The organism is Neorhizobium descurainiae (assembly GCF_051400715.1).
Taxonomy (GTDB): domain Bacteria; phylum Pseudomonadota; class Alphaproteobacteria; order Rhizobiales; family Rhizobiaceae; genus Neorhizobium.
This window is the reverse complement of sequence record NZ_JBLFFK010000005.1, coordinates 55,509-111,630: the sequence shown is the minus strand read 5'-3', so window position 1 is coordinate 111,630 and position 56,122 is coordinate 55,509. Positions and strand designations below refer to the sequence as shown.

Sequence of the window (56,122 nt, the reverse complement as noted above, 5' to 3'; positions counted from 1 at the left end):
TGTCTTGTGCCCGATCGTCCAGCCGGAAGGCGCGCCGGCACGCAGACGATCGGGAAACGTAACAGTCCCGTTCATGACCTCCAGGAGATGAGCGGTCGAGGATGCAGACAGGAGTTGACCCGTCGCCAACCTGTGCAGGAAACCAACCATGTCGCGGGGAGTGGCGGTGTCGCGCGGATCCTTGAGGTAGGCTTCAAAAGCGGTCTGGCGCTTGGCGTCGGAAACCTCTTCGCGAGCCTGTTCAAGGCGTTCTGGAAACACAAATTCCGGTGTCCATGTCAGCCCGTCAGTTTCGGTTTGAAGCTCCCGCTCGGTTCGATCGATCCTGATGCCCCGGAGCCCCGCTTCGTCGAGAAATGCCTGTACCGCTTCGACGCCTCCGAGGTGCGAGATCAGCACGTCGGTAGCGGCGCTGTCACTTTCCACCACCGCGCGGCGGACGAGGTCCCCGACACTGGTTTCAAAGGCGCCCCTTTCGGCGACGATATCGGCTATGGGCTGAATGTTGACGCTGAGATCCTCACGGCGAATAGTAACGCGGTCTTCCAAGGCGATACGACGTTCGTCAGCCGCCTTCATCACGGCCGCGGCGACGATCACCTTCATCACACTCTGCAATGAGAAACGCTGCTCGCCATTCACGCAGATGGGGGGCGACGTCTCATCCTGCACGCAGATGCCGACGCGCCCGGGATGGGCGTCGGCGAGAGCCGCGAATTCAGAGTGAAGACGATCTCGATCAGCCAAGCCGCCTGCGATCAGTTGAGTTGGGGCGAGAGTTACAAGAATTGCGAACGCGGCGGTCAAGCCGACCTTTTTTGACATACTTTCACCAGTTTGGAGGATGTGGTCGGACTCTCATTTGCCACATCACGCAAACTGAGCCAAATGATAGATCCTCATCTGAACCTGCATAGCATTCAGTTCGCCCGGTTGGGCGCGGGGCCAATTCTCAAGGTTCTGACAGTTATGTTGGATGAACGGAGCGCCCGCTGCACCGAACGTCGTTCCTCTTCCGCCGCCAGCCGGGCTCGCCCGGCTGAGTAGAATGTTTGCGGCCCACTTTGTCTAAATGGGCGGAATGTTCTCGACGGCGCGCGTGCACCAGGTCTACGGCGCTCGCTTTCGCTTTGGAAACAAACTTGCGCGGCGAGCCAAGACAGATCGAGAGGTGCTACGGGGCGGTGTTGGAGGGCGATCCGGTACGAGACCCTCGCTACACGCAGCTTATTGGTAAGCTGAAGTGATGGCTCGAGCCGCTGCTGCGATAAGGGCGGCCCTCTCGCTTTCGTCAGCGCGGGACTCCGCGACGAAAACAGCGACGGCGATGCGATTGCCCCAGGGAGTCGTCAAGATCCCTACGTCGTTTGTGACGCCGTTAACGCCTTCCCGCGTTGGGCTCGTGCCTGTCCTGTGTCCAATCGTCCAATCTGAAGGAATGCCGGGACGCAAGCCGTCCGGGATGTTAACGGTGTCCTCCATGACGCCCAATAGATAGGCGGTGGAGGCTGCAGAAACGAGCGTTCCCGTTGCTAACCGCTGCAGGAAGGCTACCATCGCACGCGGTGTGGCCGTGTCGCGAGGGTCACGGAGGTACGCTTCGAAAGCAGCGTTGCGCTCCGCTTCGGACACGTGATTGCGAGCCTCTTCGAGACGCTCGGGAAATACAAACTCGGGCGTCCAAACCAGCCCGTCGATTTCTGTCTGAAGCTCCCGCTCCGTCCGATCTATGCGGATGTCCTGCAGCCCTGCCTTGTGGAGGAATGCTTGTATCGCGCTAGTACCCCCCAGACGAGCAATCAGCACATCAGCAGCGGCGTTGTCGTTGTCCACCACGGCTCGCCGGACGAGGTCCCCGATAGTCGTTTCAAATGCGCCCTTTTCCACAACGATATCGGCAATCGGCTGAATATTGACGCTCAGATCCTCGCGCCGGATGGTGATGCGATCGTCCAGCGCCATGCGCTGTTCGTCGACAGCTTGCATGACGGCCGCGGCGATGACGATTTTCACGGCGCTCCGAAGCGAGAACCGCTGCTCCCCGTTCACACAAATCGGCGGAAGCACCCTGCCTTGGGCGCAAATGCCGACTCGGGCGGGATGCGCGTTGGCGAGCGCTTGGAACTGTAAGCGAAGGCGGTCCAGATCAGCAAAACCCCCTCCGAGCAATTGAGTTGGGAGAAAAGCTACAAGTATGGCGAGTGCAGCGGCCAGGCAGGTCTCTTTTTGCATCGTTTCTCACCGAACGACGGAAATTGCCCGACACGATTATTGCCATATGGAGAAAGCTGAACCAAATGATGAGCTATCAGGCTTACCTGAACAGGATTCAGCTTTTATGGACTGGCGTCGTCTCGACCTCAATCTTCTGAAGGTACTGGCGATCATGCTGGAGGAGCGAAGCGTTGCCCGCTGCGCCGACCGGCTCTTTATTTCTCCATCCGCCGTCAGCCACGCCCTTGGGCGACTTCGAAAGGTGTTTTCCGATCCGCTCTTTGTTCGAACGGGCAGCGGGATGGTTCCGACAGCAAGAGCACTAAGCCTGGAACGATCCCTTTCCCTTCTCGGCTCCGCATTGGATGCCGAACTCGAAACAGGCGGCGCAAGCGCATCTCTCGAGACGTTCGAGCCGGGCGCATCAGCACGGGACCTTCGAGTGGTCTCTCCCGGGGCTCTGGAGGTCTCGCTGTTGCCGGCACTCACGGCAATCTTGCGGGACCGAGCACCAGACTGGTCCCTAACGATCGAGTCGTTTGAACGGCGCAGCTATGAAGGCGACCTAGCCACTGGGCGCGTCGACTTCGTGCTTTCCGTCGGAGGCGCCACACCCGTCGGACCACTCGTCGGGGCGGACACCTTGTGGGAGGATGAGCTCGTTGTTTTGGCCGGCCCGCGCTCGCCGCTTCATAAAGCTCCCGATCGGATTACGACAGAGCTTTTCCTGGCGCAGCAACACGTCTATCCGCTACCCTGGCCAATGTCACAAAATTACCTCGATGTAGAACTCGCACGAGCAGGAAGGCATCGCAAAATCGCCCTCTCCGTGCCGAGCTATGCGGCCTTGGGCAATGTGATCGAAGCCACGGACCTCATAGCATCAATGCCCGACAGGTCGGCCAAGGCGCTGATCTGCTGCCATCCCGATCTGCGGCTCATTCGCCTTGATCCTCCCAGACGATCGCAGCTTTCATTGCTTTGGGGTGTCTCCGCCTTGCGGGAGCCGGCGATCTCGTGGGCCCGAAGCATAATACAAGACGCCGCCGCCAGGCTTGAATGATCGTGCCGACGCAGGGACTGGCCGCACTATCCTGAGCGGTCACACTTAGGCACCGCTGCCGACGCGAACCATCCCTCCTGCCCATCAACTGTCTTGTTTTGTTCCCCGAACTCGACGGCGGATATTCGACAGGTATCTTCGCAAAGGGCTGTACTGACGGTGAGCTTGCAACACCCACTCAAGCACCTCCCGATAATTGAGACCGAGATCGTCAAGGCGACTCCGGTCCCGCAGAAGGTCGTTCAACAAACGTCGCGCCTCCCGGCGTTGCTCCAACTCTGAGCGGATGGCCTGGAAGATCGTGAGAGGCTTGCAAGTTGCCTCGCGTGAAGAAGCGATTGCTGCGATCAAAGGTGGGGTCCAGTGACGTCCGTAGCGTTCCTGCAGCGCTGGCAGCTTCCAGTCGCTTCCGCTGACAATCCCCCGGCAATCCGCAGTTCCACACCTGCAACTCATGAACCAGTTTGGGCTGATCGTGTGGGTAGCATAGTCGATCGTCAGTTCCTCACCCTTGGTAATCACGCGCCGCGCAACCACGGTCGTTGCGTCCTGATGCCAGAGGTTAGGATCGCAACTGTGGTTCCCGTAGCGCACCGGGTGCGCGGGATCGATCAGGATATGTGCCCCATCGCCAACGCAGAGGCTGCTATAGGGGGGCGTCAGTGCATCCAGCGTCGCATCATCAATGATCTGACCGCCTAAACGCATCACCGGCTCGCCGGCTGGGATGTCTCGTGTCGCAAAAAGGCCAAGCCCTTCGATCTCTGAGCCACGGACGGCAGCTGCGGGGCTCAGCCAGCACGCGCTTGGAACACGAAGGATAGAATTCATAGCAATTCAGGCGCCTTCGCGCCTGTCTCCTGTTAAGGGGAAGGCGCAGCGCCAAGAAAGAGCTCAAGCTCCGACGGGGACGCCGGAGGTAAGAGCTTCGTCAATAAAGACCAGGGTCGCCGGGACTCGGCTGTTTTGAGCTAACGGTCCATTTGTCCGCTCATCGTTCAGACCAAGAATATTTAGGCGCCACTGCTCGCCTGTGCAATGTCAGCATCGGGCCGTGGCGGGGCAAGGTCGCAGAGCACACCGAAGTGGTCACTAGCCCAAACTCCATCGACGGCGGCGTCGAACGCGCGGCGGCAGTCTAGGATGCGCAGCGTGGGGCCGCCATGATGGCCACAGCGGATCATGATGTGGTCTATGCGTTGGAAAGGCCAATCCCAGTTGGTCTCCCGCATCAACGGGTTCTCGGTAGTGAAGGTCTCGCCACCCCCGGGACCATGGATGCTCTCCCAGGCACTGCGATAGCAGACGCTGAGGCCGTCAAGAGACTGCTTTCCGGCAAAGAAGCGGATGCTCGCGGCATCCGGAGCGGCATCGAGGTCGCCGGCAAGAATGACATGCATCGGGTCGCGTCGAAGCATGGCCTCCACGGCACGCGCGAGGACCACGGCCTGCAACTCGCGCTCGTGCTCGTGGTCGAGTTGCCATTGTGGAAAGTGGTTGACGAAGAGAAATCGGCCTATGGCGGGTGGCCCCTCGATCTCGGCGAGCAAGGCCGTGCAGGAAAAGCCCTCGCAGCGTTCGGTGACGCGCAGGTCGAGTTCCCTCAAAACACGCATCGGCCAACGGCTGGCGATGGAAATCCCCTGGCCGTCGGGGTCACGTTCTCGCGAGTGCGCAACCTCGTAGCCGTCGGGCAGGAAGTCCCGTGTCTGGTCGTCTCCGGCGTGCACGACTGTTTCCTGCAACGCGATCACGTCGGGTCCAAGCTCGGTAAGGCCATCGCGCAGTTTGGCGGCTCGCGCGGGCCAGTCCGCGCGTTTGCCGTAGATGTTATGGGTCAAGACCCGCAATTCCCGATCCTGCATCAGCATATCCGTCCTCTAATGCCGACCTTACCGTCCTCTCCGGCTGAGCAAACGCTTGGCAACGGGTGATTCCCACCTGCTGGGTACGGCCTCGACAGACGAACAGCGACATCGAAGAGCACGCGCGCGTCACTCAATCGGCAGTCCGTGCAACTTGAGGAATGAAAGCTTGTCCCAGTAGCCTCGCTGGAAAACGATGCGATCGTCGCGCACCGTGAAAAATCCACAACCGCGCAGTCCGGCGGGGTCGCGCCATTCAAGGGCGACAACATCACCGGCTTCGTGGACTGCTTCCACGATGCAGGTCATCGCGGCAGCCGCGAACTCGCGCTCGAACATTGCGCGGATTGCGTCGCGGCCTTCCACCGGAGCCTGCGTCACCTGGTGGTTCACAGCATCGGCATGGTAGAGGTCGGCCAAGCCGTCAGCGTCGCCGGCGTTGAACCTTTCGACCCAATTCTCGACAATCTTGCGCGGCGACATGTCGCTCCTTTTCTACAATGTTCGAAATGTCGGAACACCGACTCCCCGGTCGGACGAAAACTATTGGCGCAGCAGGTCTTCGATTCTGATGTCCAGCCGGTTCAGGCGCGCACGCAGTTCTGGCCATTCCTGCTCGAGGAACCTTCGACGCTCCCGCTGGAGTAACGCCTTGCGGATACCTTTCCGCACTTCGAAGCCAATGCCGCGGCGCTTCTCGGTGACCCCTTCTTCTGACAGTTCCTGAAACACTTTGGTTGTGGTGATCGTGCTCACCCCGAAGTCGGTCGCGAGTTGCCGGACGGACGGCAGGAGTTCGCCCTCGCGGTAGGTGCCCTCAAGAATCCCTCTGATCAGCGCGTCCACGATCTGCCTGTAAATCGGCTGGTCCTCATTCCATGTGATTTCAGCCATCTCGTCCTCACCTCACCCTCATGTGCTGCATTCACATATACACCCATTTGACATGTGCACAACAGATGTGGTGTATATGTTATGCATAACAGCTAGGTGAGTTGCGCTTGAACATTGCCGCGAAATTTCCTCGGCGCGTTGACAGAGATCCCGGAGGCGACGATACGCCGGCGTCGCCGATGGATCGGCACGTCCCTCGAGGCCGGCTTCGCCGTACTCATGTGATCGCTACCGGTGTAGGCGTATTGTTGCTGACCGTCGGTGGCTATGCTTACATGAATTTTGGGCGCCACAGCACGATCGCCATCCCGGTCGACCGCGTTACCATATCCTCCGTTCAACGAGCTCCGTTCAGCGACTACGTGCCTGTTACAGGTACCGTCGTCCCGATGACTTCTATCTTCATCGACGCGGTAGAAGGCGGCCAAGTCACGGAGGTATTGGTTGAAGAAGGCGCCTGGGTCGAGGCGGGCCAGCCCTTGGCCCGCCTAAAGAATGCGCAACTCGAACTCGAGGTGCTGGCGCAGGAAGCTCAGGTCGCGGAACGTCAGAACGACGTCGCATCCGCTCGCCTGAAGTTTGATCAGGACGAACTCAAGAACCGCCGCGATCGCATGCTGACGGCCCTGGAAATTCGCAAGCGGTCGGACCTCCTTAACCGCCGCCGCAATCTCGCAGGATCCGCCTTTCCGGCAGCGGAGATCGCTGACCTGGAAAGGGAACTCGACTACTACCGAGAACTGCTGGCTGTCATGGAGGAATCGCACGCGCAAGAGCGTCAGCTCGCGCTCAACAATCTGCGCCAGTCCCAGGAATCCGTCGATCGGATGGCGCAAACGATGGAACTCGTGCGGCGCAGTCTCGATAACCTCAATCTCGTTGCTCCCTCCACCGGCCAACTCACCACGTTCGACCTGAACGTTGGTGCGGTTCTCGCCGCTGGGCAGCGTATCGGCCAGGTAGACGCAGTCGACTCCTTTAAGATCTCGGCGCTGGTAGACGAGTTCTACCTCGGCCGCGTCGCAAAGGGACAGTCCGCCACGGTCGAACTCGCGGGCCGCACGGCTGAGCTTGGGGTCGCAAAGATTTACCCCAACGTGCAGGACCAGCAGTTTCAGGTTGACATGACCTTCGTCGGCCCACCGCCGGAAGGGCTTCGTCGTGGACAGACCCTGCGTCCCCGTATTGAGCTCGGCGAGACAGAGGACAGCCTCGTCCTGCCAAATGGGCCTTATGTCGACGACACCGGCGGAGTCTGGGTTTTTGTCGTCTCCCCGGGCGGCGCCTCTGCGAGACGGCAAAGCGTGCAGCTCGGCCGCCGCAACCCGGACATGGTGGAGGTTTTGCAAGGTCTCAACGAGGGGGATCGCGTCGTCGTCTCTACCTACCAAGCCTTTCACGATTTCGAACGCATCGACTTCAACTGACTACGGACGGACCCGATGAATTATAGACCTGACGAAATCAACGAAACCGTCTTGCCAACTCCGGGGAGGAGGCAAGGGCTTGGAGAGCGTCTCGTCAGCCTCTCCGGGCTGCGGAAGACGTATCGAACCGAACATGTGGAGACGACAGCGCTCGACGAGGTCGACCTGGCAATCAACCGAGGGGAATTCCTCGCTATCATGGGCCCGTCGGGCTGTGGGAAATCTACCCTCTTGAATGTGATCGGAATGATCGACAGCCCCACCGGAGGGCGCTACGTCTTCAACGGCACCGACATTTCAGATGCGCCCGAACGGCAGCTAGTCGATCTGCGCAAGAAAAGCCTCGGCTTCATCTTTCAAAGCTTCAATTTGATCGACGAATTGTCGGTCGCCGAGAATGTGGAGTTGCCACTGCTTTACAGCGGCGTCCCGGCCGCGGAGCGTCGCGTTCGGGTGCGAGATGTACTCGAACTCGTCGACTTAAATGCTCGGGCGCGACATAAGCCGTCGCAGCTTTCCGGAGGCCAACAGCAGCGGGTCGCTATTGCCCGAGCTGTCGTAAATGACCCGAAGCTCATTTTGGCGGACGAACCAACCGGCAACTTGGATTCCAAGAATGGCGCCGATGTCATGGACATGCTCCGCATCCTCCATGAGCAGGGCGCGACGATCGTCATGGTAACCCACTCGCTCTCCGATGCTGAACGGGCGCAACGAATCGTCAACATGCTCGACGGTCGAATCGTCGGAGAGAAACGCCGACCGACGGGAGAGCAGGCATGATCTATCATTATCTTGCCATTGCTCTTGTAAAGTTTGCCCGTAGCCCCTTCACGACCATGGCCAATATTCTGACCTTGGCACTGGGGCTCGCATGTTACCTCGGCGCGTATGGGATTACGACCTACTGGCAATCGGCCGACCGCTACCACGCGAACGCAGATCGCCTCTACGTTGTCGGACAGACGGTCTCGTACGCCGATCGTGAGGTGGCGACGACCACGGGAATGAGTTCCTCGACCGTCGCTCGATACCTGACTGCGGATTTCCCGGAGATCGAACGCACGGCTCGCGCGATGACCGAGCGCGATGTTGCGGTGGCCAGCGGCGAAAGCAAAGCACTCCTCAATGTAGGTGTCGTCGACCGCTCGTTCCTTGAAATGTTCGATTTCGAGTTCCTCGAAGGAAGCCGCGAGGACGCCCTTGGCGATCCAACCGGCGTCATTCTCACGCAGCAGGCCGCCGAACGGCTCTTCGGTTCCTCACCCGCTCTAGGCGAGAGCGTCACGATCAACAACACACGGCAGGCGAGCGTAACCGGCGTAATAGCGCCGGTGCGACAGCCGTCAATTATGGGATCAGGGCAAAATGCCGTGTTCAGCTTTGACGTGCTCGCGCAGTGGACTGGAACGCCTTCGGCCGCCCGACTCGATGAGCGGGATAATTGGATGGCGATCAGGGGCTTCACGTTCATAACGCTCGCCGAGGGGGCCTCGATTGAAGCCCTGAATCGCAGGCTTTCTGATTTCGTCAGCAGCCGGGTGCCGCCACGTCAATTGCAAGGAGGCGAGTTCGGCCTCGCGGTGTTCCCGATTAGCGACCTGACGACACTCCGATTGGACAGTCTGCTTTTCTCCAACAGCGCCGTTGGTTTGTCGGCACTGTTGGTCCTGCTCGGGCTGGCTGTGATGACGCTCGTGGTGGCGGGTGTGAACTACGCCAATCTAGCGACCGCACAGGCAATCTCGCGGGCGAAGGAAATAGGAATGCGCAAGGTCGTAGGCGCCAGCCGAAGCCAGGTGGCGCTCCAGTCCTGGATTGAATCGCTTCTCTTGACCAGCGTGGCCGCGATCGTCGCGGTAGGCCTCCTTTCGTTCGCGGCTCCCTCGGTCGAAACATCGACGGGGATTGATGTCCTGTTCTTCCTTGGCCAAGGCCGCCAGCCAATCATTGCGATTCTCGCGCTCGTCCTCCTGGTCGGGTTCGCGGCAGGTGCATACCCGGCGCTCGTGATGTCGCGGGTGAGGCCGATCGAGGCTCTCCAGGCAGGTCGCTCCCGGACGGGTTCGCGCCTCGTGCAAAGCACTCTCGTCATCGTTCAGTTTGCAAGCGCCAGCTTCCTTCTCATTCTTGTCACGGTCACGCAGATGCAGCGCGCCCACCTCGAAGCGAAGGCACTGGCCCACCATGGCGACCCAATCGTCTTCCTGAACGACCTGCGTCCGATTGAGGTCGACTACGAAACACTGAAAGCGCAGTTGGCTCGCGTACCCGGGGTAGAGACGATCTCTGCCGTCGAGTGGCTCCCGTGGATGGCGGGAGGCATGGTGACGGCGCTGTCGCGTTCCGCCGAGGGTGCCGCGAGCCGGACAACGGCTTACATGAAGCGGGTCGATTACGACTACTTCTCGGCCATGGATATCAATATGGTTGCTGGACGGCCGTTTGATCCAAACCAGGACCTTCCACGTCAACAGGCCGCGGGCGCTGCACAGATGCGCTCGATCATCATCGACGAAATGTTTGCACGACGCCTTGGCTTCCCCACTGCGCAGGAGGCTGTGGGAGAAATTGTCTATTTCCCCCCGCAGCCAATGGCCGGAAGGCCGGCAGCCCCGGCCATCGTCATCGGCGTTGCGGAAGCTGAGGTCACGCGACTTGAAGCGACCGACGTGAGCGGCCAAGTCTATGAACTGCTGCCTGTTTCGTCGGCTGGACGATTGTTTCCCGTGGTTCGCATTCAGCACAGCGCCATCTCCGACGCAGTGACCGGAGTGACGCGCGCCTGGGACTCGATTGCCCCGAGGGTCCCCGCCCAGGTTCGCTTTCTCGATGAGCTCTTCGGGGCAAGTTTCCGAGAGCATGAGCGGATCAATCGGCTCTTTATGCTCTTGGCGGGAACGGCCCTCATTATTGCGGCCATCGGTCAACTCGGCATCGGTGTCCACGTTACCACTCGCCGGCGACATGAGATCGGCGTACGCAAGGTGTTGGGTTCGTCGTCCTTGGGGATCGTTAGGCTCCTGCTTGTCGATCTCGCCAAGCCTGTCCTGATTGCCAACATTATCGCCTGGCCATTCGCGTATCTCGCCGCCCAGGCGTACTTGCAGGCGTTCGGCGAACGGATGTCGCTGACGCCCCTGCCCTTCCTGCTCGGCCTGGTCGCGACGCTGGTGGTTGCCTGGGCCTCCGTATGCGCAGAGGTCTTGAAGGCGGCGCGAATTCGCCCAGCCGAGGTTCTTAGGCACGCCTGATCAGGCGTGCCTAACGCTCGCACATCCAAACACCCGAAACCTCAACCTGAAATGGAGCGACTATATGATCCGGAATATTCGCGTGCTGGGCCTGGGCCTGGCTATTCTCCTGTGCAGTCTCGTGAACGCGACCACTGCAATTGCCGAAGGTGAGAAGGTACGCCGCACGACTCCGCCAGAGCCTGAGACCACCGTCAGGATCCTCCAGCAAACCTGCGAGGCAGATATAAGGGCGATCTGCACTGGGAAACGAGGCGACGATGCAATTGTCTGCATACGCGAGAACGCGGAAAGGGTGAGCGCGCCGTGTAAGGAAGTGATCACTAAGATGCAAGGTCATCGAGTACGCGTGAAATAACTGCTCAACACGCTAACCTGCTCCCGCCACCACAAAGTGGTAGGCGGCCCGAGCGCCCTGCGGGGCTCTCGCCTGCAACCAATGGGCTGCCGGCACCGCTACAAATTACCCCTCCGGCGAGTCCCCGAACTCGGTCGGAGTGGGTCATGTGGCTGCCCTTCTGCACTACCACGGGGCCGCAAGCCGACGTACTAATCTGCCGCCAACCCGAAGCCTCGAGGACCGATTCTTATGCCAGAATACGCGCCGCTGTTTAAGGATTTCGCAGCTCGTATCGTTCCCATCGGCTCCGTAGATATCCACTGCCGGATCGCGGGCGATCGGCCGGCACTGCTGGATGCCCCCAAACACGCGTCATGTGGCACAAACAGTAACTGACGCGGCTCATCAAGCGAACCACCATCTCTCGATCGCACGTGTGCCATCCAACTCATAGTTGCTGGCAACTTCACCGTGCGAGACTTTGTTGGAGCAGGCGGTCACGAAGTTTGCGAACATCGGAATCAAAGCCCCGCCATCATCACTCACGAGACGCTGTAGATCGCCGTACATTTCCCCGCGCTTTGCCTCATCCAGCTCGCTGCGAGCAGCAACGAGGATCATATTAAACTGCTTATTCTGCCAGAATGCTTCGTTCCAGTTCGCGTTCGCCGAGTAAGCATGTGAAAAGATGTAATTGGGAGTTACGCCGCCAGACCAGTAACTCGCACACCAAGGCTTTTTCATCCAGATGTCGCTCCAGTAGCCATCGCTCGGAACACGTGAAACGGCAAGTTCGATACCCGCCCTGCTCTCCTGCTCCCGCAGGAGAGTGCCGGTATCGACCGCGCCTGGAAAGGCAGCTTCCGAAACGGTGAGCTCAACCTTAAGTGCATCCATGCCGGCCTTCTTAAGGTGGAACCTGCCTTTCTCGGGGTCATAGACACGCTGCGGCAGGTCGACCGCGAAATATTTTTGTTTTCGCCCGATAGGATGGTCGTTGCCGACGTAGCCATGGCCCTGCAGAATTGTCTTCACTAATGCCTCGCGATCGACACCATATTTTATGGCGAGGCGTACGTTTACATCATTGAAAGGTGCCGTGTCGCAACGCATGGGAAACGCATAGTGCAGGGAGCCGGACGCCTCCTCCACCTTTATCTCTGAGCGACGTGACAGAAGATTGACTGTCTTCGGATCGATGCTGTCGATAACGTCGACGGTTCCGCCGAGGAGCGCGCTGACGCGCGCCGTGGCGTCCTTGATGCAAAGCACGTCGGCCGAGTCGAAAAATGCGCGATCTGGTCTGAAGTAGTTTGGATTCCGCTCCAGCGCCGTCCGCACACCCGGCTCGAATCTGACAAGTTTATACCCACCCGTGCCGATGCCAGATTTCCAATCGATTGTGCCGTCCTTCGAAGGCATCACAGATAAGAAGTAGACGCTTAGGAAGGCGTCGAAGTCCGACATGCTTTCCTTTAGTGTGAACACTACGACCGACTCGCCGTCGGCCTTTATATCTTCGATAGGTTCAACGAGGGCTATGCCTGCGGATGAAGATTTTTCTCCACGGTGGTGATTGATAGATGCAACGACGTCCGTGGCCCTAAGCGGCTTTCCGTCATGGAATTCCACACCTTTGTGCAACTGGAATGTCCACGTCTTCGCATCCTTTGACACGTCCCAGCTCTCGGCCAAGTCTCCGCCGATCTCGCCTGACGCCAAGACCTCTGTCAGCGTGCTGCGCAATGCGTATCCAACAAGCTGCATATATGCGTCCGGAAATGTCGCTGGGTCGAGCGTGTCGGTCGCTGAACCGTGACCAATACCAAGGCGAAGATGTCCCCCTCGCATAGGCGTCTGCGCGCGGGCTGCGTTGAAGCCAAGTCCGACGAGAGCTGCAGTCGCGGCGCTTGTCTTGATTAGCTGTCTACGGTTGATCCCTGTTAGCATGCCTTCTTCCCTTTTATGTGGTTGAGGTCAGTGAAACCGAGTCGGGCTGAGCGGAGCGAGGTCGATTGCCGGCGGCCGACCGGCTATGATGTCGGCCACGATGAACCCCGTGATAGGCGCGCCGGACAAGCCATTGTGCCCGTGGCCAAAGGCAAGTACCGCGTTTTGAAACTTGGGTGACGGTCCAATGATCGGCAGGGAATCGGGCGTCATGGGGCGGTGGCCCATCCACCTGCTGCCACCCGCTGTTCGCAATCCGGGGAAGATGGTCTGCGCTGCCTTCGCCAGTTTGTCCGCGCGGGCATAGTTCGCCGGCCAGTGGAGCCCGGCAAACTCGGCGGTGCCGGCCAGCCTGAGGCCGTCTTCCATTGGTGTTGCGAAGAACTTGAACTCACCCGACAGGACTGGCAGGGGAAGCTCGATCTCGGGATCGGGGAGCATGAAGTGGTAGCCGCGCATCGACTCGATGAGCACGCGCGCGCCGAGGTCGGACGCCAAGCTCGTCGACCAGGCACCCGCAGCAAGCACGACGTGGTCGGCTCGGAGCGTCTCCTGATCAGTTTCCACCGCTAATACGCGGCCGTTCGCGCTCTGGAAGCCACGCGCCTCACGTTGAAGGATCGTCCCCCCGTCCACGCTAAAACGTTCGGCAAGCGCCGTGACCACACGGTGTGGGTTGCGGACATATCCCTCTTCGGGAACGAACACGCCGTAGGTAAGATCGGGAGACAGTGCGGGAACCATGTCTCTGAGTTGGTGGCCGCGGATTGTCTCGAGCAACACGCCGCCCCGCCTAGTCAGATCCCACGCGAAGGCATCCGTCTTTGAAGCGGCCTCGTCACGGTAGACAGCCAGATAACCCGTTGTCTGTAAGAGGTCTGGTTTATCCACTGAGGCGAGCAACTCACGATAGAGCTCAACACTCGACCTATAAAAGGCACGCATGTCGCGCGAAATCTCCTCCACGCGATGGGGCGCGCTCTCCCGCGTAAAGCGCAGCCCCCATTTTGCCATCCTGGGCAGATGGCGGGGCCGAACCGCGAGAGGCCCCAAAGGGTTAAGAAGCCATCCAGGAACATGAGGCAGAAAGCCCGGCAGAGCGTAAGGCACACATTCCGTCGCGGTCAGGATTCCAGCATTCCCGAATGAGCAAGCGTCGCCCGGTTCGTGACGGTCGATCAGGATCACCGAGTGACCTTCGCGCTGCAGCGTGAGCGCGCAAGTGACGCCGACAATCCCTGCCCCGATGACAACGACCCGGCTATTTTCGCCTTTCGAGAGCTCCATCAGGCTACCTTCGACGCGCGTTCGTGTAGCGGCGCCAGACGCGCAGCCTCCTGCTGAGAAATGGGAAATACCGGCGGGCGGGGATCGCCCACCTGAAGGCCGGACAACTCGCAGCAGTATTTTATGCGAGCGAGGTACTTGCCTGTTTCGATTTCGGCGATGAGCGGCCACAGTTCGCGCATCATCCGACGTGCGTTGTCAAAGTTGCCATCTAAGGCGGCCTTTGCTGTCGCTGCCATCTGCCGAGGCAGAAAATTGGATGGTCCGCTCATCCAGCAGCGAACGCCCCAAAAGATGAGGTCGAGCGCCAGATCGTCGATGCCGCTCACAATCTGCAGATCGCTGCCGAAGCGTTCCTGCATGGCGAGCACACGCGCGATGCGCCCGCTGGCTTCCTTGATGCCGACGATCCGGGGGTCACTGTTCAGTTGGCCGACAAGGTCGATCTCGATGTCCACGCCCGCCTGTGCAGGATTGTCGTAAAGCAGAACCTGCACATCGGCTCGCGAAACCACCTCTTCAAAATGCCGCCTAAGCGCGTCTTGGGCTGGTAGAGAATAGTAGGGCGGTGCAAGCAGCACGGTGTCGATGCCGGCGGCTTTGGCCGCCTTGGCATGACCGATGATTTCTTTCGTGCCACCCCCGTTCGCACCTGCCAGCAATGGCACGCGGCCAGCGACATGGCTCGACACGAAACCCAGGACCTCTTCGCGCTCCATTGCCGATAGTGCATAGAATTCGCCCGTCGAACCGAGCGCGAGCAACCCCGATATGCCCGACTCGATCTGGTGGTCGATCAATGCACCAAGTGCGGCGAAATTGATCTCACCGGCGGAACTCATCGGCGTGGCCAGCATGGTCCACATGCCTTCCAGTATAGGAGGTGTCATGCATCAATTCCTTGTAAGTGGGGCATGGCTCAGCCTCCCCACACTTCGCGGTAGACGCGCAGGAAGTTGCCACCCATGACTTTGTCTGCGTCCGCCTCTCCCATGCCGCGCGCGACCAGGCGCTCGCGGAGCTTGGGAGTGTCAGAGAGCGATCGATAGCCGTCGAGACGCTCGGTCTCGTAGCCGTACCAGGGGCCGATGCCCTCCATGAGGGTCGGCAGGCTCCCTGGCCCCCAGGCTTGGCTCCACACGGCAGGGTCTTCTTCAATACCGTCGGATATGTCCGTGGCAAAACCGACATGCTCGATCCCAGCCGCCCTGACCATGTGCTCGATGTGATCCACGTAATCATCGAGCGTCGGCCAGCGGTCCCCCCGCACGGTCGGCGTCCACATAACTGCGCCTGTAACGCCACCTAAATCGGCCACGCGGCGCAGCATGTCGTCGGGCTTGTTGCGCAGGCTGGGCCAGCGCGCGTGAGCGTTGGCATGGGAAAAAACGAGCGGCTTGGTAGCGGCGGCGAGAAAGTTCGCCGTCGTCCTCAGGCCGCAGTGAGATAGGTCAACCAGCAGGCCCAGCCGCTCCATCTCGGATAGCCAGAGCCGGCCCTCCTCTGTCATCCCCGTGTCTTCATCGCCCTTGAACGGCGCGCCCGATCCCAGCCGATTCTTCGCATTGTGCGTCGCCTGGATGATACGAACACCGATCCGTTTCGCGATTTCTAGCAATGCCAGGTCGTTTTCAACGAAGGCGGCGTTCTGCGATCCCATCACCACCGCCACGCGATCTGTGTCTCTGGCCGCGCATATATCCTCCGCGGAAGTCGCCACGATGGCTAGGTCTTCCATCTCGGCGAGCTTTGCCAAACGCCGTCCAACGGTGACCATGCATTCTTCGAACGACCCCGAAGTGGGGACGATCGTCAGGTTTATTGCGTTGACGCCGCCTTGGCGCGTTCGCTCCATTTGCTCGCGCGTTAGGGCTGCGACGTTAAGGCCGTCGATAACGGCTTCGGCTGCCTGATCTGAGAGCGCTTGCATCATGACCTTGCGTCCGCCGCATTTTTTGTTTCTCATCGGTGCAGCTTAACTGCAGATAGGTGCTCTCTGGCTGCATATTCCGCCAGCTTGGTGCAGTTTTACTGCACAACAGGCTTCACATACGTCGAAAGGAAACGCCCAAACGTGGACAAGATAGATCGGAAACTGCTCGCGCTCTTTCAGCAAAACACGCGCCAAACAACCGCAGATTTGGGTGAGCGCGTGGGGTTATCGGCTACATCATGCCAACGTCGACTTGCGAAGCTCCGCGAGAGCGGTGTGATTGAAGCCGAAGTGGCGATCCTTTCGCCGAAGGCGGTGGGACGGCCACTCACTGTCGTTGTAGAAGTGATCCTCGAAAAGGGTCAGTCAGACTTGGTAAGCCGCTTTCGCGCGTTCGCGGCTTCCCGAGCCGAGATATCGCAGTGCTACTATGTTACAGGACGAGCTGACTTCCTGCTGGTCATGTCAATGACGAACATGGAAGAATACGATGAGTTTACCAAAGCATATTTCTTTGATAATCCGGATGTTAGAAGTTTCGAAACCAGCGTTGTTATGTCACGAGTGAAGGTCAGTCTGGCAATCCCGGTCCTGTAGCAACAAGCGAGCAATGCTTTTATCTGAAAGATGTAGGCCTCTCGATAATTCGACGGCACCTTCTCCTTCAAGTGGATCCGGAGCATCGGATCCGGCTCGCACTGAGCCGTGATACTCGGCCAGACGCGACAACTCTTCATTGAGACCGAGAAAAGGCTGCATGATCCGCGGCAGATCGATATCGCGATAAATCGCCTTCGCCGGGCAAACCGGGACGCAGGCATCGCAAACGATGTAATCATCCGGATGGATAATGAGGAAGTTTGGTCCCTCACGAAAGCAATCGACCGGAAAGACTGCCACGAAGTCCGTGTACTTGCAGTTGATGCAGTTCTCAGTCACGACATAGGTCATGCCGCGTGCCTCAGGTTCGCCTACGAAGGGCGACACGGCAACAGCCGCCAGGGTCACTCCAGCACCTGACCTCCGCCGTGACAAAGAGAGCGCAACCCCGCCGATGTGGCGTCGCCTGTATCCGTTTTCCCGATACTCGCCTGAAAGCGCTTTTGCGGGCGAAAGTTGCACAGCATTGATGTCGGTGCAGATGCGGGAGCGCCCGGGCCGGGTGAGGAAAGTAGTGATCTGGAGGGACGGCGTTCGACCTCATCGCGTACACGCAATCGTCAACCTGGAGGCAGAAAATGGCAGAAAGCAAATTCCTTACTCCGGAAGAGGTGGCTGAGCGCTACCGCGGTGGGATTTCCGTTGGGACCCTCCGAAATTGGCGCGCCATGCGTCTTGGTCCGTCGTTCGTCAAAGTTGGAAAGGCGGTGCTTTATCCAGTCGAGGAACTTGATGACTGGGACGAAAAGAATAAAGTGCAGTGCCGTGCATCCAAACGACTCCTTGAACACTCGGGTGATCGGGGGTGATTATCACGGTCGGGCACAAACAACCGATCCCAATGCGCGGCACCACCAACTCCCACCCGTCAAAATAACGCCGCAAAATCAATAGGTTGCAAATCTCGCTGGCGAGGTCCACAACTATCCCGCTCGATACCCCTCGGGCATTCACGGTCACGCATAGTCCCGGAAAATTACGAAAAATACTTGTTTTCAAGAACTTATCAGGAGTCTATCAGGGCCAAAGTTGGGTGATAAATTACCAACTTTCCCCGAAATAGCGTCCTCGGAATTTCTCATTATTAATCAATACCTTACATCCTGCCGGCGCGATAGCCGCCGCTGGTGTAAACCTCGGCTCGTTGGCTCCATCTAACGGACGATCGCGATCGCTGAAGGGCCCTCCGCCTCGCTTTCGCTCTCAGAATCGGACCGGCGGAAACGTCCCAGCACCAGTTGTTCGCCGGGCGTTTCGAACCTTGAACTCGGCAGCCTCAAGAGAACGCATCGTCATCGATGTGGGGCAAGAGCTAGGCTGCTCCGCCAGCGCAGCACGTCGACAGGCGCACGCTAAGCCGAACCGACGCTCGTGAAGCCGGGGTTGAGGCTATCGAAGCCGTCCTCATGCAGCACTGTTGAGCGGTGATCGACGCCGAGCAAATCGAGATCGATCAGGCGGTGAACGGGACCGCCATGCAGCAGGCGCAGGATCTCCGAAAGCGCCAAGGCTGCGGCGACGGCTCCCACAAACGGTGCGCCCACGGCCTTGCCGGCGAGTAGCGTCATGCCGCAGCGATCTAGGACGCCATCATTGATCAGGTTGGCATAGGCCGGTCGGTCCTCGACATTTTCTTCGGCCGCCGCAGCCTTCCACATCTCGGCGGTCGGACGAGCCCCGGGAAGAGTGTGCAGGCGCATGGTTCGAAAATCACGATGCCCTCGGCCAAGGCCCGCTTCCACGATCATGTCGAAGCCGACCTGATCGAGCGCCCTGCGCCCTGCCGCGTTGTCGAGGCCGCACAGGGCGACCGCCGGCTCGTCCGGGCGGCGCCTGAAATCGGCGTCGAACAGCCGTTCCTGGATCGAGGTCTGAAACCCACGGCGCTCCGCCCAGGCCGCCATCGCGCGGGTCTTCTTCACCCCGATCAGGGTTGCGTCGGTCAGAATGGAGGTGCTCTCGGTCGAAGCCGTGATCGCGTCGACATCCTGCAGCACCAGCATGACGTCGGCAGGCGCCGCGAATGGTAAGAGGCCGAGCGCCCAGAGATAGGCCTGGCCCAGGTGCCCCAGGCCTATCAGCCAAAGCTGCGACGGTAGATAGGTCAGCGCTGGTTCGGACGGATCGGCCGCGAGCCAGTCGACATCGCGAGATGGCCGCCACAAGGACAGCCCGACCGCGCTGCGTCCAGCCGCCTTGGCGCCGTTGACGTGCAGGAAGGCCTCGTTGATCGCCAGCGCCGCCGCCAGCATCCCGGCCAAAGGGTTGGCGGGTCCAGCCTCGGGCGCGAGGTCGGCATGGGCCGGAACGATGCCGCCGCGCCAGCCTGCCGCCGCGGTGCGGATGGCGAAGCCGTCTCGACGCTCCAGTCTCGGCCCGATGACCACCATCGGCGCGCCCGAGCCGCTGCCAACCTCGCCCCCGAGCGCCTTAACGGCGTCACCGAGCGTCGGCCCCAGTGGCAGAAGGGTGCTGACCGGAGTTTCGACAGCCCCCACGACGGTGACGCCGCCTAGAAACACCCGCCGCCCAAGTGCCACGGCTGTCAGCAGCGTCGCCTGTTCGACCGGATCGGCTGGATCGTCGGGCATGAAGGTAATGGCGAGGCGAAAGCCGTGGAACAAGGCCTCGGCCTCGGCAACGGTCGCGGCGGCGCCGCTGTCGATCGCCTGCTTGACCAGGCGGTGCAGTGAGTCTGCGGAGACAATGGCAGTCATGGCATTTCCTTAGAAACCGATGTGGAAGAAGGCGGCGCGGTCGTCGCGGCCCACGGCCGCCCAGCGCTTGCCGCCCAGGTAGCGGTAGATGCCGATCGAGGCGCGGGGCTGAGGCGGGGCCGCGAAGTTCGGAAGGATCAGCGCTAGGTGGCCGGCGCGCGAAATCATCGGATGGTCGCGATCGGATTCGCTCTGACCGGCTCCGGCCGGATGGACGTGGATGTCGGCGACCACGCTCAGCGCACGCTCCTTACACATCGCCCAGAGCGCGCCGAAGTGACGTCCATCGAAACGCACGATCCCGGTGTCGAGGCAGTGCGGATCGAGATCGTCATAAAGGACGAAGTCGACGATCCGGCGCCGGCCATCTTCCTGCCGCCCAAGCAGGAAGGCGCCGCTTTCGCGGCTGGCGCCGCGGCCACGCTGGCGGAGCGCGCGAAGCAGGCGCCACCAAGTCCACCAGGAACAGGACAGTTCATGCCGCGGCGCGAAGCGGCGGCGAATAATCGCGGCAATTGAGAAGTTCATGGACCAGCTCCAGATATTGGACGACGCCGTCGGCGGGACGCCAAATTTTCGAGGGCATCTCGTGACGCCAGTTCTCGTGACCGGCGAAGGACTCGCGGTCGCACGGCAGATAAAGTGCGCTGCCGTTTTTCCAGTCGGTGCGGAAAACCGCCGAGACACGGCCACCGTGACCCCGCGGCCAGAGGTCGAACGGCAGGATCCGGTCGGCCGCCATATCCCAGGGACCGCCGGTCGGCAGCGTCTGCGGAAAGCCGGCGCAGTTCAGGCGCAGCACGAACTCGCGGCCGTCCTTGGCGGTGACACCGATGAAGGCGTGGGGCCAGCGGGTCTCGACCAGCCGCCAGCGGCCTTCGGCTTGGCCGAGGCGGAACGTGGCGCGGGCCACGTCCGCCTCGAAGGCGCGCTGATCGGGCCCGATCACCGCCGATCCTCGCCCGCTCCGTTGACGCGCTCGTCAGCGACCAGGTCGAAGGCTAGCCCGCAGGTCTTGCGGTTCGCCAGCACGCCGATGTGGGTGCCGGGCGCCGGCCGCTCGTGGGTGCCGACGATCTGGAGGACGTGCTCGCCGGCCTCCTCATCGGTCATCCCGAACTTGCGCTCGGCCGCCCATCGCTTGACGCGCGCGACGGTCGCGCTGGGCGCGAACTTCCGGTCGATCGTCTCGCCGTTGTAGGTGACCACCACCATGATGTGGCGGCAGCGGTGGAGGTGCAGCTTCAGGCCCCTGCCGCCGGCGCGGTCCTTCACCGTCTGGGCTTCGTCGAGCGGGTCGTCTTCGTCCTCGACGAACAGCAGCGCGTCGGCCGCGCCGCCGTGCTTTTCGATGAGGCGGGCCTTGATGTCGGCGAAGGTGGTGTCGGGCTCGATTTCGAGGTATTCGATCTCGGCAACGCCTTCGCCCTGGTAGAACAGGTCGATGGTCTTCATGGGTTCACACTCCAGGATCGAAGTGTGAGGCCCGATTGCCCCTCTTTCGTCCCTTACCTCCCTGATCGGAAGGCGAGCGCAAAACCGGAAAGCCGGATCGCCGTTTATCTGGTCAGATCGAGATCGCCCCCCGGCGTCGCTGCGCAGATGAAGAAATGCGGGCAGCGCGGACAGGTGACAGCGTCGATCTCGACCGGGAAATCGCCGGCGGCGATGCCCGCCAGCATGGTTTCGCTCTTGGCCCGGCGGTTGCCGAGCTTCGTCGCCGAGAGCGTGACGGGCTCGGCCGAGCCGTCGGTCAGATGCAGTGCTTGCACCAGCACGCCCGCGCCGAACTGGGCTTGGGCCGCCAGGTGGTAAAGCGTGTACTCCAGCCGGTCATACTCGTCGCTGCGCTTGTAGCCCGTACGCACCCGCCGGACGACGACCGTGCCGTCGGGGAGCTCAGTCAGCTCATTCGGCTCGACCAGAACCCGCCCGTTGGCAAAGTCAATGGCAATCGGCTGGGCTTCGCGGAATCGGCGACCCGCGCCCGCATCGATCAGCGCCGCCACGAGACGACCCGCCAGCCGTCGATAGTCGGCGGCGAAGGCGTGTTCGGTCGGCCCGCGCCGCGCCCAGATCGCCTCGAAGGCGGCCTCCGCCTCGGCAAGCGTCGGCGTCGAAGTCCGGCGGGCGTCGGCGAGCCAGCGGAGCAGGTCGTAAAGGCAGTCGTGCGTGCGCGAGAAGGCAGTCGGCTTTCTAGCGCCGCCCAAGCCAAGCACGTGAGTGTAGAAGAAACGGCGCGGGCATTTCTCATAGGCGCCGAGCCGACTGTCGGTCAGCGCCCAATCCTCGGGCCAGGAGATAGCGATCGGTCCCAGCGAAGTGGCACCTTCCGGGGCCGGCATCATCGCCGGTCGGGCGATCTCGCTCACACGGCCACCCGGCAGCCAATCGAGATAGGGCGACGGCGAGCGATTGTTGCCATTAGGCTGTTTGCGCGCAAGCGAGAGCGCTAGGTGCGTGCGCGCCCGCGACAGCGCCACGAAGAAGAGACATTCCTCTTCGTGCTCGTGCGCCCGTTTGGCCTCGTCCGAGACGGACAGCGCCTGCGCACCCTCGATCATCCCGGTTGGCGGCGGGCAGCGCTGGCCACGATTCGAAGCCGGGAAGCTCGATTTGGTGAGACCGGCCACATGCACGGCCTCGAACTCGAGGCCCTTGCTGCCATGCACTGTCATGAGACGGACCGCGTCCAGATGCAGCGCCGCCGCCGGCACTTGGCGCAGGTCGCGCTCCTCGGCTAGCAGCACTAACTGCCGCACCCGATCGAGCGTCCGCTGGATCGGCGCGCCTGCCCCCACCGGGCTCTGCTCGCGCGCGAAGTTCAGGAACTGCCAGATGGCGACCGCGCGCATTCGCGCCGTAACCGAGCCTGCCGCCCCGTAACGGCGCGCAAGGTCGGTCCGGTCCAGCAGATAGGTCGATAAGAAGTCCCAAGCCGAACTGCGCGGCGACAGCCCGGCTAGATCCGCCGCGAGCCGTGCCACCCCTTCCCGGCCGCCCGGTGAGAGCCCAGGCGCGCTCGCGGCCTCGGTGAGCCCGGTCAGCGCCGGCCGCTTTTCCTCGCGCAGGTGGCGCGAGACCGCTCGGACGTCCTGCAGGCTGAGCCCGTATCGCGGCATTGCGCCGACGCGCACCAGGGCGTCGCCGAACGGATCGACTGTCAGGCTGAGCAGCGCCAGCAGGTCGCGGACCTCTTCGCGTTCGAAGAGGCTACCCAGATGCAGAACCGGAATGTCGCGCGCCTCCAGTGCCGCGGCGATCTCGTTCAAGCGGTTGTTGGACCGGCAGAGCACCGCCTGGTCGCGCAGCCGAACGCCGCCGGTTTCGACCTCACGGATTCGCGCGGCGACGCCGGCGGCTTCGTCCGACAGGGTTTCGAAGCGGCGAATCTCGGGCTTACCCGGCCCCGCGCCCCGATCCGCCTCGAGCGCGAGCGGAAGCATGCCGTGCGACGCGCCCATATGCGGAGCGACCGCCGCGAAAGCATGAACCACTTGTTCGGTCGAGCGGTAATTGACGCCGAGTTGGTCGACGACGGCGCCCGGATAGTCCGTAGAGAACCGCGCCATGTTGGCCGAAGACGCGCCGCGAAATCGGTAGATCGACTGCCGCGAGTCCCCGACCACCCAGAGCCGCTCGCCGTCGCCGACGACCGCTTTGAGCATGCGCGCGCTGGCCCGGTTCACATCCTGATACTCGTCGACCAGGACATGCCGATGGCGCAGCTGCACCGTCGTCCGGATCGCTGCATCCGTTTCCAGGAGCTTCGCCGGCAACATGATCAGGTCGCCGAAATCAACCCCGCCATGGCGGGTCTTGGCGTCCTCGTAGAGATCGTAGATGTCCGCGATCTCCAGGCATTTGGCCGCCGCGACCTGCCTGTCTTCGTCGGCGCCAGCCGCATCCCGCATCGCCAAGGCCAGCGCGCGGTAGCGCGCCGGATCTGCCATCTCGTCCTTCGCGCGCGAGATCGCCGCGACCACGTCGCGGAGCACCATCGCCGGATCCCACAGATTCCGATAATGGATGAGCGGAAGCGTCGGCAGGATCTCCTCAAGCAGCTCGATCGCGTCGCTGCGGTCGAACAGGGCGGGGTTCGACGACAGGCCGAGCCGATCATGGTGACGACGCACCAGATCGAGCCCGAAGGCATGAAATGTCCCGACCCAGAGTTTGGGCGCCGCCTCCGGCAGCGCGCTCGACAGGCGCTCCGAAAGCTCGCCAGCAGCCCTGTTCGAGAAGGTGAGGATGAGCATCGCCGCCGGATCGATCCCCTCCGAAGCCAGCGAGGTCACGCGCTTGACGAGGGTGCGCGTCTTGCCGGTGCCAGGCCCCGCTTGGAGCTGGTACGGCGAGCCGCGATGCGCGGCCGCCCGGTCTTGCGACGGGTCCGGCCGCGGCACATAAGCGGGTGAAGACTCCGCCGCCGCTAGCTCGGCCTCGGGCAAAAGCAAGGCATCGAAAAGCTGTTGACGGACGAGCGCGATCGGGAGCCCGGTCCGGGCGGTGATCGCCGCGGCGCCTAGCCCTTGGTCGACATGAAGGCGTCGTACGAGAGCCCGCGGAAGCACAAACTCGCGTCCGAAGACGTTCGCCTGAAGCTCGCGGCGCTCGCGCGCGCCATAATCTTCGACGCGCTGCAGCCCGACGGGCGCGGCTTCGGTAGAGCGCGAAGCGTCAATGTCCGCCGCCGCGCAGGTCGCCGAACCGGCATGAAGCCGGGCGTGCCCGATCTCGTGCGCAACGAGCAACGCCCGCACAGACGCATTGCCGCCGGATTCGCAGCAGATGCTGCCGCTCTGATCATCGTAGAGTGCGCGCGCGCCCTTCAGCGCCGGATCGCCGGCAGGCAGCCAGACAAGCTCAAGGTCGAGATCCGCTGCTGCCGCCTCGACCAGCGCCAAGGAATTGAGCGGGTCTACACCCTTGGCCACCAGCGCCTGATGGAGGGCTGCGGCGGCGGACCGGATCGGCTCGAACGCATCCATCGACTAGAGCGCCAACAACGCACGTTGTTGAGCCTCGCTCAAGCCAGAACTCCGCACGGCCTCCTCGAAGGTCTGGCGGCCGCCGTTGTTGGGCTTGCCGTCAGCCTTATAGAATTGTGCGCCCGCCGCACCGCCCTGAGCAGCCGCAAAGTGAGCGACGACCACATCGAGCGGCGCGTGCAGATCATCGGCGACCCGCTTTCGAAATCCAGGCGTCAGCGTGTCGGGCTCGATTTGCCGATCTCTCAGTTTGGCCACAAAGACGCTGCTAGCGTCCAGCCGCCTCGCGAACCCGCGAAAGTCCTCGCGCGACAGTGATGCGAACGGATTTATCGCGTCCGCCGAGACCGATCGATCACTCGCAGCCGGCAGGCGCGTCGGCTCCGAGACCCTATGCAGCCGGTTCTGGAATCGGCTCATGGCACGCGAAACGGCCGGGCTCAAGACATTCGGATCAAGCGCAGTCTCGGCCGCCTCGACGACCGCATCACCGCGCAACGCGTCGATGGCGATCGCAATCGCGAAGTTGGTCAGTTCGCCGCCAAACTGCGGGAAACGACGCACGAGATCGTCGAGCAAGGCCGCGTCGGGGACCTCCTTTGCGATCGACAAGGCATAAAGCGCCTCTCTGAGTTCGGGCGGGCTGGCGGTGAGTGTCGGGGTCATAGATCCTCCTTGAAACGGGCCAGCTTCGTTGCCGCCCGTGTCAGTCGGTTGCGAATTGTGCGTCCGGTGCAGTCGCAGCGTGTTGCCGCGGTCTCCTCGCCCGGATCGTCCGACTCTTCCTGATAGCCGAACGCATGAACGAGGATGACCGCGTCACGCTCGTCGGGCGGCAGTTCCAGAATCGCGTCGTGAAGCTCGGACCGGAAAACGTGGCTGTCCTGCATCGGCGGCGAGCGGAACGCCTCAGACACCCGGGCGAATACCTCGTCATGGGGTTCGGGCTCGCCGTCCTCGTCGGGCTCGGGCATCTGCGCCACGTGCTTGAGCCGCCCCGTCTCGCGCCGGACGACGTCGATCCGGAAGAAGCGGAAGGCGCGATTGAATTTGCACTCGTAGAAGTCCAGCTCGTCGGGATCCTTGCCTGTACCGTCGCTGGCGAACAGTTCGCTGAACTCGCCCAGTATGTCCTCCCGAACGGTGGCAGCTTCCGGCAGTTGGCCGTCCGGCACCTTGACGATCAGATTGGCTTCACAACGGGCGAGCAGAACGGGCAGGACGAGGCTGATCAGCACTTGATCGCCGGTCCGACGTCCATGTCGGACCAAGTGAACGAGTGTCTCGGAGCGTAGACGGTCGGCATCTCGTCGGTCGGTGATGGCGAGCCGGGTGCGAAGTGTCTGGGGAGTCAGCGAGAGAGCCGCGTCGATTTGCGCTTCAACGGCATCCGGGCGAACGAGGGGGCCGTCATCGCCGGTTTTCTGTAACGTTCGAGCCATTATGCCCCCTTGCCTTATGCAACAGCGGTTCTGCGAGCGTCCCAAAAGCCCGCTCGTCTCCGCTGATCGCGGCGGGGCCGGAAATCCGGAAAGCCGTTTGTGCTTTTTTCGACGATTTTTATGCCTTGGCGCGTAGCCGTCTACGATGCGTGACGAACACCGCCTGATTAAATTGTTACGCGCCTCCCAAGTCAGCCTTAGCAACGATTTTTTGGTGTTGAACCTCCATAAAGGATCACATATGATCCTTTATGGAGTTATTTTGACATAAGGCATCACTTAAGATCCCATATACGCTCTCACGTCATCTTGAAACAACGGATCATATGTGATACTCTCAGCGGGCAAATGACAGCAAGAGATCATATATGACTCCTAACACTGTGCCAAGGTCAGGAAACGTCGAAATCGCCATGCGTGATTTAGGGATGCGTTTGGCGAAGGTTCGCCTTAGCCGCAACCTGACCCAAGCACGATTAGCGCAGGAAGCCGGAACTTCGCTTCCGAGCATCAAACGGCTGGAAGCCGGACGGAACAGCTCGCTCGACACCCTTCTCCGGGTACTGAGAGCGCTAAACCTTGGTGATCGCATCCTCGACATCCTTCCCAATCCAGAAGTGCGACCAGTCGAGCGGGTTCAACATGAAGGCCACGAGCGACGTCGCGCACGAACCCAGACGGAAGCCCCGAAGGCCAGCGACTGGGCGTGGGGCGAGGAGGAGGATCAATGACGGATGCGACCGTCCGTCTATGGGGTAGAGATATAGGCGCTGTCAGTTGGCTCGACGACAGAGCGATCGGCGTATTCCAATACATGCCCGAGTTCGTCCAAAGCAGCATCGAGCTGGCACCGATCATGATGCCGCTACGTCCCGACCCTTACGAATTCCCCGGTCTGCCGCGTGACGCCTTCAAGGGCCTGCCTGGCATGCTCGCCGACTCCCTCCCTGACAAATTCGGCAACGCTCTGATCGATACGTGGCTCGCGACGCAGGGGCGATCGGCCGGCAGCTTCAATCCGGTCGAGCGCCTTTGTTATATCGGTACGCGTGGCATGGGCGCTCTCGAGTTTCATCCCACTATCCTCAAAGGGCCGCGAAAATCCAAACGCCTTGAGATCGACGCGCTCACCAAGCTGGCCAACGACGTCCTCAACAATCGCGCCAACCTCGGCGGTGTCCTCAACGGCGACGACGACCACGAGACCTTGCAGGAAATCCTGCGCGTTGGGACGTCCGCAGGCGGCGCACGCGCCAAGGCCATCCTTGCCTGGAATGAAAAAACCGGGGAATTCCGTTCCGGTCAGGTCAAAGCCGGTGAAGGCTTCACCTACTGGCTCATGAAATTCGACGGCATTTCCAATAATCGCGACAAGGAGCTAGCCGATCCGCAAGGCTTTGGCCTTATCGAGTACGGCTTCTTTCTCCTGGCCCGCGCCGCCGGCATCGACATGACCGAATGCCGCGTCCACCACGAAGGCGGCCGATCGCATTTCATGACCCAGCGCTTCGACCGCAGCGCCAGCGGCCAGAAACTCCACATGCAGTCGCTTGCCGCTCTGCGCCACTACGATTTCAATTCTGCGGGAGCCTATTCCTACGAGCAAGCGGTCGAGACGATCCGGCTCCTCGGGTTGCCCGCATACGACATAGAGCAACAATTTCGCCGCGCAATCTTCAACATTCTCGTCCGGAACCAGGACGATCATGTCAAGAACATTGCCTTCCTCATGAATCGAAAGGGCGAGTGGCGTCTATCACCGGCGTTCGACGTGAGCTACGCCTACAATCCGGATGGAAGCTGGACGCACCAGCACCAAATGAGCATGAGCGGCAAGCGCGATGACTTCGATCTCTCCGATCTCGTTAAGTTTGGCGTCTTCTGCGACCTCAAGCCGAAAAAGGCTGAGGACATCATCCGCGAGATGCATACGCAGGTCGAAAACTGGCCGGCCTTCGCCGAACAGGCCGGCGTAGCCGAAAAGACCGCACAAGCTATTCACCGAGCCATGCGGCGAGAAATCATCATCCCAGCCTAAGACACAGGACGTGATCGTCCACCTCCAAGGAGAGACCTTCGACGAAGGCCCCCATGTCTGCCGCTCGATCAACAGCAGGAGATCGAAAGACGACACCGGGTGCTGCGTGAAACTCTACCGCCTCCAAGCGGCAAGGGTTCAGATACACCACCTACGGTCCTGGGGATTAAACGGTGCCCATAGCGCCGTTCATAACCATCGGGGCACTCGTACCCATCCAGCCTACTACCACCTGGACGGCGTGAAGCCGTGATCATCATCGTCGCCGAACAGGCGCTCCGCTTCGAAACGCTCCTCCATCGCCCGCGGCGATAGGCGAGCCTCACGCTTCGCCAAATGCTCCATCGTCCAGTCCAGAAACGCCGACAACCGGGGGCGCGGCTCAGCCGAAACCTCCTCGGGGAGCATGGCGATGAGACGACGAAGCCGATCCAGTTCATCGAGTTCGGAGAGAATCGCCGCCAGTCCGGCGGCACGGCGATCGTCAACATGTTTGACACGCGCAGCGAGTTCGCGGCGGCGACGCTCTTCCTCGATCCTTCGCTGCTCGGCTTCTCGCCTGAGCCGATCTTCAGTTTTCGCTGCAGCAAGCACCGCGAGACCGACGGCGACATCACTGGCCATATTCTCCAGTCGCTGGACCTTGGCGTCACGGAAGCTCCGGCGCGGCGCAGAGCCCCGAAAAACATATACCTGCTCAAACTCAAACGAGAGCTGGCCGGTTGGATGGTAGTCCCACTCTGGAAAGCGAGGCTTATCAAAGAAAACGTCGTCCCAGGAGTTGCGGTGCGCCGCGCGATCTCTCTTTCGTTCCCAAGCCTCCTCTTTGGCCCGCTCGCCATCGGTTAGTACATATTTCTCCCGCCTGATTGTTTCTGTGATCGAGAAGCCAACCGTCTCGTTTTCGGATTTGAATTTCGCTAAGCCCTCGCCTGCGACGAGTTCGAAGCCTTGAAGTTCTGCTGCCCGGACAATCCGCTGCAGGGCGATGGCAAGACGGTCGATTGACGCCGACGCCACCTCACACTTGATGAGTCCAGGCCTGTCAGCAGCGACGATACCGATATCGGATGGCTTCGCCTTTCTGAGCCCGGCGAGCGTCCGCTCGATAACCGGGTGCGGCGGGGCTGATTGACTATCATCGCCTTCAGACGCGAGGATACGTGCCTGTTCGCGCACGCCGGCAAGCGCGGCAGCTTCACGGCTGAGGTCCGCATTTGCAATTGTGATCCTGTCAGCACTCCCCGCCTTAGCCTTCGGCAGGGGCGCTTGCTTAACCTTCTTCCCGGCTGCCTTCTTCGCCCACCAGCCAAGCGGTGGATTAGGGATGTCATGCTTCCTACAGATCTTGTGAAGCGCGACATCGGAGATCGCGAACTCCTTTGCCAAATGCGTCAACGGCTTGGACCAGACGAGTTCGTAAAATTCTTCGCGCGTAAAAACCCTTGCCACAGTGATTCCTTCGATGGTCTCCCGTCTGCCTCCTCGGACGCCAATGCGACCGCAGGATTGTTGAGCCCCAAGCGACCACAGAATCCTCTTAGGCATCGCCTCGTGTGATCGCCCGCCATGGTGCAACAACCTGTTGCACTATAACGGAAGCCTGGGAGAATTTGTGTCTGCTCCTCTTTACCTGACGCTCGACGAAGTCATTAAACGCTATCGCAACCAGATCAGCGAGGGCACGCTGCGCAATTGGCGATCTAAGAGGATCGGCCCATCGTTCATCAAAATCGGCAAAGCAGTTCTATACCCGGTCATCGAGCTAGATCGCTGGGATCGCTCAAACCTCATCCTATGCCAACGCACGCGACATCTCCCTTTTGATACCGTTGAGACTGAGACCTGCGAAATGTGAGCGTCGGGATGAGCCCCCGTCCCGTTGGCGGGGGCAAAGCCTGCTGCAGCGAACGGTCCCGAACACTGCTACCAGAGAGGCACTTGTCCCGATCTGCATTCTCCCGTAACCGTGGTTTGCCAGGAACTCGTGATCCTGCATGCGTTTCTGGAAGCGGCAAGGATCAGGCGGAATACGGCGGGATGGTCACAGAACGTCATTTGTTCCAGACACCAAACCCATACCCCAGTCCATTCGATACTTCTCATAACGTACTGATAAACAAAGAATTATTTCTTTGGCTGTTTTGGTCCATAATCACCCAAGTGGTGATCCGACACCCTCGCGCGCCGATATCGATATGACGAAAACGATCATCGACACCGCCAAGCCGCTCGGCATCACGGTGCATGACCACATCGTCATCGGCAAGGACGGGCATATCAGCATGAAGGGATTGAGGCTGATCTGACCCTCGTGCCGTCAGGCCACCTGCACCAGGTGCCCTGCCGAAACCTCGCGATATTCCCGCTTCGGCGGCCGGTAATCCATCGGACGGACCGGGCTTTTCAGCTCGTCGTTCGAGATGCCGCGACGGATGCCGCGGCGGGCCGGGTCCGGCACCGGAACGGCGGCCATCAGCTTCTTCGTATAGGGATGCTGCGGATTGTCGAAGACCGCCGGCCGCGGGCCGATCTCGACGATCTCGCCGAGATACATGACCGCGACGCGATGGCTCACCCGTTCCACCACGGCCATGTCGTGGCTGATGAACAGGAAGGCGAGATTGAGGCTCTGCTGCAGGTCGAGCAAAAGGTTGCAGACCTGCGCCTTGATCGACACATCGAGCGCCGAGACGCTTTCGTCGGCGACGATCACTTTCGGATCGAGCGAGAGCGCCCGGGCGATCGCGATGCGCTGGCGCTGACCGCCGGAAAACTCATGCGGATAACGGCCCGCCATGTCCGGTGAAAGGCCGACCTTGCGCAACAGATCAGCGGTTTTCTCCTTCGCTTCCTTCGCCGTGCCGAGCTTGTGCTTGATGAAAGGTTCGGCGATTGCCGCCCCCACCGTCATGCGCGGATTGAGCGAGGAGAAAGGGTCCTGGAAGATCATCTGGATCGTCTTGCGCATATTGCGCAATCCGACCTGATCGAGCCGCAGCACGTCGTAGCCGTCGAGCGCCACCTCTCCGCCGGTCGGCTCGATCAGCCGCATGACCGAACGGCCGGTCGTCGACTTGCCGCAGCCGGATTCACCGACCAGTGACAAGGTTTCGCCCTGGAAGAGATCGAAGGAAATATCCTCCACCGCATGGACCGCGCCGGTCTGCCGGGCGAAGAGACCGGAGCGGACCGGAAAGCGGGTGACGAGGTTCTTCACCGCCAGGACGGGCGTCCTGCCGCTCGCCACCGTGCCCGCAACTTCCTGCGGCTCAGCCGCCTCGCCGGTCTTCATGTCGACCACCGCGAAACGGGTGGGCCATTTTCGGTCCTGCATCGAACCCAGTTTCGGCACGGCGGACAGAAGCGCCCGCGTATAGGGATGCTTGCCGCGGTGGAAAATCTCCTCGGTCGGACCGCTTTCGACCGCCTCGCCGCGGTACATGACGATGGTGCGGTCGGCGATCTCCGCCACCACGCCCATGTCATGGGTGATGAAGAGCACCGACATGCCCTCCTCTTCCTGCAGCACCTTGATGAGATCGAGGATCTGTCCCTGAATGGTGACATCGAGCGCGGTGGTGGGCTCGTCGGCGATCAGCAGCTTCGGCTTCGAGGCAAGCGCCATGGCGATCATGACGCGCTGGCGCATACCGCCGGAGAACTGGTGCGGATAGTCGTCGAAGCGCGCCGAAGCGTTCGGGATTCGGACCTTTTCAAGAAGCCGCACGGTTTCGGCGCGCGCTTCCTGTTTCGAAAGCCCCTTGTGGCGTGTCAACACTTCGGAAATCTGCCTTCCGATGGTGAAGATCGGGTTCAGCGAGGTCATCGGCTCCTGAAAGATCATCGCCGCGGCGTTGCCGCGCACGCCGCGCATCTCCTTTTCGGAAAGCGCCAGAAGCTCCTTGCCGTTGAGAAGGATCTTTCCCTCGATACGGCTGGAGCCCGGCGCCAGGAGCCGCATGATCGACAGCGAGGTGACGCTCTTGCCGGAACCGCTCTCGCCGACGATCGCGACCGTTTCGCCGGGGCGCACGTCGAAGGAGACGTCGCGCACGACGCTCTTCCATTCGCCGTCGACCAGGAAGGAGGTCGTGAGGTTCCTGACGGAAAGGACGGGGGCTTCGCTCATGACGGCTTCCCTCATTTAAGGCTTCCACGGGGTTGCGAAGGAGGCCGAGGGCCGGCCTTCCGCCTCGCGGGCGGCTTCCAGCTCGGCGATCTTCTCATCGATGACGCGGCGGTCGATCATGCCATGCGGGTTCTCCCGCGTCGGCATGGTCTCGGCGACATGCAGGTACCGTTCCTGCGCCACGGCATAAAGCCGGCGCAATTCCTTGAGCGGATCGGCGTGGTCGTCCGCGTGAATGCGCAGCCAGGCATAATCCTGATCGCGATAGAGGACGAGTGCCGCGGACTGCTTGCCGCGCTTGTCGCCGCCGGCGGCCTCTCCCGCATCCATGGCGTCGAGCAGGCGTTCGGCAAGCGGCGCGCCGGCGGCAACTTTCTCCTTGTAGACGCGCAGCGTCTCCGCGATCACCTCGGGCCCGGCCAGCATGTTGCCGGCGACGGAAACGTTGTCGTCCACCAGATGGCCGGCCCAGTCGATGCAGATCTCGCCCGTATAAGCGGCGTTGCGGCCGTTCGCGTCGATGAGATGGAACTGGCGCTGCCGTCGTCCGTCGTCGCGGGCCGTCAGCGTCTCGATGATCTCTTCCGGCGACTTGCCCTCTTCGAGCAGCTTCAGGCCGTCGGTGCCGTAGAGCGGGCTGACGAAGGCCTGCGTGGCGACGGCTCCCACCCTGCCCTTGATATGCGGCACGGCGGCGCCGACCGCGAAGAAGCGGCTGGCGACCGCAATGCCGAAATGGCCGGTCTCAGGATCGCGTGCGACGATCGACCAGGTCATGGCTATCTCCCCACCGCATAGGCCTGCATCAGGCGGGGCGTCGCCGCCGCCCGCATCAGGCCGTCCGCGTCGCGGCGCGCCGCCGTCAGGCGACCGACGCTCCACGGATCGGCGACGGTGACCTGATGGCCGCGGCGGCGAAGCTCGGCCAGCACCTCGGGGCCGACATTGCTTTCCACCATGATGTTGCCCGGCTCGCGGGTGCGCGGGTAGAACGAGCCCGGGAAATGGGTCGTGTGGAAGAGCGGCATGTCGATCGCCGCCTGCAGGTTCTTTTTGTGATGCACGTAGCGCAGGAAGAAGGGAAGCTGCCACTGGTCCTGCTGGTCGCCGCCGGGCGTGCCGAAGACCAGTGTCGGCCGGCCCTGATGCAGCGCGAGCGACGGTGTGAGCGTCGTGCGCGGACGCTTTCCCGGTTCGAGCGAGGTCGGCAGGCCGGGCTTCAGCCAGAACATCTGGGCCCGCGAATTCAGCGCGAAACCGAGCCCCGGGACGATCGGCGAGGATTGCAGCCAGCCGCCGGACGGCGTGGTCGAGACCATGTTGCCCCAGCGGTCGATGACGTCGATATGCACGGTGTCGCCGCGCTTTTCGGAGAGGTGCGACATGGTGGGCTCATAGACCGCGCCCTCGCCGCTCACCTCGCCCAGCATCGCCATCGTGAGCTCGAACTGATGGTCGTAACCCGGCACGCGGCCGGGACGCAGTTCGAGCGAAGCCTGCCCGCCGATCAGCTTGCGGCGCTCGGCGTTATAACCTTCCGACAGCAGGTATTCGGTCGGGATCTGCGCGAAATCCGGATCGCCGTAATAGACTTCGCGGTCGGCATAGGCGAGCTTCATGGCTTCCACGACCACGTGCACGAAATCGGCGCCGGAAGGGTCCATGGAGGAGAGGTCGAAGCCCTTCAAGAGCGCCAGCGACTGCAAAAGCACCGGCCCCTGCCCCCAAGCCGGCGTCTTGGCGACCGTCCAGTCGTGGTAGTCGTAGGTCTGCGGCGCCTCGACCGTCCCCTTCCAGTTCGCCATGTCCTGCGCCGTCAGCACGCCCTTGTGGCGGGAGCCGCTCGCATCCATGACTTCCGCCGTGCGGACATAAGCGTCGATCGCCTCGGCCACGAAGCCGCGATAGAAGACGTCGCGCGCCGCTTCGATCTGGTTCTCGCGGCCGCTCTTCGCCTCGGCCTCTGCGATGACGCGCTTCCAGGTCTCGGCGAGGACCGGGTTCTTGAAGTTGGAGAGCGGCTCCGGAGCGGTGCCGCCCGGAAGCCAGGTCGCGTAGGAAGTCGGCCATTCCTTCTCGAAGAAGCCCGCGAGCCCCTTGATGGTGGCCGAGACGCGGGCAAGCACCGGATGACCGTTCTCAGCGTAGTAGATCGCCGGCTCCAGCACGTCGCGGACGCTCATCGTGCCGTAGTCGCGCAGCATCAGCATCCAGCCGTCGAAGGCGCCGGGAATGACGGTCGCGAGCAGGCCGTCGCCGGGGATCATCGTCAGGCCTTCGGATGTGTAGTGCTCGATGGTCGCGCCCGCCGGCGCAGGACCCTGAGCGCAGATGACCTCGACCTTGTCCTTTTTCTTCGAATAGAAGACGGCCGGCATGTCGCCGCCGGGGCCGCAGAGATGCGGCTCGACGATCTGCAGCACGAAGCCGGTCGCGACCGCTGCATCGAAGGCGTTGCCGCCCTTTTCGAGGATCGCCATGCCGACCGCGGACGCGATCCAGTGGGTCGACGTGACGACCCCGAACGTGCCGAGGATTTCGGGCCTTGTGGTGAATTCGGTCATTCTCGGAAATCCTTTTTGAAACTCATGCTTTGCCCGGTCATTACGCCTCACGGGGATCCAGCGCGTCGCGCAGGCCGTCGCCCAGAAGATTGAAGCCTATGACGACGAGGAAAATTGCGATACCCGGCCACAGCGCCATCCACGGGGCCTGGCTCAGGAAATTCTTGGCGACGTTCAGCATCGATCCCCAGGACGGCGCCGGCGGCTGCTGGCCGAGGCCGAGGAAGGAAAGGCTCGCCTCGGCGATGATGGCGGTGGCGATCGTCAGCGTCGCCTGCACGATGATCGGTGCCACGACATTCGGCAGGACATAGCGGACCATGATTTCAACGTGGTTCAGCCCGACGGCGCGCGCACCTTCGACATAATCCTCCGTCTTGACCGCCAGCACTTGGCCGCGCGTCAGCCGCACGAAGATCGGCATGGCGGAGAGCCCGATCGCGATCATCGCGTTCATCAGGCTCGGGCCGAGGAAGGCCGCGAGCGCGATCGCCATGATGAGAAAAGGCATGGCGAGCAGCGCCTCGGTGATGCGCGAGATCACCATGTCCACCCAGCCGCCGAAATAGCCGGAGATGAGGCCGAAGGGCACCCCGATGCAAACAGCGATGGCGACGGAGAAGACACCGGCCATCAGCGAGGCCTGCGCTCCCCAGATCATCCGCGAGAGGATGTCGCGGCCGAGATCGTCGGTGCCGAGCCAGTGCATGGCGGACGGCGCCTTGCGGATCGCCGACCAGCTCGTGGCGACGGGGTCGATGATCGGCAGGATCGGCGCTGCGACCGCCAGAATCGTGAAGAACAGGACGATCACGGCGCCGACGAGTGCCGATTTGTTGCGCTTCATCTTGCGCCAGGCGCGGCTCTGCTCCCGCTTCGCGGCCACGGAGGACACGGCTTGGTCTATCGTGGTCATAGGGTCGCCCTCAGACGCGGATTGAGCAGGACATAGAGCACGTCCGCTATGAGATTCATGAGGATGAAGCCGACCGCCGTGCAGAGCACGACTCCCTGCACCACCGCATAGTCGCGGTTGAAGACGGCATCGACGATCAGCTTGCCGAAGCCCGGAATGGTGAAGATCTGCTCGGTCAGCACCGCACCGGCGAGCAGCTCGCCGAAGAGCAGCGCCGAAAGTGTGACGACCGGCAGCAGCGCGTTGCGGAAGCTGTGGCTCAGCACCACCTCGCGCGGCGAAAGCCCCTTGGCGCGGGCGGTGCGGATATAATCGGCGCTGAGCACGCCGACCATGGCCGAGCGGGTGTGGCGCATCAGCGTGGCGGCAAGCGCGTTGCCGAGCACGAAAGCCGGCATGATCATGGTCTGAAGCGAGCGGACGGGATCGACGAAGATCGATTCATAGCCCGAGGCCGGCAGCCAGCCGAGCTGCACGGAGATCAGCAGGATCAGCATGATGCCGAGCCAGAAATTCGGGATGGAAAGGCCCGAGAGCGCCACAATGTTGGCGATGTAATCGATCGCCGTGTTCTTCTTCACCGCCGCCAGGATGCCGATCGGAATGCCGATCAGCATGGCGAAGAACATCGCCATGACGGCGAGCTGGATCGTCACCGGCAGCTTCTGGAGGATCAGCTCCAGGACCGGCTGGTTGGTGCGCAGCGAGATGCCGAAATCGCCGGTGAGCACGCCGCCCAGCCAATAGAAATATTGCACGACGACGGGATCGTTCAGCCGGTACTTGTCGCGCAGGAATTCGATGACCGCCGGATCGCGCTCCTCGCCGGCCATGGCGAGAATCGGATCGCCCGGCAGCAGCTTCTGCAGCGAAAAGACGAAGATGGAGATGATCAGCAGGGTCGGGATCGCGACCAGGAGACGCTTTCCGATGTAAACGGGCATGGTGCCGCCCCCGTATTTGCAAAATGCGTTTCAAGGATGCGTGGGAAAGTGCCGCATGAGAAAGCTCCCATGCGGCGCAAGCGGATCAACCTTTCTTGACGCCCTGCAGGCGGATCATGCCGTCAGGAGAAGGCACGAAACCGGTGACGCTCTTCTTGTAAGCCCAGATCCACGACTGATGGCCGAGATAGATGACCGGCAGTTCGTCGTTGAGGATCACCGACGCGGCATCGTATTTCTGCTTGCGGACCGCGTCGTCGGTCGAGGCGCGCGCCTCGTTCAGCAGCTTGTCGACTTCCGGGTTGCAGTATTTGGTATCGTTGATGCCGCCCTTGCAGGTGATGAACTGGTGGATATTGCCATCCGGATCGACACGGCCGGACCAGTCGGAGCGGCTGAGCTGATAGTTGCCGCGGGTCTGCTCGTCGAGAAGCGTGGCGAATTCCGTCGATTTCAGGCTGACGTCGAAGCCGGCTTCGGCGACCATCGACTGGACGATCTGCATCATCTGCTGCGCGACCGGATTGTTCGGAATCTGCATCTCGATCGGAACGCGCTCGAAACCGGCTTCCTTGATCAGCGCCTTGGCCTTCTCCACGTCGCGGGCCGGAACGGGCAGCGCCTTGTTGAACCACGGGCTGTTCGGCGGGAACGGCTGGTTGCCGCCGACGGCCGTGCCTTCGTAGACGATCTGGTTCAGCGCATCGCGGTCGATCGCCAGCGAAAAGGCCTGGCGCAGGCGCTTGTCCTTGCCGAACGGGTTGTCGGCGCGCGGGCCGTTGCCGATGTTCGCATAGAGCGCCATGTAGCCGATGTTGACGACGGAATCGAAACCGAGTTTCGTGTCGGACTTGACGGCCGCCACGTCGGTCGGCGCCAGGCGTTCCATGAAGTCGAGATCGCCGGACTGCAGGTTGGCAAGCCGGACGGTGGTATCCGGGATCGGGAGGTAAGTGACCTTGTCGATGAAGATCTTGTCCTTGTCCCAGTAATCGGCGAATTTTTCGAGGACGATGCGGTCCTGCTGGACGCGCTCGACGAACTTGAACGGGCCGGCGCAGACGGGCTTGGAGCCGAAATTGGCGCCGAGTTCCTTGGCCGCCGTCGGCGAGACGATCATCCCGGCGCGGTCCGAAAGCTGCGCCAGCAACGTGACATCCGGCGCCTTCAGCGTGAACTTGACCTCCAGCGGACCGGCCGCCTCGACCTTGGCGACTGAGGCAAGCTCGCTCTTGCGGCGGGATTCCGGCAGGCTGATGTTGCGCTCGATCGTCGCGACGACGGCTGCGGCATCCAGCGCCGTGCCGTCGTGGAACTTGACGCCGTCGCGGATCTTCATGGTCAGTTCCTTGGCGTCGGCGGACCAATTCCACTCGGTCGCGAGCTGGGGAACGATCTTCAGGTCCGGAGAAACGTCGACCAGCTTGTCGCATAGGGCGGTATAGACGATACGGCCCACGAAGGTGCGGGACTGGGCCGGATCGAGAACGTCGGCATCGTCCTGGAGGCCGATGCGAAGCTCTGCGGACAGGGCCGGAAAGGCGAACAGCGCGCCGGCAAGCAGCGCGGTCGTCAGCTTGGTAAGTCGCTTCATTGTGATCATTCCTCTCTTTTGGTTTTCAGGTCTTCTCGTTTCGGCCGATTTGCCGGCTTCTCATACGGTCGCGTCCTGCGCCCGAAATTCTTCCGAGCCATCCCCGGCATCCGAACCGGGGACGGCATGGTCGTGCTCCATGGAGGTCGCCCGGATAAGCCGTTCCTGCAGCGTCAGCATGTGCTCGCGCATCGCCTCGCCGGCACGCGACGGATCCCGTGCGGCAATCGCCTCGATGATGTTCTTGTGCTGCGCGTAGGAGACCTCGAAGGCATTCTTGCCGGAGCGGGCGCGCTCGCGAACCGCCCGCCATGCCTCATCCTGCCGCACGCGGTTGATCACGTCGAAAATGGACAGGAAAAGACGGTTGCCGGCGCTCTGGGCGATCAGCCGGTGCAATGCGCCGTCCCAGAGTTCGCGGGCGTCGGCGTCGCTGCTTTCGATGATCTTCCGTGCAAGCTCGCGCATCTTTTCCACGTCGCGCGGCCTGGCGCGCATGGCGGCAAGCTGGGCGAGCTGCGGCTCGATCCTGAGACGGACCTCCATCAACTCCATGAAGTCGGTGCCGGCGACGATGTCGCCAAGATGTTCGCTGAAACGGTCGGGACGTTCGCCGATGAACGTACCCGACCCCTGGCGGCGCCAGATCAGCCCTTCCGCTTCAAGCACTTCCAATGCGCGGCGCACCACCCGGCGGCTGATCCCGAGCATCTCGGCCAATGCCCGTTCCGTCGGCAGGCGCCCTTCCGAACCGAGTTCCCCCGCCCCCAGAAGCTCCCTGAGGCGGTCGAGCGCATAGTTCGAGTTGTCGTGAGCCTCGCCTGTTTTCCCCTGTACCATTTTCTGGACCAATTTTTAATTGGTTCCAATGGATGGCATTTCCAGGCCTGCGTCAAGGCAATTTTTCGGCAATTTTCGCAATGCACAAAATCTATGCAGAACGTTCGGAATCGAGGCTTGAATGCGCCGCAATCAAAACTTTAGAATAGGCCGCTACAAGGGAATCGAGAGCACGGCCGCATTGCGGCGGTGGGTAGTTTCGAAGCGGAGCACTTCATGAACCAATACGACCTCATCGTCGTCGGCAGCGGACCGGCCGGTCGCCGCGCCGCCATTCAGGCGGCCAAACTCGGCAAGAAGGTCCTGGTCATCGAACAGGGAAAAAGGGTGGGCGGCGTCTCCGTCCATACCGGGACAATCCCGTCGAAAACCCTGCGCGAGACCGCTCTCAACCTCTCCGGCTGGCGCGAGCGCGGCTTCTACGGCCGGGCCTATCGCGTCAAGCAGGAGATCAGCGCGGAAGACCTGCGCCGCCGCCTCATCATCACCCTCGACCACGAAGTCGAGGTGCTGGAGCACCAATTCGCCCGCAACCGGGTGCAAAGCATTCGCGGCAAGGCGACCTTCGTCACGCCCGATACGCTGGCGATCGCCAAGGACGACGGAGAAATCCTGCACGTCACCGGCAAATCGATCCTGCTCGCCGTCGGCACCAAGCCCTTCCGACCTGATTATATGCCCTTCGACGGCAGGACGGTCGTCGACAGCGACGAGTTACTGGAAATCGAGGAACTGCCGCGTTCCATGGTGGTCATCGGCGCCGGCGTCATCGGCATCGAATATGCGACCATCTTCTCGGCGCTCGACACCGCTGTCACCGTCATCGATCCGAAGCCGACCATGCTCGATTTCATCGACAAGGAGATCGTCGAGGATTTCACCTATCAGCTGCGAGACCGCAACATGAAGCTCTTGCTCGGCCAGAAGGCCGAGAAGGTGGAGCGGCTCCCCGACGGCAAGGTTTCGATTGAGGTCGATACGGGCCGCAAGATCATCACCGACATGGTGCTCTTCGCCGCCGGCCGCATGGGCGCCACCGACACGCTGAATCTCGCCGCCGCCGGGCTCGAAGCCGACAGCCGCGGCCGGCTCAAGGTCGATCCGGAAACCTTCGAGACCTCCGTTCCCGGCATCTACGCCGCCGGCGACGTCGTCGGCTTTCCGAGCCTTGCTTCGACCTCCATGGAACAGGGGCGCATCGCCGCCCGCGTCGCCGTGGGCGCAATCGCCAAGGAGCCGCAGAAATATTTCCCCTACGGCATCTATGCCGTGCCGGAAATCTCCACCTGCGGCCTGACGGAAGAGGAGATGAAGGAGCGCGGCATTCCCTACGAATGCGGCATCGCCCGCTTCCGCGAGACTTCGCGCGGCCATATCATGGGCCTCGATACCGGCCTGCTGAAACTCATCTTCTCGCTGAAGACCCGCCGCCTGCTCGGCGTGCATATCGTCGGCGAAGGCGCGACGGAACTCGTCCATATCGGCCAGGCCGTCCTCAATCTCAAAGGTACGGTCGAATATTTCGTCGAGAACACGTTCAACTACCCGACGCTTGCCGAAGCCTACAAGATCGCCGGCCTCGACGCCTGGAACCGCATGGGGGAGCTGCCGAAGGAAGCTCCGGTCGCAACCGCTCAGCCGCTCGACACCGCCACGACGACCACCGCGACGGACAAGAAAAAAGCCGCCTCGAAGTGAGGCGGCCTTCCAAGAGCTCGACATGAAATGGCCCCTTTCGGGGCCATTGTCGTCGGTATTAACGCGAATAGAATTCGACGACCAGCTGCGGCTCCATGATGACGGCGTAAGGCACGTCGGAGAGGCTGGGGACGCGAGCGAAGGTGGCAACCATCTTGTTGTGGTCGACTTCGATATAGTCCGGAACGTCGCGCTCTGCGAGCTGCACCGCTTCGAGGACCGAAACGAGCTGCTTCGACTTCTGGCGGACTTCGATGACGTCGCCGGCCTTGCAACGGTAGGAACCGATGTTGACCCGAACGCCATTGACGGTCACATGGCCGTGGTTGACGAACTGGCGGGCCGCGAAGACCGTCGGAACGAACTTGGCGCGGTAGACGATCGCGTCGAGGCGCGATTCCAGAAGGCCGATCAGGTTCTCCGAAGTGTCGCCCTTGCGGCGGTTGGCTTCGTCGTAGATCGCGCGGAACTGCTTTTCGCGCAGATCGCCGTAATAACCCTTGAGCTTCTGCTTGGCGCGCAGCTGCACGCCGAAGTCGGAGAGCTTGCCCTTGCGGCGCTGGCCGTGCTGGCCCGGGCCGTATTCACGGCGGTTGACCGGGGACTTCGGACGGCCCCAGATGTTTTCGCCCATACGGCGGTCGATTTTGTACTTGGACGATTCGCGCTTGCTCATCGTATTTCCTTCTCAACAGGTTACACCGGTCTGTTGCCAAACCGGATCAAGGAAACACGCCCTCCTCTGAACCCTGATTCAAGAGCTCTGACAGGTTTCTCACGAAAGCGATCGGAGACAACCACGGGACATGTCAAATGAAACACCGGGCGTCGCCACCCGGTGTTGGCGGGGTCTTTAGGCGGATGTCATGGAAATGTCAACAGGTGCTGCATTAACCATTCGGCAAGGCCATCCGCAATCTTTCTTTGATAGCCGGCAAATATCTCCCATTTATATAGACGGGAGGTACCGTGCCATGCGCCAGAAAGCCTGGAGCAATCCGCTTAGAATTGAAGATCCGGAAACCGGAGCCGTCCGCACGGTCAAGACCGTCCGCCAGGCGAAGACCTTGCTCGACCGCCACTGGCCCGCCTATCACGGCAGCCAGTACCATCGTGCCGAGCGGACCTGCGGAGAAGCGCTGGAGGGCAGATCGGCCCCTTCGGAGGCTCGGCAGGCTTTCATCGCCGCGGCGGTGGAAGCGCATTTCCACATCCAGTAGCCGCTCACTCCGCCGCAGCCCGTATTTCGCCCTCGTCCGGCGCATCGGCATTCCCCGGCGCGGTCTCCGCTTGCAGATCGGGGAAGGCGACGATGCGCTTTCCGGAAAAATCCGCATGCACGACGATCAGCCCCTGCTCCTCGAAATAGCCGAGCAGGCGCCGCGCGCGTCTTGCGGAATGAGTGCCGTAGGCGCGTGCTATGCGGGCGTCCGACGGACACGGCTCTCCCGATATCGCGGCCTTCGCCATCATCAGGAAGACGCCCTGAAGATCATCCGAAACACCGGCCGACAGGGAAAGAGCCGTTTGCCACGCCTCACTGGCCGCGGTCTCCGCATCGACGCCGGCCCGGGCGATCGCCACGCGACGGCGGAACTCGGAAAGCGAGAGCGGCGGCCCGGCCAGGCGACGCATGCGGGCGCGCACCAGAAAATCCTGATAGAGCACCGAATCCGTCCGGTAAGCCGATTGCGGATCGTCGAGGATTTCCGAGAGCACAACGGAAAGCCGCTCCTCCCGCTCTTCCGGCGAAAGCTCCGGCTGAGGAGCGCGCGGTTCCTGCGGCGCCGACGAGGTTGCGGCCGGTGTAGACCGCGACAGCTCGGCCAGAATATCCGTCGTCGGACGAGGAGCGGGCGTCGGCCGGCGTGCCGCCGTGATCGGCCGGGCGAATTCCTCCGGATCGGGCGTGAAGATCAGGTCCTCGACATCCTGCGGCGCGTCCGGCAGCGGCATCAGCTTGGGGCTGGAGGAGCGCGCCGAGGTTTCCACCGCGCCGATGACGATCGGCAGAGGCCGGCGCGACAAAGCCGGGCCGAGGGCGACGAAATTGCCACGCTTGAGATCCCGGAACATTTCCGCCTGGCGGCGGTCCATGCCGAGCAGGTCGGCGGCGCGCGCCATGTCGATATCGAGGAAGGTGCGGCCCATCAGGAAGTTGGACGCCTCCGCCGCGACGTTCTTGGCAAGCTTCGCCAGGCGCTGGGTGGCGATAACGCCGGCAAGACCGCGCTTGCGGCCGCGGCACATCAGATTGGTCATGGCGCCGAGCGAGAGTTTTCGCGCGTCTTCGGAAACGTCGCCGCCGACGGAGGGCGCAAACATCTGCGCCTCGTCCACCACGACGAGCACCGGATACCAGAACTCGCGATCGGCATCGAAGAGGCCGTTGAGGAAAGCGCCCGCGGTGCGCATCTGCTCCTCGAGATCGAGCCCCTCCAGCGTCAGAACACAGGATACGCGGTTCTTCCGGATGCGGTTGGCGATGCCGGCGAGCTCGGCTTCCGTGCGCTCGCCATCCACCACCACATGGCCGAACCTGTCCGACAGCGTGACGAAATCGCCTTCCGGATCGATCACAACCTGCTGCACCCAGGGCGCCGACTGCTCTAGCAACCGCCGCAGGAGATGGGATTTGCCGGAGCCGGAATTGCCCTGCACGAGCAGGCGGGTGGCCAGAAGCTCCTCGATATCGAGCTTGGCGGGATCGCCCCCGGCCACAGTTCCCATATCGATGCCGACCTGCAATGCACTTCCCTCGTATGCCGTCTCTTCGCGGTGACTCACTGGACCCGCGACTCCCGAGCCATAACAGAGACCGGGATTCGTTTCGCCGGGCAAGAGCGAAAATGCACAGGGTTGTGTGATCGGCTTCAGGAGGCGGCCCTTCGATAAAAGGCCAGAGACCCTGCGAGCGCCAGAAGCGCGCCACCGCAGAGCCGGTCCAGCCAGAGCGCGCCCTTCTTTTTCAGAAGATGCACGGCCCGCGAACCGAGCAGCGCATAGGCGAACATAACCGCAAAATCGATAAGCCCGAAGACGATCGCAAGGATCGCGTATTGCGGCACCTGCGGCGCACCGGCCGTGATGAACTGGGGCAGGAAGGCCGAGAAGAACAGGTAGCCCTTGGGATTGGTGACCGCGACGAGAAAACTTTTCAGGAAGATCGACGTAGCGGAACCCGAGCCGGAAACCGCGGCATCTTCCGTTACGTCAAGCGAGCCCTTCGAGCGCAGAAGCATGATGCCGAGGAAGGCGAGATAGCCGGCGCCCAGCCATTTGACGACCGAGAACCAGAATTCGGAAGCCGCGAGCAGCGCGCCGAGGCCAAGCGCCACGGCACCGATCAGCACGAAATCGGAGAGCACGGCACCTGCCATGCCCGGCAGCGCGCGGCGCAGGCCGTAGCGGGAACCGTTGGTCAGCGCGAGCAGCACGGTCGGCCCAGGCGTCGCAATGCCGATGAGAGCGACGATCGCGAAGGCAAGCAGGGTCACTTCGTTCACTGGCTTTCTCCTACCAGAGGTTTCTGCCGTCGATGACCGTATGCGGCCATTCCTCGGCGTCGAAATCGTCGAACAGCCTCGCGTTCACGCCGAAGCGGCGCGTCTTGCCGTCCCATGTCCCGTCCAGCTGGAAATCCGGGCTGTCGCTGTAGGTCGTGCAGCCACAGGTGCCGCAAAAATGATGCGCCACCAGTCTGGAGTTCCAGCGGTAGACCCGGTCGCTCGCCGGATCCGCCTTCACATGCACCCGCTTCGGCTCGTAATAGGCGTAAAGCGCGCCCCGCCTCGAGCAGAAGGTACAGGTACAGCGGGTGAGCGCCTGCGGCAGCTCGCCGTCGATCTCGAAAACGGTCTCGCCGCAATGGCAACGTCCGGTCAGCATATGCTCCTCCTCCCAGATAAAAGCTTATGCGGTGGCGCGCTTGAAACCGATCGAAAGCAGGCCGGCACCGATCATCAGCGAACCGCCGGTGCGGTTGACGATCTTCTGCACTTTCGGCTTGCGGATCTGGTTGCGCGCCAAGGCCGCCAGCAGGCCGTAAAGCGTCGCGTTCAATGTCGCGAGCGTCAGGAAGGTGGCCTCGAAGATCGCCATCTGCAGGAAGAGCGGCTTCGAAAGATCGAGGAACTGCGGCAGGAAGGCCACGAAGAAGACGATGCTCTTCGGATTGAGCGCCGTCACCGCATAGGCATGCAGGAAGACGCGGAAAGGCTTGGCCGACTGCGTCTCCGCCTCATCGACCTCGGCCGTCCGTTCGGACACCGGAGCGCGCCAGAGCTTGATCCCGAGATAGATGAGATAGGCCGCCCCCACCCATTTCAGCACCGTGAAGAGCGCCGCGGAGGTCGCAAGCAGCGCGCCGAGGCCGAGCATGGAGGCGGTCATGGCGGTGAAGTCACCGAGCGCGACGCCGGCGACGGTCGCGGTGGCGACCCTGCGGCCGTGGCTCAGCGCATAGGAGATGACGAGCAGGATCGTCGGCCCCGGAATGGCGAGCAGCACGGACGAAGCGGCGACGAAGGCAAGCCAGTGTTCGAGCGACATTTTCGAAATTCCTCCAGAGAAGGAGGCGAGCAAGCCACCGATTTTTTCACTTGGCAAGGGTCTTCTTTCAGTGCCCATATGTAAAGCACACTTGACACTCACGCAAAAGCGAGTGATGTAAAGGAAGCTTTACAAAGGAGAGTTCAATGCTCAGTGGCCGATACTTTAAGGAGTTCGCCGCCGGAATGGCGGCTTATGGCGCCTCCGTTGCGCTGATGGCCTACGTGCTGCCCCTGGTCGAGAATCCGATTTTGCGACCCCTGGTTGCTCTGCTACCTATGGTGCCCGCCCTCACGGTCTGCTGGGTGGTGTTGCGTCAGTTGAGGCGCATGGACGAACTGCAGCAGAGAATCCAGATCGAGGCCATAGGACTTGCCTTTGCCGGTACCGCCGTCATCACCTTTGGGTACGGCTTTCTCGAAATCGTCGGCTTTTCCCGCCTTTCGATGTTCGTGGTCTGGCCGCTCATGGCAACGCTTTGGATCGTCGGAACGATCGTCGGCAACCGGCGCTATCGATAAGCAATGAAAAACCACATTAGACGACTGCGGACGGAAAGAGGCTGGTCGCAGGCAGAACTGGCGAGCCGGCTGGAGGTGTCGCGTCAAACGGTGAATGCTCTGGAAACGGGCCGCTACGATCCCAGCCTGCCGCTGGCGTTCCGGATCTCACGGCTCTTGTCGATGCCGATCGAGCAGATATTCGAGGAGGAATGAGGGCGCCAGCACCGGATTGGCCCCCGCTTTACCGAAAGTTTGCCGATCCTCTAGTGGCGCTGCGCGATTTTCCCTGATCGCCGTGGAGCCGTCTCACGACGTTCCTGCCGGGATTAGACAAGGCCGCCTTTCGCCGCCTCCTATACCCTCAATCCGAAACCCTGCATCAGCCGCCGCGTCGCGAAATCCGGACTGCCGGAGGTGAAGACGGCGAAATCGTAATTGTCGGGATGCTCGGCACCGTCGACCAACGGCACCTTGCGACGCGCTTGCCTCGCGATCGCCTCGGCGGGATCGAGCCAATCGACCGGCCAGGGCGCAAGCCGCCGGAAGACATTCGCCATGAAGGGATAATGCGTGCAGGCGAGCACGACGATGTCGGTCTTTTTCCCGTCCTTGTCGATGAAGCACGGTGCAATCTCCGCCATGACCGTCTCGTCGGAAATCGCCTCTCCGCGGATGTAGGCCTCCGCCATGCGGGCGAGATTTTCCGAGCCGACGAGCCTGACATGGCATTGCGTCGCAAAGGACTGGATGAGATCGCGGGTATAAGCGCGCTTCACCGTTCCCGGGGTCGCGAGCACGGAAACGAGACCGGAGCGGGTGCGTTCGGCTGCCGGCTTGATCGCCGGCACCGTGCCGACGAAGGTTGTCCCGGGGAATTTTTCGCGCAGGTCCGAACCGGCCAGCGTGAAGGCCGTGTTGCAGGCGATCACGCAGACTTCCGGATCGTATTCCTTCAGCAGCTTTTCGAAGAGAGAGAGAATGCGCTCCTTGAGCGCCGGCTCTTCCCAACCTCCGTAAGGAAAGCCCGCATCATCGGCGATGTAGACGAAGCCGCGTTCCGGCATCAGGACGCGCGCCTCGCGCAGCACCGTCAATCCGCCGATGCCGGAATCGAACATCAGCACCGGCTTCAATTCACTCGTCTGCGTCATTCCCCGTATTCTCCCCGATATCCCCTTGGGGATCGCCCGCCTTCTCCTGCTTCGGCCATCGCCGCGGAAAACGGTCGAGCGAACTGATGACGCCCCGGAACACGCTGATCTCCTGTTCCGTAAAACCCCGCCGCGAGATGACGGCGCGGAGATTGTCGATCATTTTTGGCTTTTTCGCGGGCGGATGAAAATAGTTGCGGGCGTCGAGCGCCTCTTCCAGATGCTCGAACAGGCCGAACAGCTGTTCCTTGGTGGAAGGCCGTTGCCCGACGGCCTGGAAAGGCGTCTCGCCGAGGTCCTCCATTCCCGATTTCATCCATTCGTAGGACATCAGAAGCACGGCCTGGGCGATGTTGAGCGAGGCGAAGGCGGGATTGACCGGAAACGTGACGATCTCGTCGGCGAGCGCCACCTCCTCGTTGGTAAGCCCCCAGCGCTCGCGGCCGAAGAGAATGCCGGTCTTTTCGCCTGCCCGGAATTTCGTCCGCAACGTCGTGGCGGCTATCACCGGCGACCGCACCGGCTTGAAGCCGTAACGCTCGCGCGCCGTGGTGGCATAGACGAAGTTCAGGTCCTCGATCGCCTCTTCGAGCGTCCCGTAGACCTTGGTTTCGTCGATCACGTGGTCGGCCTTGGAGGCGGCAGCGCGCGCCTTTTCGCTCGGCCAGCCGTCGCGCGGGTTGACGAGCCTGAGTTCGGCAAGGCCGAAATTGGCCATGGCGCGCGCCACCATGCCGATATTCTCGCCAAGCTGAGGCTCCACCAGCACGACCGCCGGCCCTTCCGCAATCAGTTCGCGCTCGCTGTTCGTCCCTGACATCTTTTGCTTCCGTCTCAAAGTTCGCGCCCGCAATAGCGGCGCAGGCGGCAATCGGCAAGTCTCACGCAACGGCGGGATAAAGCCGGCTCAGCATCGAGCCGATCATCTCGACGCCTATACGGGTACCATGCTTGAAGATCGGCAGGTGCCGGCCGGCGGCACGGCCGAGGTCGCGTTTGACCGAGAAGCATTCCGAGCCGCGCGGGGCGAGCGCATCGATATTCTGAAGCGTCTCTTCGAGCGCCGCCAGCACTTCCCCTTCCGGTTTCCTGCCCGCCTCCACCGCATTGCGGGCGAAGATGCGTGCCCAATAGGTGGCGCCGAGGAAGATTGCGAGTGTCTGGCGCACATGCCCCGGCCGCGTCACCACAGACCAGGAGGTGCCGAGCGGACGCGCGGCGACCGTCACCTCGCGATAGGCGGCGTCGAGCTTTCGCGACAGCTCGATCACCTCGAAACCGCCCTTACCCTCCTTGACCGCCGCCAGAAGCTGCCGCAGCCCGTCGAACCAGCGGCCCAATGCCTGATCGAGCGTCGAGCGGGTCGGCGCCGGGAAAACGAGAAAGGCGACCACGGTGCCGGCAATCGCACCGATCAGCGTTTCCTCGATCCTCAGCCACAGGAGATCGAGGGTCAGCGAGCCGATCAGACCGTAGATCAGGCAGAGCACGATCGAGATGAAGAAGGTCATCGCCGCGTAGGAAACCTGCAGGAAATAGAAGCCGAGGAAGATGCAAAGCGCCACGAGGGGCACCGAAATGACCGGTTGGGGACCGATCAGCGTCGCGAGCATCAGGCCGCTGGCGATGCCGGCGAGCGTGCCGATCGACCGCTGCAGCGCCCGCATTGCAGCGTCGCCGCGGGATTTGGTGTTGGTGAAGATCAGGAAGGCGGTCAGCACCGCCCAGAACCAGCGGTCGCGAGACAGCATGAGACCGAAGGCCATCGCGACGGCCGAGGCCACCGTGATCTGGATTGCGGCGCGGATCTGCGGGTTTTTGAGCGAGAAATCGGGTTTGGCCGCCGGTGTCGGCGCTGCGCCGTCGATCGTCCGGAAACCAGCGGCACGCCCCTCCTCGATGGCCATAGCAAGCGCCACCCTCGCCTTCTGCAGCCAGACGAGCGCGCGGGCGCTTTCCGACATGCGCTCGTCGTCTGCGACCGCCGCGCTTGCCGCTATCTTTTCCGCCATGTCCAGATCGTCTTCGATCAGCGCGTGGACGAGCACGAAGGGCGGCGGGGCCTCGAGCGACAGCACGATCGCGCTTTCGGCGGCGAGATGCACGTAGAAGATCGCCATGGCGAGCGCGGTGACCGGCTCGTTTTCCGGCTCGATCGCGCCTTCCGGCGGCCGCGGCAGAAATCCTTCCGCCATCAGCACCACGTCCTTCAGCCGCTCTTCGAGCTGGCGCAGTTCGCGCCTGTCCGCCTCGGTCGAGGAGCCGGCGCTCGAAAGGACCGCAAGCCGCATCAGGATGTCGCCCACCCTGCCCTGGATCGCCACGAGAGACTGGAGCAGATCGCGCCGCCAATCGTCCGGCAGCACGTAGGTGCGCACCAGATGACCGGTGACGACCGCGAGCGCCGGGCCGATCGCGCCGAGTGGCAGGTCGGCGAGACCCGGCCTCAGATAAGCGCCCATGAAATAGGAGGTGAAGGCGAACATGCCGACCGCGAAACCGCGCGGCCCGTAGACGCGTCCGACGGCGGCGCAGAGGATGACCACCAGGAACATCGGGTCGGAGATGTAGCGGTAATCCTCCAGCGCCGCGGCAAGCCCCACGCATGAGAGGCTCACCACGCCGCCGATCAGCCGCGTCTTCAACTGCTCGGCCGGCAGCCGGTCGCGCACCGCCACGCCGCCCTCGATCGAGAGGATGATGGCTAACCCGTAGGCGATCGAAGGCAGCGCCAGGCCGGCCAGATGGATCACCGCCAGGCAGGCGACGGTCGCCACGACCGTCAGCGTCACACGCCCCGCCATGCGGAAGCGCGACAGCGCGGGGTCACTTGCCAGCAGCCAATCCCTGATCTTGGCGGAAGCCCTCATCAACCACCCCAGGCGGGCAACGGCGCCCGCTCACCGGAATGGAATATATCTCCACAGGCGGATTCGGCGAGCCTGCTCATGCGTCTGCCAAGACCGGTCATTCGCCCTTGGCGATCGACTGCATCTCCTCGATCACCGAATCCCGCTCGCCGTCGGCGACGCGGTGGATGTCGTCGATCACCGGCTTGCCGTCCTCCTCGGTCACGTCGAAATGCACTTCGTTGACGCTGTCCTTCACGTCCGCTTCGTCCACGCAGGCCCACATCTTGAAGGTGACGGTCACGTCGGTCATGCCGTTGGCGCCCGGTGCCGAATTCATCTTGACCTCCTGCAGCGGACAGCCGTCCTGCGAACTGGTGATGACGTCGTAGCCGAAGGGGTCGCCCGGCTGGTTGTTCTCCGTCTCGTAGGCGGGATGTTTTGCCGCTTCCGCATAGGCCGCCTGGAACTTCTTGCTGAAGAGGCGCGCCAGCGGATCCGGATCGAAGATGTATTTCCATTCGCTGTCGACGGTATTCCAGTTGTCCTCGGTGATCTTCATCACTTGCCTGACGGGATCGGTGGCGTCGGCTGCCGCCGCAAGGGTGGAGATGAGCGAAAAAGCGATGGCGAGCGGCAGGGTCCGCATGGGAAGAATCCGGTTGTTCGAGTGAGATGCCCGGACATTAAACCCGGTTTGCGGTTTGACAAGGGCAATCCCGGGCTATCCTCGCGAAGTCGTCGGCGCGCGCCCCGCGGATGCACCGCGATTTCTCTCCCGAAAAGCCGTCTCGGACGGCCGAATGCCTTTGCGTTCCGGCCCGGCGATGCTATAGCGCACCCACCGGCGTCCACCCTTCGGGGCGCAAAAGGTCCCACTCACGTCCAAGAGGAATTCCATGCAAAAGATCAAGGTAGCAAACCCGGTCGTCGATCTCGACGGCGACGAGATGACCCGCATCATCTGGCAGCTCATCAAGGACAAGCTGATCCTTCCCTATCTCGATCTGGACATCGAATATTACGACCTCTCCGTCGAGAACCGCGATGCCACCAACGATCAGGTGACGATCGACGCCGCCAACGCCATCAAGAAGCACGGCGTCGGCATCAAGTGCGCGACGATCACCCCGGACGAAGCCCGCGTGAAGGAATTCGGGCTCAAGGAAATGTGGAAGAGCCCGAACGGCACGATTCGCAACATCCTCGGCGGCGTCATCTTCCGCGAGCCGATCATCTGCAAGAACGTTCCCCGCCTCGTGCCGGGCTGGACGCAGCCGATCGTCGTCGGCCGCCATGCCTTCGGCGACCAGTACCGCGCCACCGACTTCAAATTCCCGGGCAAGGGCAAGCTGACGATCAAGTTCGTCGGCGAAGACGGCACGGTGATCGAGAAGGAAGTCTTCAACGCCCCCGGCGCCGGCGTCGCCATGGCCATGTACAACCTCGACGAATCGATCCGCGAATTCGCCCGCGCCTCGATGATGTACGGCCTGATGCGCAAGTGGCCGGTCTACCTCTCCACCAAGAATACCATCCTCAAGGCCTATGACGGCCGCTTCAAGGACATCTTCGAAGAGGTCTACCAGACCGAGTTCAAGGCGAAGTTCGACGAAGTCGGCATCACCTACGAGCACCGCCTGATCGACGACATGGTCGCGGCCGCGCTCAAGTGGTCGGGCGGCTACGTCTGGGCCTGCAAGAACTACGACGGCGACGTGCAGTCCGACACCGTCGCGCAGGGCTTCGGCTCGCTCGGCCTGATGACCTCGGTGCTGCTCACCCCGGACGGCAAGACGGTCGAAGCCGAAGCCGCGCACGGCACGGTCACCCGCCATTACCGCCAGCACCAGAAGGGCCAGGAAACCTCGACCAACTCGATCGCCTCGATCTTCGCCTGGACACGCGGCCTCGCGCACCGCGCCAAGCTGGACGACAATGCCGAGCTCGCGAAATTCGCCTCCACCCTCGAGACCGTCTGCGTCGCGACCGTCGAGGCCGGCTTCATGACCAAGGACCTCGCCCTCCTCATCGGTCCCGATCAGCCGTGGCTCTCCACGACCGCCTTCCTCGACAAGATCGACGAGAACCTCAAGAAGGCCATGGCTGCCTGAGCCCGAAAAATCGGCTAAGACCATGCGGCGGGGAGAAATCTCCGCCGTTTTCTTTGAGGAGCCCGCCTATGCCCGTCACCGTCCGCCCGCTCGAACCGTCCGACCGTCCCGCCTGGGAGCCGCTCTTCGAAGCCTATCTGCGCTTTTACGAAACCGTGCTGCCGAAGGCGCAATACGATCTCACCTGGAGCCGGCTCCTCGATCCCGAAGAGCCGATGCATGCTTTCGGCGCCTTCGACGAAAAGGGCCGGCTCGTCGGCATCGCGCATGCGATCTTCCACCGGTCCTGCTGGCTGCCGGACTGGACCTGTTACCTGCAGGACCTCTACGTCGAGCTCAGCCAGCGGGGAAAAGGCGCCGGCGAAGCGCTGATCGATGCCGTCGCCGAACTCGCCCGAAACAACAAGGCCAGCCGCCTCTATTGGCTGACGCATGAAAGCAATGCCACCGCCCGGCGGCTCTACGACCGCGTCGCGCAGAATGCCGGCTTCATCCAGTACCGCAAGCCGCTCTGATCCCTGAAATTTCGGCCTGTCTTGATTCCGCAACATCCTCGCCTTAGAACATAAAGCGAACGGAAAAGGAGAGGATCATGTCCGACGAATTGGTGCTTTATACGAACCCCATGTCGCGCGGCCGCATCGCCCGCTGGATGCTGGAGGAAGTGGGCGTGCCCTATCGCGCCGAAATCCTCGGCTTCGGCACGACGATGAAGGGAGACGACTACAAGGCGGTCAATCCGATGGGCAAGGTGCCGACCGTCGTGCACGGCAACAACGTCGTGACGGAATGCGCGGCGATCTGCGCCTATCTGGCGGACGCCTTCCCCGAGGCCGGCCTCGCCCCGCCCCCCGCCGAACGCGCGAATTACTATCGCTGGCTCTTCTTCGCGGCCGGGCCGGTCGAGGCCTCGGTCAGCAACAGGGCGCTCGGTTTCGAAGTTCCGAAGGATCGCGAACGGATGATCGGCTACGGCACCTATGCCGACGTGATCAACACGCTTGAAAAGGCGGTGGAGGCGAACCCCTATATCGCCGGGGACAGGTTCACGGCGGCCGACGTCTATGTCGGCGCCCAGCTCGGATGGGGCATGCAGTTCGGCACGATCGAGAAGCGCCCGGCTTTCGAACGGTATTTCGGGCGGCTCGCCTCCCGCGAGGCGGCCATCCGCGCCAACGAGAAGGACAATGCCGCCGCAGCGGAGATGCAAAGCGCGGGGTAGGCAAGCACGCCGCTCATCGGTGATCGGCGGAAAGCGTTCCCTGCAGTCGGAAGCCTGCGACGCCGGGTCTTTCGGGACACGGCGCCGAAGGATAGCGGGCCCGCCGGAAGCGGCGGGCCAGCCATCTTGTGATCTGAAGCGCTTAGTTCGAAGGAGCGGGCGTCGTCGGTGCCGGCGCAGGTGTCGTCGGCGCAGGCGTGGTCGGCGCGGTTCCAGTGCCGGCAGGCGTGTTGGTGGTCGATGCGGGCCACAGGAAGATCGCAATCAGGATAATGACTATGACCACTATGATGCCGATGACGGCGTTTCTGCTCATGGGTTACTCCCTCCCTCTCGAGACGATAAGCGATCGATGGAACAATCATGATCGACCGCTGTGGCAATAGTATGGATCGCAAAACGCGTTTGGGAAGGGGTTGGGGTATCGATTAGCCGCGCCCGGTGACAATCCTCCCGGCAACCCGGTCACATGCGAAGTTGATTTCCGAGCGGTGGCCGAGTTCTCGTGGCGGTCCATCCATCACGAAAAGCGCTCAACCGCTCGACACCGGCTCAGCCTTTTCTTCCGGGATTTGGCGATCGGTCGCATCGCGCACAAAGGCGCCTTGCGCGCGCAACGTCGATTGCAACTCCGCGATATCGACATTCCGCGGCGCCACACCGCGATTTGCCGCGATGCCGGCCGCCGCTCCCGCGGCCTGCCCCGTCAGCCAGCACTGCGGAATTTCCCGCATGAAGCCGTGGCTGTTCGCATCGCAGGAGATGTGACGCCCGGCAGCCAGCAATCCGTTCAGCCTGGCCGGCACGAGCGCCCCGTAAGGCACGGAAAGCACCGGAAATTTCGGCGAGACCGAGGGGCTGACGCCGACTTCGTCTGGCTGGACCATGCCGCTTCCCCACTGGCCGCGCTCGATCCGCCCGGCGCCCGCAAGACGTCTCGTATGTCGAACGCCGAGCTGCGGCGCGCTCAGGAGCATGTAAGCGTCCTTGAAGCCCGGCGCGTGCTTGCGGAAGAATTCGCAATGGGCCTGCATGAACCGATGCGAACGGATTTCGACTTCGGTCATGTCGTCCACGTTGAGCGCCGAAAGGCCCGATTGCCGCGGTCCCAGGAAGAGCGCGATGTCGTTACGCCAGGAGACGTATGGCGTCTGGAAGAAGCCGAGCTGCTCGCGCCCCATAGCATTGAAGTCCGCAAAGGCCTGCTCCTCCGTCCCCCGGAAGGTCAGCCATGTCTCCATGTCCACACCGCCCAGCATGAAGCCGGTATTCATGGAGTGATGGACGTCGCCTTCCTCGATATCGGCCTCGAAGCCTGCTCCGGCGCGGGCAAAGATGTCGCCGTCGCCGGTGCAGTCCACCACGACCTTGGCCATGATCCCCTGGCGGCCCTCCTTGCTTTCGAAGATGACGCCCTGGACGGCGCCGTCCCGGACCACCGGCGCCGCCGCGAAGGAGTGGAACACGATCCTGACGCCTGCCTCGATCAGCATTTCCTGCGAGGTCAGTTTCAGCCTCTCGGGGTCTATGGTGGGCGCCCAGGTGACGATGCCGTGGAAGGCGGATGTGCGCAACCGCCAGTATTTCGCAAGGTCCGGATCGCGCATGCCCCAAAGCGTCCTGTCCGGTCCGGCTATGCCATCCGGCGGAAGGCGGCCGATCACCTCCTCGGCGAAGCCGCGGATGACCTGGCGCCCGTCCCAGTCGGTCATCCGGTCGATCCAGATCACCACGCCTCCCGTGGAAAGCCCGCCGAGATGATTGTAGCGCTCCAGGACCACGACCTCCGCCCCCGTTCGCGCAGCGGCGAGCGCTGCGGCGGTTCCGGATGGTCCCCCGCCAACGACCAGCACATCGCAGCGATGATAGACCGGAATGTCGCGCGCCTCTTCCCGGAGAACCCCCTCGCCGTTGCGACGGGGGAAGACATGCTGCCCCAGTTCAAAAATATCGGAGCTCAGGAAGCGGTTCTCGGTCTGGCGTATCTCCTTCACCGATACGTTCTGCTCATTCATGGCATCCTCCCTCATCTCTCCCAGCCCGACGGGCGAAGCGAGGATTTAGCCAAGGAAAAGGGGCCCCGAAAAGACATCAATAAGCCCATAGAGCTTTCTCGAATCACGATAGATGACGAAGCTCCGCAGCATCGACATCAGCTCCGAGATTTTCATGAGGCGAGCCTTGCGCGCATCGACGCAAGCAAGATCGTGACAGAGAAATGACTAGCAAAGGGCTTAGCGGAGCCTCTTTCATCATGACGTTTCTACGTACTTCCTAGCGGTAGCACGAAGGCGTTCAGCATATTCATAAATCTTGTCTAGGCTATCGACGATCAGCCGCTCTTCCTCTTCACCGTCGAACAGACCAATATACTTCACGGATCGATTGAACCAAAGGCGAGCCAGAGGCTTGCGGTTATTGTTGTCGACAAGAATGCCGCAATAAGATTTCTGGTCCCGCATCACAATACGCTTCGGACTGATCGTATCGCGGACAATAGCCTTTACGATCATGTATCCCTCTCGTTCCTCTTCGGTGGTGATGACGTCCGGCTCCTCTTCCACCGGGGCATCGATCTTCTCAATGACCTCCTCGGTATCCGCGAGCGCACTGGATAGGCGGCTCTTCACAGTATCCATAATAACTTCTCGAAACGCCGCCCTGACAACACCGGTGAACATCTCCCGAACCTGGGAGGTCATCCGCCCCTCGTAGACTCCTGCCGATGCCATTCTGACGAACTCTTCTGAGGGCTCCTCGATGAGCTTCGAAATTACCTGTTTTACGCCCGATGTGTATTTCAGCCGTTCAGCAGTGGCCAAGATAGCGGAGACGTCAAAGGCGCCCTTCTCGAACTTTCGTAGCTCCGCGACAATGCCGGCATTAAAATCGGTGACATCAAAAACCAGGAAAGGCCGCGTATCGAGCTTATTGGGCGCCTCAAGGTCGGTATAAAAATTGAACGTCCG

General features: G+C 62.0%; 54 protein-coding genes and 1 pseudogene (2 of these 55 only partly in view). 17 read left to right on the top strand and 38 right to left on the bottom strand.

Going from position 1 to position 56,122, the window contains the following annotated elements; translation table 11 throughout:
* Positions 1 to 825, bottom strand: the 5' portion of a protein-coding gene (bla, locus tag ACMGE0_RS11495) for a class A beta-lactamase (protein WP_436815990.1). The gene continues 180 nt to the left of window position 1, outside the view; only the first 825 of its 1,005 coding nucleotides appear in the window; its start codon is at positions 823 to 825; its stop codon lies beyond the left edge, outside the window.
* A 402-nt stretch (positions 826 to 1,227) separates the two neighbouring features.
* Positions 1,228 to 2,232 carry a class A beta-lactamase gene (gene bla, locus ACMGE0_RS11490; protein ID WP_436815989.1) on the bottom strand — a complete coding sequence of 335 codons (1,005 nt, stop codon included), beginning with the start codon at positions 2,230 to 2,232 and terminating at the stop codon, positions 1,228 to 1,230.
* Between the two features lie 46 nt (positions 2,233 to 2,278).
* Here bla (ACMGE0_RS11490) and ACMGE0_RS11485 point away from each other — a divergent pair, with 46 nt between their 5' ends.
* Positions 2,279 to 3,277: a LysR family transcriptional regulator gene (locus tag ACMGE0_RS11485; RefSeq protein WP_436815988.1), complete on the top strand. Its 999-nt coding sequence runs from the start codon at positions 2,279 to 2,281 to the stop codon at positions 3,275 to 3,277.
* 84 nt (positions 3,278 to 3,361) lie between these two features.
* On the opposite strand, the gene ACMGE0_RS11480 is transcribed toward ACMGE0_RS11485, so the two are convergent.
* From ACMGE0_RS11480 to ACMGE0_RS11465, 4 genes are all read right to left on the bottom strand, one after another.
* Positions 3,362 to 4,108, bottom strand: coding sequence for an SET domain-containing protein (locus ACMGE0_RS11480; protein WP_436815987.1), 747 nt, complete (start codon positions 4,106 to 4,108; stop codon positions 3,362 to 3,364).
* A gap of 182 nt (positions 4,109 to 4,290) precedes the next feature.
* Complete coding sequence (locus ACMGE0_RS11475) at positions 4,291 to 5,148, bottom strand: endonuclease/exonuclease/phosphatase family protein (protein ID WP_436815986.1); 858 nt, start codon at positions 5,146 to 5,148, stop codon at positions 4,291 to 4,293.
* A 123-nt stretch (positions 5,149 to 5,271) separates the two neighbouring features.
* Positions 5,272 to 5,625 carry a nuclear transport factor 2 family protein gene (locus tag ACMGE0_RS11470; RefSeq protein ID WP_436815985.1) on the bottom strand — a complete coding sequence of 118 codons (354 nt, stop codon included), beginning with the start codon at positions 5,623 to 5,625 and terminating at the stop codon, positions 5,272 to 5,274.
* 60 nt (positions 5,626 to 5,685) lie between these two features.
* Positions 5,686 to 6,036, bottom strand: coding sequence for a GntR family transcriptional regulator (locus tag ACMGE0_RS11465; protein ID WP_436815984.1), 351 nt, complete (start codon positions 6,034 to 6,036; stop codon positions 5,686 to 5,688).
* A 107-nt stretch (positions 6,037 to 6,143) separates the two neighbouring features.
* On the opposite strand from ACMGE0_RS11465, the gene ACMGE0_RS11460 reads away from it, so the two are divergent.
* Genes ACMGE0_RS11460 through ACMGE0_RS11450 form a run of 3 tightly spaced genes read left to right on the top strand, consistent with a single transcriptional unit; the run spans position 6,144 to position 10,717 of the window.
* Positions 6,144 to 7,463 (top strand): efflux RND transporter periplasmic adaptor subunit, encoded by a 1,320-nt coding sequence (locus ACMGE0_RS11460; RefSeq protein ID WP_436815983.1) that lies wholly within the window; start codon positions 6,144 to 6,146, stop codon positions 7,461 to 7,463.
* A gap of 15 nt (positions 7,464 to 7,478) precedes the next feature.
* Positions 7,479 to 8,246 (top strand): ABC transporter ATP-binding protein, encoded by a 768-nt coding sequence (locus ACMGE0_RS11455; protein ID WP_436815982.1) that lies wholly within the window; start codon positions 7,479 to 7,481, stop codon positions 8,244 to 8,246.
* A complete protein-coding gene (locus tag ACMGE0_RS11450; RefSeq protein ID WP_436815981.1) occupies positions 8,243 to 10,717 on the top strand; it encodes an ABC transporter permease in 2,475 nt (824 codons plus the stop codon). The genes ACMGE0_RS11455 and ACMGE0_RS11450 overlap by 4 nt, the downstream gene beginning before the upstream one ends.
* Before the next feature lie 745 nt (positions 10,718 to 11,462).
* On the opposite strand, the gene ACMGE0_RS11445 is transcribed toward ACMGE0_RS11450, so the two are convergent.
* The 4 genes from ACMGE0_RS11445 to ACMGE0_RS11430 are packed head-to-tail and all read right to left on the bottom strand — an operon-like array spanning position 11,463 to position 16,227.
* Entirely contained in the window at positions 11,463 to 13,007 is a 1,545-nt protein-coding gene (locus tag ACMGE0_RS11445; protein WP_436815980.1) for an ABC transporter substrate-binding protein, read from the bottom strand.
* A gap of 27 nt (positions 13,008 to 13,034) precedes the next feature.
* Entirely contained in the window at positions 13,035 to 14,294 is a 1,260-nt protein-coding gene (locus ACMGE0_RS11440) for an NAD(P)/FAD-dependent oxidoreductase (protein ID WP_436815979.1), read from the bottom strand.
* Entirely contained in the window at positions 14,294 to 15,184 is an 891-nt protein-coding gene (gene dapA / locus ACMGE0_RS11435) for a 4-hydroxy-tetrahydrodipicolinate synthase (protein ID WP_436815978.1), read from the bottom strand. Before dapA ends, ACMGE0_RS11440 begins: the two co-directional genes overlap by 1 nt.
* 29 nt (positions 15,185 to 15,213) lie before the next feature.
* Complete coding sequence (locus ACMGE0_RS11430) at positions 15,214 to 16,227, bottom strand: dipeptidase (RefSeq protein WP_436815977.1); 1,014 nt, start codon at positions 16,225 to 16,227, stop codon at positions 15,214 to 15,216.
* Between the two features lie 141 nt (positions 16,228 to 16,368).
* Between ACMGE0_RS11430 and ACMGE0_RS11425 the strand changes: the two genes are divergently transcribed.
* A complete protein-coding gene (locus tag ACMGE0_RS11425) occupies positions 16,369 to 16,824 on the top strand; it encodes an Lrp/AsnC family transcriptional regulator (RefSeq protein ID WP_436815976.1) in 456 nt (151 codons plus the stop codon).
* On the opposite strand, the gene ACMGE0_RS11420 is transcribed toward ACMGE0_RS11425, so the two are convergent.
* Positions 16,786 to 17,235 (bottom strand): 4Fe-4S dicluster domain-containing protein, encoded by a 450-nt coding sequence (locus ACMGE0_RS11420; RefSeq protein WP_436815975.1) that lies wholly within the window; start codon positions 17,233 to 17,235, stop codon positions 16,786 to 16,788. The two genes, ACMGE0_RS11425 and ACMGE0_RS11420, sit on opposite strands and share 39 nt — an antisense overlap.
* Before the next feature lie 230 nt (positions 17,236 to 17,465).
* Between ACMGE0_RS11420 and ACMGE0_RS11415 the strand changes: the two genes are divergently transcribed.
* Positions 17,466 to 17,696 (top strand): helix-turn-helix transcriptional regulator, encoded by a 231-nt coding sequence (locus ACMGE0_RS11415; RefSeq protein ID WP_436815974.1) that lies wholly within the window; start codon positions 17,466 to 17,468, stop codon positions 17,694 to 17,696.
* Between the two features lie 543 nt (positions 17,697 to 18,239).
* Here ACMGE0_RS11415 and ACMGE0_RS11410 read toward each other — a convergent pair.
* From ACMGE0_RS11410 to ACMGE0_RS11380, 7 genes are all read right to left on the bottom strand, one after another.
* The gene (locus ACMGE0_RS11410; protein ID WP_436815973.1) at positions 18,240 to 19,604 is read right to left on the bottom strand and encodes a hypothetical protein; all 1,365 of its coding nucleotides are present in this window, start codon (positions 19,602 to 19,604) and stop codon (positions 18,240 to 18,242) included.
* Positions 19,605 to 19,613: 9 nt separating this feature from the next.
* Positions 19,614 to 20,132, bottom strand: coding sequence for a hypothetical protein (locus ACMGE0_RS11405; protein ID WP_436815972.1), 519 nt, complete (start codon positions 20,130 to 20,132; stop codon positions 19,614 to 19,616).
* Positions 20,080 to 20,553 (bottom strand): DUF7665 family protein, encoded by a 474-nt coding sequence (locus tag ACMGE0_RS11400; RefSeq protein WP_436815971.1) that lies wholly within the window; start codon positions 20,551 to 20,553, stop codon positions 20,080 to 20,082. The genes ACMGE0_RS11405 and ACMGE0_RS11400 overlap by 53 nt, the downstream gene beginning before the upstream one ends.
* Entirely contained in the window at positions 20,550 to 21,059 is a 510-nt protein-coding gene (locus ACMGE0_RS11395; protein ID WP_436815970.1) for a ubiquitin family protein, read from the bottom strand. Before ACMGE0_RS11395 ends, ACMGE0_RS11400 begins: the two co-directional genes overlap by 4 nt.
* Before the next feature lie 104 nt (positions 21,060 to 21,163).
* The gene (locus ACMGE0_RS11390) at positions 21,164 to 24,595 is read right to left on the bottom strand and encodes a UvrD-helicase domain-containing protein (protein ID WP_436815969.1); all 3,432 of its coding nucleotides are present in this window, start codon (positions 24,593 to 24,595) and stop codon (positions 21,164 to 21,166) included.
* A gap of 3 nt (positions 24,596 to 24,598) precedes the next feature.
* Positions 24,599 to 25,261, bottom strand: a complete 663-nt coding sequence (locus ACMGE0_RS11385) for a hypothetical protein (protein WP_436815968.1) — start codon at positions 25,259 to 25,261, stop codon at positions 24,599 to 24,601.
* Positions 25,258 to 26,037, bottom strand: coding sequence for a hypothetical protein (locus ACMGE0_RS11380; RefSeq protein WP_436815967.1), 780 nt, complete (start codon positions 26,035 to 26,037; stop codon positions 25,258 to 25,260). Before ACMGE0_RS11380 ends, ACMGE0_RS11385 begins: the two co-directional genes overlap by 4 nt.
* A 413-nt stretch (positions 26,038 to 26,450) precedes the next feature.
* On the opposite strand from ACMGE0_RS11380, the gene ACMGE0_RS11375 reads away from it, so the two are divergent.
* Together ACMGE0_RS11375 and ACMGE0_RS11370 are read left to right on the top strand one after the other, a co-directional pair.
* A complete protein-coding gene (locus ACMGE0_RS11375; RefSeq protein ID WP_436815966.1) occupies positions 26,451 to 26,768 on the top strand; it encodes a helix-turn-helix domain-containing protein in 318 nt (105 codons plus the stop codon).
* A complete protein-coding gene (locus tag ACMGE0_RS11370) occupies positions 26,765 to 28,075 on the top strand; it encodes a type II toxin-antitoxin system HipA family toxin (RefSeq protein WP_436815965.1) in 1,311 nt (436 codons plus the stop codon). Before ACMGE0_RS11375 ends, ACMGE0_RS11370 begins: the two co-directional genes overlap by 4 nt.
* Before the next feature lie 225 nt (positions 28,076 to 28,300).
* On the opposite strand, the gene ACMGE0_RS11365 is transcribed toward ACMGE0_RS11370, so the two are convergent.
* On the bottom strand, positions 28,301 to 29,527 hold the full coding sequence (locus tag ACMGE0_RS11365; protein WP_436815964.1) for a hypothetical protein: 1,227 nt from the start codon (positions 29,525 to 29,527) through the stop codon (positions 28,301 to 28,303).
* Positions 29,528 to 29,690: 163 nt separating this feature from the next.
* Here ACMGE0_RS11365 and ACMGE0_RS11360 point away from each other — a divergent pair, with 163 nt between their 5' ends.
* Positions 29,691 to 29,933 (top strand): helix-turn-helix transcriptional regulator, encoded by a 243-nt coding sequence (locus ACMGE0_RS11360; RefSeq protein ID WP_436815963.1) that lies wholly within the window; start codon positions 29,691 to 29,693, stop codon positions 29,931 to 29,933.
* Between the two features lie 283 nt (positions 29,934 to 30,216).
* Positions 30,217 to 30,384: pseudogene (locus ACMGE0_RS11355) on the top strand (JAB domain-containing protein); the annotation flags it as partial.
* An 11-nt stretch (positions 30,385 to 30,395) separates the two neighbouring features.
* Here the strand turns inward: ACMGE0_RS11355 and ACMGE0_RS11350 are convergent.
* From ACMGE0_RS11350 to ACMGE0_RS11320, 7 genes are all read right to left on the bottom strand, one after another.
* A complete protein-coding gene (locus tag ACMGE0_RS11350) occupies positions 30,396 to 32,207 on the bottom strand; it encodes an ABC transporter ATP-binding protein (RefSeq protein WP_436815962.1) in 1,812 nt (603 codons plus the stop codon).
* Positions 32,208 to 32,222: 15 nt separating this feature from the next.
* Positions 32,223 to 32,984, bottom strand: coding sequence for a DUF1028 domain-containing protein (locus ACMGE0_RS11345; protein ID WP_436815961.1), 762 nt, complete (start codon positions 32,982 to 32,984; stop codon positions 32,223 to 32,225).
* 2 nt (positions 32,985 to 32,986) lie between these two features.
* The gene (locus tag ACMGE0_RS11340) at positions 32,987 to 34,771 is read right to left on the bottom strand and encodes a gamma-glutamyltransferase family protein (RefSeq protein ID WP_436815960.1); all 1,785 of its coding nucleotides are present in this window, start codon (positions 34,769 to 34,771) and stop codon (positions 32,987 to 32,989) included.
* A gap of 40 nt (positions 34,772 to 34,811) precedes the next feature.
* Positions 34,812 to 35,687, bottom strand: coding sequence for an ABC transporter permease (locus ACMGE0_RS11335; RefSeq protein WP_436815959.1), 876 nt, complete (start codon positions 35,685 to 35,687; stop codon positions 34,812 to 34,814).
* Positions 35,684 to 36,631 carry an ABC transporter permease gene (locus ACMGE0_RS11330; RefSeq protein WP_436815958.1) on the bottom strand — a complete coding sequence of 316 codons (948 nt, stop codon included), beginning with the start codon at positions 36,629 to 36,631 and terminating at the stop codon, positions 35,684 to 35,686. The genes ACMGE0_RS11335 and ACMGE0_RS11330 overlap by 4 nt, the downstream gene beginning before the upstream one ends.
* Positions 36,632 to 36,716: 85 nt before the next feature.
* A complete protein-coding gene (locus ACMGE0_RS11325) occupies positions 36,717 to 38,225 on the bottom strand; it encodes an ABC transporter substrate-binding protein (RefSeq protein WP_436815957.1) in 1,509 nt (502 codons plus the stop codon).
* A gap of 60 nt (positions 38,226 to 38,285) precedes the next feature.
* Positions 38,286 to 39,065: a FadR/GntR family transcriptional regulator gene (locus ACMGE0_RS11320; protein WP_436815956.1), complete on the bottom strand. Its 780-nt coding sequence runs from the start codon at positions 39,063 to 39,065 to the stop codon at positions 38,286 to 38,288.
* A gap of 216 nt (positions 39,066 to 39,281) precedes the next feature.
* On the opposite strand from ACMGE0_RS11320, the gene sthA reads away from it, so the two are divergent.
* Entirely contained in the window at positions 39,282 to 40,763 is a 1,482-nt protein-coding gene (gene sthA / locus ACMGE0_RS11315; RefSeq protein WP_436815955.1) for a Si-specific NAD(P)(+) transhydrogenase, read from the top strand.
* 58 nt (positions 40,764 to 40,821) lie between these two features.
* Here the strand turns inward: sthA and rpsD are convergent, their stop codons facing one another.
* The gene (rpsD, locus tag ACMGE0_RS11310; protein ID WP_436815954.1) at positions 40,822 to 41,439 is read right to left on the bottom strand and encodes a 30S ribosomal protein S4; all 618 of its coding nucleotides are present in this window, start codon (positions 41,437 to 41,439) and stop codon (positions 40,822 to 40,824) included.
* Between the two features lie 298 nt (positions 41,440 to 41,737).
* Here rpsD and ACMGE0_RS11305 point away from each other — a divergent pair, with 298 nt between their 5' ends.
* A complete protein-coding gene (locus tag ACMGE0_RS11305; RefSeq protein WP_436815953.1) occupies positions 41,738 to 41,983 on the top strand; it encodes a DUF982 domain-containing protein in 246 nt (81 codons plus the stop codon).
* A 4-nt stretch (positions 41,984 to 41,987) separates the two neighbouring features.
* Here ACMGE0_RS11305 and ACMGE0_RS11300 read toward each other — a convergent pair whose 3' ends face one another.
* The 4 genes from ACMGE0_RS11300 to ACMGE0_RS11285 form a co-directional block, all read right to left on the bottom strand.
* The gene (locus ACMGE0_RS11300; RefSeq protein ID WP_436816195.1) at positions 41,988 to 43,511 is read right to left on the bottom strand and encodes a helicase HerA domain-containing protein; all 1,524 of its coding nucleotides are present in this window, start codon (positions 43,509 to 43,511) and stop codon (positions 41,988 to 41,990) included.
* A gap of 125 nt (positions 43,512 to 43,636) precedes the next feature.
* Complete coding sequence (locus ACMGE0_RS11295; RefSeq protein WP_436815952.1) at positions 43,637 to 44,269, bottom strand: LysE family translocator; 633 nt, start codon at positions 44,267 to 44,269, stop codon at positions 43,637 to 43,639.
* A 10-nt stretch (positions 44,270 to 44,279) separates the two neighbouring features.
* Positions 44,280 to 44,651: a GFA family protein gene (locus tag ACMGE0_RS11290; protein ID WP_436815951.1), complete on the bottom strand. Its 372-nt coding sequence runs from the start codon at positions 44,649 to 44,651 to the stop codon at positions 44,280 to 44,282.
* 24 nt (positions 44,652 to 44,675) lie between these two features.
* Positions 44,676 to 45,314: a LysE family translocator gene (locus tag ACMGE0_RS11285; RefSeq protein ID WP_436815950.1), complete on the bottom strand. Its 639-nt coding sequence runs from the start codon at positions 45,312 to 45,314 to the stop codon at positions 44,676 to 44,678.
* 146 nt (positions 45,315 to 45,460) lie between these two features.
* Between ACMGE0_RS11285 and ACMGE0_RS11280 the strand changes: the two genes are divergently transcribed.
* Together ACMGE0_RS11280 and ACMGE0_RS11275 are read left to right on the top strand one after the other, a co-directional pair.
* Complete coding sequence (locus ACMGE0_RS11280) at positions 45,461 to 45,835, top strand: hypothetical protein (RefSeq protein ID WP_436815949.1); 375 nt, start codon at positions 45,461 to 45,463, stop codon at positions 45,833 to 45,835.
* A gap of 3 nt (positions 45,836 to 45,838) precedes the next feature.
* A complete protein-coding gene (locus ACMGE0_RS11275; protein WP_436815948.1) occupies positions 45,839 to 46,030 on the top strand; it encodes a helix-turn-helix transcriptional regulator in 192 nt (63 codons plus the stop codon).
* 140 nt (positions 46,031 to 46,170) lie between these two features.
* On the opposite strand, the gene murI is transcribed toward ACMGE0_RS11275, so the two are convergent.
* The 4 genes from murI to ACMGE0_RS11255 form a co-directional block, all read right to left on the bottom strand.
* The gene (murI, locus tag ACMGE0_RS11270; protein ID WP_436815947.1) at positions 46,171 to 46,968 is read right to left on the bottom strand and encodes a glutamate racemase; all 798 of its coding nucleotides are present in this window, start codon (positions 46,966 to 46,968) and stop codon (positions 46,171 to 46,173) included.
* Complete coding sequence (locus tag ACMGE0_RS11265; protein ID WP_436815946.1) at positions 46,952 to 47,788, bottom strand: RNA methyltransferase; 837 nt, start codon at positions 47,786 to 47,788, stop codon at positions 46,952 to 46,954. Before ACMGE0_RS11265 ends, murI begins: the two co-directional genes overlap by 17 nt.
* Positions 47,789 to 47,849: 61 nt before the next feature.
* Positions 47,850 to 49,838, bottom strand: a complete 1,989-nt coding sequence (locus ACMGE0_RS11260; protein WP_436815945.1) for an FUSC family protein — start codon at positions 49,836 to 49,838, stop codon at positions 47,850 to 47,852.
* 97 nt (positions 49,839 to 49,935) lie between these two features.
* Entirely contained in the window at positions 49,936 to 50,466 is a 531-nt protein-coding gene (locus ACMGE0_RS11255) for a hypothetical protein (protein ID WP_436815944.1), read from the bottom strand.
* 250 nt (positions 50,467 to 50,716) lie between these two features.
* Here ACMGE0_RS11255 and ACMGE0_RS11250 point away from each other — a divergent pair, with 250 nt between their 5' ends.
* The 3 genes from ACMGE0_RS11250 to ACMGE0_RS11240 all read left to right on the top strand — a co-directional run bounded on the left by ACMGE0_RS11250 (position 50,717) and on the right by ACMGE0_RS11240 (position 53,153).
* On the top strand, positions 50,717 to 51,931 hold the full coding sequence (locus ACMGE0_RS11250) for an NADP-dependent isocitrate dehydrogenase (RefSeq protein ID WP_436815943.1): 1,215 nt from the start codon (positions 50,717 to 50,719) through the stop codon (positions 51,929 to 51,931).
* Positions 51,932 to 51,999: 68 nt separating this feature from the next.
* Positions 52,000 to 52,446 (top strand): GNAT family N-acetyltransferase, encoded by a 447-nt coding sequence (locus ACMGE0_RS11245; protein WP_436815942.1) that lies wholly within the window; start codon positions 52,000 to 52,002, stop codon positions 52,444 to 52,446.
* A gap of 77 nt (positions 52,447 to 52,523) precedes the next feature.
* A complete protein-coding gene (locus ACMGE0_RS11240; RefSeq protein ID WP_436815941.1) occupies positions 52,524 to 53,153 on the top strand; it encodes a glutathione S-transferase family protein in 630 nt (209 codons plus the stop codon).
* Positions 53,154 to 53,295: 142 nt separating this feature from the next.
* On the opposite strand, the gene ACMGE0_RS11235 is transcribed toward ACMGE0_RS11240, so the two are convergent.
* The 3 genes from ACMGE0_RS11235 to ACMGE0_RS11225 form a co-directional block, all read right to left on the bottom strand.
* A complete protein-coding gene (locus ACMGE0_RS11235) occupies positions 53,296 to 53,469 on the bottom strand; it encodes a hypothetical protein (protein WP_436815940.1) in 174 nt (57 codons plus the stop codon).
* A 217-nt stretch (positions 53,470 to 53,686) separates the two neighbouring features.
* Complete coding sequence (locus ACMGE0_RS11230; RefSeq protein WP_436815939.1) at positions 53,687 to 55,168, bottom strand: FAD-dependent oxidoreductase; 1,482 nt, start codon at positions 55,166 to 55,168, stop codon at positions 53,687 to 53,689.
* A gap of 237 nt (positions 55,169 to 55,405) precedes the next feature.
* On the bottom strand, positions 55,406 to 56,122 hold the 3' portion of the coding sequence (locus ACMGE0_RS11225) for a type I restriction endonuclease (RefSeq protein ID WP_436815938.1). The gene runs 342 nt beyond the window's last position; the window shows 717 of its 1,059 coding nt (coding positions 343–1,059); its start codon lies off the right edge, out of view; it ends in the stop codon at positions 55,406 to 55,408.

Coding starts and splice junctions, on each gene's coding strand:
- bla (WP_436815989.1), bottom strand. CDS start 2,232: ATGCAAAAAGAGACCTGCCTGGCCGCTGCACTCGCCATACTTGTAGCT.
- ACMGE0_RS11485 (WP_436815988.1), top strand. CDS start 2,279: ATGGAGAAAGCTGAACCAAATGATGAGCTATCAGGCTTACCTGAACAG.
- ACMGE0_RS11480 (WP_436815987.1), bottom strand. CDS start 4,108: ATGAATTCTATCCTTCGTGTTCCAAGCGCGTGCTGGCTGAGCCCCGCA.
- ACMGE0_RS11475 (WP_436815986.1), bottom strand. CDS start 5,148: ATGCTGATGCAGGATCGGGAATTGCGGGTCTTGACCCATAACATCTAC.
- ACMGE0_RS11470 (WP_436815985.1), bottom strand. CDS start 5,625: ATGTCGCCGCGCAAGATTGTCGAGAATTGGGTCGAAAGGTTCAACGCC.
- ACMGE0_RS11465 (WP_436815984.1), bottom strand. CDS start 6,036: ATGGCTGAAATCACATGGAATGAGGACCAGCCGATTTACAGGCAGATC.
- ACMGE0_RS11455 (WP_436815982.1), top strand. CDS start 7,479: ATGAATTATAGACCTGACGAAATCAACGAAACCGTCTTGCCAACTCCG.
- ACMGE0_RS11450 (WP_436815981.1), top strand. CDS start 8,243: ATGATCTATCATTATCTTGCCATTGCTCTTGTAAAGTTTGCCCGTAGC.
- ACMGE0_RS11445 (WP_436815980.1), bottom strand. CDS start 13,007: ATGCTAACAGGGATCAACCGTAGACAGCTAATCAAGACAAGCGCCGCG.
- ACMGE0_RS11440 (WP_436815979.1), bottom strand. CDS start 14,294: ATGGAGCTCTCGAAAGGCGAAAATAGCCGGGTCGTTGTCATCGGGGCA.
- dapA (WP_436815978.1), bottom strand. CDS start 15,184: ATGACACCTCCTATACTGGAAGGCATGTGGACCATGCTGGCCACGCCG.
- ACMGE0_RS11430 (WP_436815977.1), bottom strand. CDS start 16,227: ATGATGCAAGCGCTCTCAGATCAGGCAGCCGAAGCCGTTATCGACGGC.
- ACMGE0_RS11415 (WP_436815974.1), top strand. CDS start 17,466: ATGGCAGAAAGCAAATTCCTTACTCCGGAAGAGGTGGCTGAGCGCTAC.
- ACMGE0_RS11410 (WP_436815973.1), bottom strand. CDS start 19,604: ATGACTGCCATTGTCTCCGCAGACTCACTGCACCGCCTGGTCAAGCAG.
- ACMGE0_RS11405 (WP_436815972.1), bottom strand. CDS start 20,132: ATGAACTTCTCAATTGCCGCGATTATTCGCCGCCGCTTCGCGCCGCGG.
- ACMGE0_RS11395 (WP_436815970.1), bottom strand. CDS start 21,059: ATGAAGACCATCGACCTGTTCTACCAGGGCGAAGGCGTTGCCGAGATC.
- ACMGE0_RS11390 (WP_436815969.1), bottom strand. CDS start 24,595: ATGGATGCGTTCGAGCCGATCCGGTCCGCCGCCGCAGCCCTCCATCAG.
- ACMGE0_RS11385 (WP_436815968.1), bottom strand. CDS start 25,261: ATGACCCCGACACTCACCGCCAGCCCGCCCGAACTCAGAGAGGCGCTT.
- ACMGE0_RS11380 (WP_436815967.1), bottom strand. CDS start 26,037: ATGGCTCGAACGTTACAGAAAACCGGCGATGACGGCCCCCTCGTTCGC.
- ACMGE0_RS11375 (WP_436815966.1), top strand. CDS start 26,451: ATGCGTGATTTAGGGATGCGTTTGGCGAAGGTTCGCCTTAGCCGCAAC.
- ACMGE0_RS11370 (WP_436815965.1), top strand. CDS start 26,765: ATGACGGATGCGACCGTCCGTCTATGGGGTAGAGATATAGGCGCTGTC.
- ACMGE0_RS11350 (WP_436815962.1), bottom strand. CDS start 32,207: ATGAGCGAAGCCCCCGTCCTTTCCGTCAGGAACCTCACGACCTCCTTC.
- ACMGE0_RS11345 (WP_436815961.1), bottom strand. CDS start 32,984: ATGACCTGGTCGATCGTCGCACGCGATCCTGAGACCGGCCATTTCGGC.
- ACMGE0_RS11340 (WP_436815960.1), bottom strand. CDS start 34,771: ATGACCGAATTCACCACAAGGCCCGAAATCCTCGGCACGTTCGGGGTC.
- ACMGE0_RS11335 (WP_436815959.1), bottom strand. CDS start 35,687: ATGACCACGATAGACCAAGCCGTGTCCTCCGTGGCCGCGAAGCGGGAG.
- ACMGE0_RS11330 (WP_436815958.1), bottom strand. CDS start 36,631: ATGCCCGTTTACATCGGAAAGCGTCTCCTGGTCGCGATCCCGACCCTG.
- ACMGE0_RS11325 (WP_436815957.1), bottom strand. CDS start 38,225: ATGAAGCGACTTACCAAGCTGACGACCGCGCTGCTTGCCGGCGCGCTG.
- ACMGE0_RS11320 (WP_436815956.1), bottom strand. CDS start 39,065: ATGGTACAGGGGAAAACAGGCGAGGCTCACGACAACTCGAACTATGCG.
- sthA (WP_436815955.1), top strand. CDS start 39,282: ATGAACCAATACGACCTCATCGTCGTCGGCAGCGGACCGGCCGGTCGC.
- rpsD (WP_436815954.1), bottom strand. CDS start 41,439: ATGAGCAAGCGCGAATCGTCCAAGTACAAAATCGACCGCCGTATGGGC.
- ACMGE0_RS11305 (WP_436815953.1), top strand. CDS start 41,738: ATGCGCCAGAAAGCCTGGAGCAATCCGCTTAGAATTGAAGATCCGGAA.
- ACMGE0_RS11290 (WP_436815951.1), bottom strand. CDS start 44,651: ATGCTGACCGGACGTTGCCATTGCGGCGAGACCGTTTTCGAGATCGAC.
- ACMGE0_RS11285 (WP_436815950.1), bottom strand. CDS start 45,314: ATGTCGCTCGAACACTGGCTTGCCTTCGTCGCCGCTTCGTCCGTGCTG.
- ACMGE0_RS11280 (WP_436815949.1), top strand. CDS start 45,461: ATGCTCAGTGGCCGATACTTTAAGGAGTTCGCCGCCGGAATGGCGGCT.
- ACMGE0_RS11275 (WP_436815948.1), top strand. CDS start 45,839: ATGAAAAACCACATTAGACGACTGCGGACGGAAAGAGGCTGGTCGCAG.
- murI (WP_436815947.1), bottom strand. CDS start 46,968: ATGACGCAGACGAGTGAATTGAAGCCGGTGCTGATGTTCGATTCCGGC.
- ACMGE0_RS11265 (WP_436815946.1), bottom strand. CDS start 47,788: ATGTCAGGGACGAACAGCGAGCGCGAACTGATTGCGGAAGGGCCGGCG.
- ACMGE0_RS11260 (WP_436815945.1), bottom strand. CDS start 49,838: ATGAGGGCTTCCGCCAAGATCAGGGATTGGCTGCTGGCAAGTGACCCC.
- ACMGE0_RS11255 (WP_436815944.1), bottom strand. CDS start 50,466: ATGCGGACCCTGCCGCTCGCCATCGCTTTTTCGCTCATCTCCACCCTT.
- ACMGE0_RS11250 (WP_436815943.1), top strand. CDS start 50,717: ATGCAAAAGATCAAGGTAGCAAACCCGGTCGTCGATCTCGACGGCGAC.
- ACMGE0_RS11245 (WP_436815942.1), top strand. CDS start 52,000: ATGCCCGTCACCGTCCGCCCGCTCGAACCGTCCGACCGTCCCGCCTGG.
- ACMGE0_RS11240 (WP_436815941.1), top strand. CDS start 52,524: ATGTCCGACGAATTGGTGCTTTATACGAACCCCATGTCGCGCGGCCGC.
- ACMGE0_RS11235 (WP_436815940.1), bottom strand. CDS start 53,469: ATGAGCAGAAACGCCGTCATCGGCATCATAGTGGTCATAGTCATTATC.
- ACMGE0_RS11230 (WP_436815939.1), bottom strand. CDS start 55,168: ATGAATGAGCAGAACGTATCGGTGAAGGAGATACGCCAGACCGAGAAC.